Below are 55,621 nucleotides of genomic sequence, written 5' to 3' on the forward strand. Positions count from 1 at the left end.
TTCGACTTGCATGTGTTAAGCACGCCGCCAGCGTTCGTCCTGAGCCAGGATCAAACTCTCCAAAAAAGAATTCCATACCTGGCCAATCAACATCCCGACGGAGGTCGGGATCAAATCAGCCAAACAAAACATTTGGCATCATAGACAAATGACACACTGTTGAGTTCTCAAGAAACAGACACACTCATGAGGCAGTGACCGGACAGCGTCCAGCACCCGCCTCATCGGCGCTCACTTCGGGTTTACCGCACTCGAGCCGATCTTCCGTTCGGCCCCCTCGCGGTGTCCCTACTTTAGCAGATCTTCGGCGGCCGTTTGACCGGACCGTCTCGCTCTACCCAGCAGGAGCTCGGCCACCGTGTCGGATCTTGGAACCGGCTCCGGCGACTCGATGAACATTAGGCGGACCGGGGAGCCGAGTCAAATCGGGAAGCCAGGGTTCTGATATGGCCGGTGCGGAGGTGCGGGCCGACGCACCGTCAGTCGCCGGCGGATGAACGCGAACGGCCCGTTCCGTACCCCGAGCGGTGCACTGCGGGGTACGGAACTGGCCTGGTCACCCAGCAGCCCTGCGAACTTGCGGAACTCGCGCTCAGCGCACGAGTTCCACGGCGGCGAGGGTCTTCTTGCCGCGACGCAGCAGCAGCCAACGGCCGTGCAGCAGATCGGCCTCGGCGGGCTCGGCCTCGAGCTCCTCGACCTTGGCGTTGTTGAGGTACGCGCCGCCCTCCTGGATCGCCCGACGCGCGGCACCGCGGCTGGCCACGATGCCGGTGTCGGCCAACAGCTCGTAGACCGGGCGCAGCTCGGTCACCTGGGCTGTCGGCAGCTCGGCCAGCGCCGAGCGCAGGGTCTGCTCGTCCAGCTCGGCGAGCTCGCCCTGGCCGAACAGCGCCTTGCTCGCGGCCTGCACCCGCTGAACGTGCTCCGCGCCGTGCACCAGCCCGGTCACGTCCTCGGCGAGGGCCCGCTGCGCCAGGCGCAGGAAGGGCTTCTCGTTCGTGGCGGTCTCGAGCTCCTCGATCTCCCGCTGGCTGCGGAAGGTGAAGATCTTGAGGTATTCCACGACCTTGGCGTCCTCGACGTTCAACCAGAACTGGTAGAAGGCGTACGGCGACATCATGTCCGGATCGAGCCACACCGTGCCGGTCTCGGTCTTGCCGAACTTCGTGCCGTCCGCCTTCGTGACCAGCGGCGTGCCGATCACGTGCACGGTGGCGCTCTCCGCCTTGTGGATCAGATCCACGCCCGCGGTCAGGTTGCCCCATTGGTCGCTGCCGCCGGTCTGCAGCGTGCAGCCGTACTGCCGGTAGAGCTCCAGGAAGTCCAGCCCCTGCAGGATCTGGTAGGAGAACTCGGTGTAGCTGATGCCGGCCTCGGAGTTCAGCCGCGCGGCGACCGCGTCCTTGGAGAGCATCTTGCCGACCCGGAAGTGCTTCCCGATATCACGCAGGAAGTCGATCGCGGAGATCGGCGCGGTCCAGTCCAGGTTGTTGACGATGCGCGCCGCGTATTCGCCCTCGAAGTCGAGGATGTTGCTGACCTGGCCGCGCAGCTTCTCCACCCACTCCGCGACGATCTCCTTGGAGTTGAGCGTCCGCTCGGAGTTCGGCTTCGGGTCGCCGATCAGGCCGGTGGAGCCGCCCACGAGGCCCAGCGGGAAATTCCCGGCGTCCTGGATCCGGCGCATCGTGAGCAGTTGCACCAGGTTGCCCATGTGCAGGCTCGGCGCGGTCGGGTCGAAGCCGCAATAGAAGGTGACCGGTCCGTCGGCGAAGGCTTTGCGCAGCGCTTCCTCGTCGGTGGACAGGGCGATCAGGCCCCGCCACTTCAGTTCATCGACGATGTCGGTCACGGTATCCACTCTCTCTGGGTCAGGTCGTCCGCCTCCAGCCTACTGACCGAGCCAGGCCCGCTGCTGCGCGATTACCGCCCGGACCTCCGCGAGCTGCTCGCGGACCCGGGCCGGGGCCGTGCCGCCGCGGCCGTCGCGGGAGGCGACCGAGCCGGGGACGGTGAGCACCTGCCTGACCTCGGGGGTGAGCTTGGGGTCGATCGCGGCCAGGTCCTCGTCGGTGAGGTCGGACAGCTCGATGCCGCGGGCCTCGCAGTACTGGACCGAGGCGCCGGCCACCTCGTGCGCCACCTTGAACGGCACGCCCTGCTTCACCAGCCACTCGGCCACATCCGTGGCGAGCGAGAAGCCCTGCGGAGCGAGTTCGGCCATCCGCTCGCCGTGGAAGGTGAGCGTGGCGATCATCCCGGTGAACGCGGGCAGCAGCACCTCGAGGGTGTCCACGGAGTCGAAGACCGGCTCCTTGTCCTCCTGCAGGTCCCGGTTGTAGGCCAGCGGCAGCGCCTTGAACGTGGCCAGCAGCCCGGAGACGTTGCCGATGAGCCGGCCCGCCTTGCCGCGCGCGAGCTCGGCGATGTCCGGGTTCTTCTTCTGCGGCATGATCGAGGAGCCGGTGGCGTACGCGTCGTCCAGCGTGGCGAAGCCGAACTCCCTGGTGGTCCAGAGGATGATCTCCTCCGCGATCCGGGAGACGTCCACGCCGATCATCGCGGCCACGAAGGCGAACTCGGCCACGTAGTCGCGGGAGGCGGTGCCGTCGATGGAGTTGGCGCTGCTGGCGCTGAAGCCGAGCTCGGCGGCGACGGCGCTCGGGTCGAGGCCGAGGGTCGAACCGGCGAGCGCTCCGCCGCCGTAGGGCGATACGTCGGTGCGCCGGTCCCAGTCGTGCAGCCGGTCGGCGTCCCGGCCGAGCGCGTGCACGTGGGCGAGCAGGTGGTGGGCCAGCAGGACCGGCTGCGCGTGCTGCAGGTGGGTGCGGCCCGGCATGACGACCTCGAAGTGCGCCTCGGCCTGGTCGGCGAGCGCCTGCTGCAGGTCGGCGAGCAGACCGCCGATGACCCGGGCGTGCTCGCGCAGGAACATCCGGCCGAGCGTGGCGATCTGGTCGTTGCGGGAGCGCCCGGCCCGCAGCTTGCCGCCGAGCTGCGGGCCGATCCGCTCGATCAGGCCGCGCTCGAGCGCGGTGTGGCAGTCCTCGTCGGCCAGGGTGGGCTGGAAGGAGCCTGATTCAACGTCCTGCTCCAGCTTGTCCAGGCCGGCGAGCATGCCCTCGAGCTCCTCGTCGGTGAGCAGCCCGGCGCGGTGCAGCGCGCGGGCGTGCGCCCGGGAGCCGGCGAGGTCGTACCCGGCCAGCCGCCAGTCGTAGTGCACGCTCGCGGACAGCGCGGCCAGGGCCTCGCTCGGGCCGCTGGAGAACCGGGAGCTCCAGAGCAGATTGGTCGAGGGCTTGTCGGGCGAGGTCATCAGGTTCTTCCTTGCTGCGGAGAGGAGTGCGGGGGACGGCTCAGCTCGCGGCCGCGCTGAGCCGGCGGGCGAGGTCGGGCCCGCCCTGCGGGTCGCGGCAGATCACCAGGACCGTGTCGTCGCCCGCGATGGTGCCCATGACCCCGGCGGTCACGCCGTGCCGGTCGGCGTGGTCGAGGGCTGAGGCGAGGAACTGGGCGGCGCCGGGCGGGGTGCGCAGCACGACGAGGTTCGCCGAGCCCTCGGCCGTCACCAGCAGTTCGCCGAGCAGTCGGCGCAGCCGGGTCTCCAGCTCGCCGGATTCGGTCGCGGGGCGTGGCGCGCCGTCGCCGCCCTCGCTGCGCAGCGCGTAGATCAGCGCGCCGTCGTTGTCCCGGATGCGCATGGCGCCGAGTTCGTCGAGGTCGCGGGAGAGGGTGGCCTGGGTGACCGTGAAGCCCTCGGCGGCGAGCAGTTCGGAGAGCGCGGACTGGGAGCGCACCTGGTGCTTGCCGAGCAGGTCGGCGATGCGCTGGTGGCGGGCCCGGCGGGTGTTGACCACGGTGGCCGTGGCGCCCTCCATGGCGGCCTCGGCCGGACTCTGCTCCGCTTCGGCGGCGTTCGCGCGGCCTTCCTTCGCTGAGCGGGACATGGCGGGGGGCGTCACAGGGTTTCCTTTCGATGGCCGAGCAGGTAGGCGAGCAGCGCCTTCTGGGCGTGCAGCCGGTTCTCCGCCTCGTCCCAGACGGCGGACTGTGGTCCGTCGATGACCGAGGCGGCGATCTCCTTTCCGCGGTACGCGGGCAGGCAGTGCAGAACGATCGCGTCCGAGGCGGCGAGGGCGAGCGCGGGCTCGTCGAGCGCGTAGGGCTCGAAGACGGAGGCGCGCTCGGACTTCTCGTCCTCCTGGCCCATGGACACCCAGGTGTCGGTGACGAGCACGTCCGCGCCCTCGGCCGCGACCTTCGGGTCGGCGGTGATCCGCACGGACCCGCCGGTCTCAGCGGCGATGCGGGCGGCGTCGGCGAGGAACTCGGGCTTCGGCTGGTAGGCCGCGGGCGTGCCGACGCGCACGTGCATGCCCGCGGTGGCGCCGCCGAGGAGGTAGGAGTGCGCCATGTTGTTGGCGCCGTCGCCGAGGTAGGTCATGGTGAGCCCGGCGAGTGCGCCCTTGCGCTCGCGGATGGTCTGCAGGTCCGCGAGGATCTGGCAGGGATGGAACTCATCCGTCAAGGCATTGATGACGGGGACGGCGCTGATCGCGGCCATCCGCTCGATCCTGCGCTGTTCGAACGTGCGCCAGACGATGGCCGCCACCTGCCGCTCGAGCACCCGCGTGGTGTCCTCGATCGGCTCGCCACGGCCGAGCTGGCTGCTGCCGGCGTCGATGACGAGCGGGTAGCCGCCGAGCTGGGCGATGCCGACCGAGAAGGAGACCCGGGTCCGGGTGGACGGCTTGTCGAACAGCACCGCGACCGCGCGCGGCCCGGCGAGCACCGGGTGGGCGAGGGGCTCCGCCTTGAGTATGGCGGCGAGTTCGAGCACCTCGGCCTGCTCGGCCGGGCTGAGGTCGTCGTCTCGGAGGAAGTGTCGGGTCGTCATCGGTCTGCGCTTCCTAGGCGGGTGCGGAGGGTGCGGCGGCGGGTTCGGGGGCAAGAGTATGCGCTCGGGCGGCGGACGCGGGGTTCCGGCGGAGCATCAGGACGCTCCGTCGAGGGCGTGGTCGAGCAGCTTGGGCAGCGCGGCGAGGAACTCCTCGGCCTGTTCGACCGTCAGGATCAGCGGCGGGGCGATCCGGACCGCGTCGGGGGCGACGGCATTGACGATGAAGCCCGCGTCCAGCGCCGCGTCGGCCACCGCGGCCGACTTCTCCTGCCTGAGCTGGATCGCGAGCAGCAGCCCGGAGCCGCGCACGTCCAGCACGGCCGGGTGTTCGAAGCCGAGGATGCCCTCGCGCAAGCGGGCGCCGACCTCGCGGACGCGGGCGAGCAGCCCGTCGCGCTCGATGGCGTGGAGCACCGCGAGGCCGGCGGCGCAGGCGACCGGGTTGCCCGCGAAGGTCGAGCCGTGCGAACCGGGGTTGAACAGGTCCTTGGCCGGTCCGAAGGCGAGGCAGGCGCCGATCGGCAGGCCGCCGCCGAGGCCCTTGGCGAGGGTGACGACGTCCGGGCGGATCCCGGCCTGCTGGAAGGCGAACCACTCGCCGACGCGGCCGATGCCGGTCTGCACCTCGTCGAGGACGAGCAATGCGCCGTGACGTTCCGTCAGCTCCCGCGCCGCCTCGAGGTAGCCGGGCGGGGCCGGCAGCACGCCGCGCTCGCCCTGGATCGGCTCGACGAAGAACGCCGCGGTCTCGTCGTCGATCGCGGCCTCGAGCGCCGCCACGTCGCCGAAGGGCACGAACTCGACCCCGCCTGGCAGCGGCTCGAAGGGTTCGCGGATGGCGGGCTTGCCGGTCAGCGCGAGGGCGCCCATGGTCCGGCCGTGGAAGCCGCCCTCGGCGGCGAGCACCTTGGTGCGGCCGGTGAGCCGGGTGAGCTTGAACGCGGCCTCGTTCGCCTCGGCGCCGGAGTTGGCGAAGCAGACCCGCGCGCCTCCGCCGGCCAGCGCGACGAGCCGCTCGGCGAGCGCGACCTGCGGGGCGGTGGCGAAGAAGTTGCCGACGTGGCCCAGCGTGGTCAGCTGCGCGGTGACGGCGTTGACGATGAGCGGATGGGCGTGGCCCAGCGCGTTGACCGCGATGCCCGCGAACAGGTCCAGGTAGCGGCGGCCGTCGGCGTCCCACAGTTGCGCGCCCTCGCCGCGGACGAACACCCGCTTCGGAGTGCCGAAGTTGTTCATCAGGACATCGGTGTAGCGCGAGGTCCACTCGGCGGACAGGCCGCCGTGCGCGTGCAGTTCGGGCAGCGCCTCGGCGCGCGCGGCGTCGATGCCGGGCGTGGGTTCGATGTTCGTATGCGTCTCGGTCATGCCGCCGGTACCACCATCGTGCCGATCCCCTCATCCGTGAATACCTCGAGCAGCAGTGAGTGCTGCACGCGGCCGTCGAGTACGTGCGCCGCGCCCACGCCGCCGCGTACCGCGCGCAGGCAGGCCTCCATCTTCGGGACCATGCCGGAGGTCAGGCTCGGCAGCAGCTTCTCCAGTTCGTCCGCGTCGAGCTGGCTGACCACCTCGTCGGAGGCCGGCCAGTCGGCATAGAGGCCCTCGACGTCGGTGAGCACGACGAGCTTCTCCGCCTGGAGCCCGACGGCGAGCGCCGCGGCCGCGGTGTCCGCGTTGACGTTGTAGACCCCGCCGTCCTCGGCTCGGGCGACGCTGGAGATGACCGGGATGCGCCCGTCGTCCAGCAGCGCGCCGAGGACCTGCGGGTCGACCGTGGTCACGTCGCCGACCCGGCCGATGTCCACATGCTGCCCGTCGACCACGGCGTGCCGCTGACGGGCCGTCATGGTGTTGGCGTCCTCGCCGGACAGGCCGATCGCGAAGGGGCCGTGCTGGTTGATCAGGCCGACGATCTCGCGCTGCACCTGGCCGGTGAGCACCATCCGGACGACGTCCATCGCCTCGGGCGTGGTCACCCGCAGCCCGCCGGCGAACTCGCTGGCGATGCCGGAACGCTCGAGGGCGCGGGTGATCTGCGGGCCGCCGCCGTGCACGACGACCGGGCGCAGGCCCGCGTAGCGCAGGAAGACGACATCCTGCGCGAAGGCGCGCTTCAGGTCCTCGTCGATCATGGCGTTGCCGCCGAACTTGACCACGACGGTCGCGCCGTGGAATTTCGAGAGCCAGGGCAGCGCCTGGGTGAGCACATGCGCCTTGGCGAGTGCTTCGGAAGAACGGCTGGTGACCGTGGTCGTCTTCATGACGAGTACGCCGAATTCTCGTGCACGTATTCCTTGGTCAGGTCGTTCGTCCACACGGTGACGGTCTCGGACCCGGACGCGAGGTCGACGACCAGGTGGATGTGGCGGTCGCTCAGGTCGCACAGCTCCCGGCCCTCGCCGACGCCGCCGCGGCGGCAGACCCAGACGCCGTTGATCGCGACGGACAGCTCATCCGGCTCGAACTTCGCGTTCGTGGTCCCGACGGCGGACAGCACGCGCCCCCAGTTCGGATCCTCGCCGTAGAAGGCGCACTTGAGCAGGTTGTTGCGGGCGATCGAGCGGGCGACCTCGAGCGCGTCCGCCTCGCTGGCCGCGTTGACGACCTCGATCTCGATCTCCTTCGAGGCGCCCTCGGCGTCGGCGATCAGCTGCCTGGCCAGGTCGGCGCACACGGCCTCGACGGCGCCGGCGAATTCGCAGGGGTCCGGGACGACGCCCGCGGAACCGGAGGCCATCAGGATGACCGTGTCGTTGGTCGACATGCAGCCGTCCGAGTCGATCCGGTCGAAAGTACGAGCAGTGGCCCTGCGCAGTGCCGTCTCGAGCTCGGGCTGCGGGACGGCGGCGTCGGTGGTCAGCACGCAGAGCATCGTGGCCAGGCCCGGCGCGAGCATCCCGGCGCCCTTGGCCATGCCGCCGACGACGTAGCCGGAGCGCTCGACGACGGCGGTCTTGGCGTGCGTGTCCGTCGTACGGATGGCCTCGGCGGCGTCGGCGCCGGCCTCGGCGGTGGCGGCGAGCGAGCCGACGGAGGCGAACAGGCCGCCGAGCAGCTTGTCCATCGGCAGCCGGACGCCGATCAGGCCGGTGGAGCAGACGGCGACGCGGGCGGCCGAGGTGTCCAATGCCTCCGCGACCCGCTCGGCGGTGGCGTGCGTGTCCTGGAAGCCCTCGGGGCCGGTGCACGCGTTGGCGCCGCCGGAGTTGAGGATCACGGCGTCGAGTTCGCCGCCCTTGACGACCTGCTCGCTCCACAGCACGGGGGCCGCCTTGACCCGGTTCGAGGTGAACACTGCCGCGGCGGCGCGCGACGGGCCGTCGTTGACGACGAGAGCCAGGTCGGCCAGCCCGGTGGACTTGATCCCGGCGGCGATCCCGGAGGCGCGGAAGCCCAGGGCCGCGGTGACGCCGACGCCACCGCCCGGATTGTCGGACGGGTTGTTCTCTTGGCTCACGAAGCCGCTCCGCTCGTGGTCGAAATGAACAGGTTCAGTGTCACGGCGCGACCCCGACCGTGCTCAGGCCGGCGCCCTCGGGCAGGCCGAGCGCGAGGTTCATGCACTGCACCGCGCCACCCGCGGTGCCCTTCGCCAGGTTGTCCCCCGCGCCGACGACGACGATCCGCCCGGCCGCCTCGTCGAGCGCGACCTGGAGGTGGACCGAATTCGAGCCGAGCACGGACGCGGTCTGCGGCCAGTTGCCCTCGGGCAGCAGAGTGACGAACGGCTCGTCCGCATACGCCTTCTCATACGCGGCGCGCAGGTCGGCGACCGTCACGCCGGGCTTCGCGGGGGCCGTGCACGAAGCGAGGATGCCACGGGACATCGGCACCAGAACGGGCGTGAAGGAGACCCTGACCTGCTCCCCGGCGGCCTTGCCGAGGTTCTGCACGATCTCCGGGGTGTGCCGGTGCGCGCCGCCCACGCCGTAGGCCGAGGCGTTGCCCATCACCTCGGAGCCGAGCAGGTTGGGCTTGAGGCTCCTGCCCGCGCCGGAGGTGCCGGTCGCGGCGGTGATCACGACCTCGGGTTCGGCGAGACCCGCGGCGAGCGCCGGATAGAGCGACAGGGTGCTGACGGTCGGAAAGCAGCCGGGCACCGCGACCCGCTTCGTGCCGCGCAGCACGTCCCGCGCGCCGGGCAGCTCGGGCAGCCCGTACGGCCAGGTCCCGGCGTGCTCGGAGCCGTAGAAGCGCTGCCAGGCCTCGGCCTGCTCCAGCCGGAAATCCGCGCCGCAGTCGATGACCAGCACCTCCGGCCCGAGCTCCTCGGCGACCTGGCCCGACTGGCCGTGCGGCAGCGCGAGGAACACGACGTCATGCCCGGCCAGGGTCTCCCGGCTGGTGGCCGCCAGCACGCGATCATGCAGCGGGACGAGGTGCGGCTGGTGCTCGACCAGCAGCGAGCCCGCGTTCTTGCCCGCGGTCAAGGTGCCCAGCTCGGCCCGGCCGTCAAGCACGGCGGGGTGCGCGAGCAGGAGCCGGAGGATCTCCCCGCCCGCGTAGCCGGTCGCCCCGGCCACCGCGATCCGAATCGTCATGGCATGAGAATACAGAAAAACGGAAGACTATGCCATGGGCCACGCGAGACGGGCGTTTCTTGCACTCACACACTCACATGCTCACGCGGAGCGGGGTGCGGTTGAGCGCAGCTGCGTGATTCCGAAGTCCAGGGCGGCGCGGAGATGAACGGACTGCCCGGTCGAGAGCAGGAGCGACACGCCTCCCTGGATCCCGGCGAGCAATGCGGCGGCAGCCTGCTCGACGTCGAGCTGCGCGCCGATCAGGCCTCGGTCCTGCAGCGCCTGGATCCCGACGGCCAGGCTCTGCTGCCACTGGCGCATCAGTTCGACGACAATCGCTCGCGCTCCCGGCGTTGAACGCCCGATGTACTGGAACAGCGACCCCATCGGGCACTGGTCGCCCTGCGTCTCGTACCGCGCCACGACCGTGTCACGCCAGCGGTACCAGGCCTGCCATGAGTCCAGACGGCCCAGATATGGCTGCTGGTCGGCCAAGACGCGATCCGCCTCGTACTGCGCCACCGCGAGCAGCAACTGGTCTACTCAACCACGGCTCACGCTGTGGGCCAACGAGAATTCCGGTGCGGCGCCCGGAAAATAAATCCCGCGCGAATTCCGGAATCGCACGCTACCTTGGCCGGTATGAGTGCGCTGAGACGAGCGTCCCGCCATCCGGGCGCCGGTGCTTCGGCCGGGTTCGAACGCAGCCGCGTTTCGGCGGCCGGCGCCGGAATCGGGCTCGCGCCGGGGCTGAACGAGCCGGCCGGGTTCGCGGTCGACCTCGAGGTGGTGCTCGCGGGGGTACCGCGCCGTGCCCTGCCTGTCGAGCCGTGCCGCCCCGGGCCGCACGCGCGCCGGGCACGGGGAAGGTGGCCGCGCACCCGGTTCCACCTGCCCAGCGCCGCCAAGGTCTGGGTCAGAGACAAGGGCAGGCGGCGCTGACACGTACCGGCGGCGCTGCGCGGTGAGCGCGATCAGTCCTCGTCGAGCCTGCCGTCGGCCACCCGCCAATGCGTCTTGAAGCCGATGGCGTCGGCGAAGTAGCGGTCGTGCGTGACGGAGACGATCGTGCCGGTGAACGCGGTGAGAGCACGCTCGATGACGTCCAGCGAGTCGAAGTCGAGGTAGTTCGTCGGCTCGTCGAGCAGCAGGACGCGCGCTCCCTGGTTGACCACGATCGCCAGCAGCAGTCTCCGCAGTTCGCCCGCGCTCAGGGTGCGTAGCGGGGCGTGCCACTGATCCTCGGCGAAGAGATACCCCGTCAGGATCTGCTCGGCGTCCTCGGGGTAGATGGGGACCCTCGATCGGAAGTAGTCGATCACGGCCGTGTCGAGACGCAGGTGGTCGTGGGTCTGCGGGAGAACGCCGGCCTCCGGCAGGCGGGCGGCGATCTCGTTCAGCAGTGAGGACTTTCCGGCGCCGTTGGGGCCGGTGATCAGGACCCTGCCTCCGGTGCGGATATCGAGCGAGGGGACGGTGAACAGGGTGCGGGGGCCCGCGGTGACCGCGAGGTCGGTGGCCTGTAGGACGAATTCGTGGCGTGGCTTCTTGGTCTTGGCGAACGCGAGGGTGAGCGTCGGGCGGGTCTGCGGCTCGGCGATCCAGCGGGCCGACTGCAGTTCGCGCTCCAGCCGCCGCTCCCTTACCTTCGCCTTCTTCGCGACCTTCTTGGCGATGCGGCGCCAGTGGTCGTGCGTCGTCGCGGTCTCGGTGGCCAACGCGTGGCCCTTCGTCGCCTCGATGTCGGCGGCCAGCCGCGCGCGCTGCTTCTCCTGTGCTTCGTAGTCGAGCAGTAGTTTCTGCCAGCGCGCCTGCTTCTCGGCCTTGTACGCCGTGTATCCGCCCTCGTATTCCTGCAGCTCGTCGTGGATGCCGTCGAGCTCGATCACGCGGTTCGCCATGCGGTCGAGGAACGCGCGGTCGTGGCTGATGACGAGGATGCCGCCGGTGAATCGGGCGAGGAAGTCGGCGAGCCAGTCGATCGCGTCGGCGTCGAGGTGGTTCGTCGGCTCGTCGAGCAGCAGGACGGTCGGATCGGCGAGGAGAACGCGAGCGAGCATGAGTCGTGCCTGCTCGCCGCCGCTGACCTGCGCGAGCTTGGCGTCATCCGGCAAGTGGGCGACGTCGAGACGGTGGCGCACGTCGGCCACGCGCGCCTCGGCCGTCCAGCCGTCGAGGGCTTCGAAGCGCTCGAGGAGCGTTCCGTATTCACCGAGGGCACTCGTGTCGCCGTCGGAGAGGCGGGATTCGAGCTCGCGCAGCCGGGACTCGATGTCGAAGGTCTCGGCGAGGGCGGAGCGGACGAAGCCGCCGACCGTCTCGGCGGGGTCCGGGACCTGCTGGGCGAAGTAGCCGAGACGGGCGTTCGGGCCGAGCTCCACGCGGCCCTCGGTGGCCGCGAGCCGTCCGGCGAGGATCTTCAGCAGCGTGGACTTGCCGACGCCGTTCGGGCCGACGAGCGCGACCCGGTCGCCCGCGCCGAGGGCTAGGGACAGGCCGTCGAACAGCGGTTCAGCGTGGAAGGCGAGCGAAAGGCCGGTGGCCTTGAGGTACGAGAGTTGCGATGCGGCATGCAAGGTGGGCTCCGTGGTCGTGAGAGGTCGAGGTGGAAACGCGACTCGTCTCACGAATCAGCACTACGGAGCTCCTTGGGCAGGCAACAGGTACAGAAAGCAGAGTGCCCGGGCCGCGCTGGCCCGGGCAACTCATTTTCTGATCTGCGGTGATCCGCGGTGGAGCGGCGATCAGCCGCGCAGCGCGGCGCCGGTGTGGCGCGTGGCCGAGGCGACCGCGGCGTCGCGGACGGCCGCGACCTCGTCGGCCTTGAGCGTGCGGTCGGTGGCGCGCAGCCGGAGCGAGAACGCGAGGGACTTGGTGCCCTCCTGGACCCGCTCGCCCTCGTACACGTCGAACAGGCGCACCGACTCCAGCAGCGGGCCCGCCCCTTCGACCAGCGCCGATTCCACGTCGGCCGCCGGGACCTCGCGGGAGACCACGAGCGCGACGTCCACCGCCGCGACCGGGAACGCGGAGACCTCCGGGCCGCGCACGTTGACCTCGGTCTCCGGCGTCAGCGCGTCGAGGTTGAGCTCCATCGCGCAGGTGCGCGGCGGCAGCCCGAGCGCCTCGAGGACCTTCGGGTGCAGCTCGCCGGCGTAGCCGACGATGCGCTCGTCCAGCGAGAGCACCGCGCAGCGGCCCGGGTGCCAGGGCTCGTACTGCTCCTGGTCCACCGTCAGCTCGGCACCGCAGGCCGCGGCGACCGTGCGGGCCGCCTCGATCGCGTCGGCCCAGGTCGCCTCGCGGCCCCCGCCCCACCAGCCGGCGCGCTCCCAGGTGCCGGTGAGCACGGCGGCGACGTGCCGCGGCTGGTCCGGCAGCGCTGCCTCGAGCGCGGCCAGCTCCTCGCCTGAAGGACGGCGGTCCACCGGCAGCCGCGGCGGGGCCGTGGCGCCCGGGCGCGGCTGGTAGACCAGGCCGGTCTCGAACAGCGCGACGTCCGAGAAGCCGCGGCCCACGTTGCGCCGCAGCGTCGCGAACAGGCCTGGCAGCAGCGTGGTACGCAGCAGCGGGTGCTCGTCCGAGATCGGGTTCACGACCGTCAGGGCGCTGCGTCGGGCGTCGTCCTCGGGCACCCCCATCGCGTCCAGTTCGGCCTTGCCGACGAACGGGTAGTTCAGCACCTCGACGTAGCCCGCGTCGGCCAGCGCGCGGCCGACCCGGCGGTGCAGCCGCTGACGCAGCGTCAGGCCACGGCCGCGCGGGGCGGTCGGCAGCCGCGACGGGATCCGGTCGTAGCCCTCGAGCCGGATGACCTCCTCGGCCAGGTCGTTCGGGTCGGTCAGGTCCGGCCGCCAGGACGGCGGAGTCACCGAGAGCTGGTCCGAGCCCTCGACCGTGCAGCCGACCTCCTGGAGGCGGCGCACGACGGCGCTGCGCCCGTATTCGAGCCCGGCGACGCGACCCGGGAGCCCCGCGTCGATCACGATCGGCGCGGACGGATGCGGCCGCGTCGAGGCGACCGTGACCTCCGGGTCCGCCTCGGCGTGCCCGAGCAGCACCAGCAGGTCCACGGCGCGCTGGGCCGCGGCGGCCGCCGCGTTCGGGTCCACCGCCCGCTCGAAGCGGCGGGAGGCCTCGGACGGCAGCTTGTGCCGGCGGGCGGTGCGCGCGATCGTCGCCGGGGCGAAGTGCGCGGCCTCGATCAGCACGTCGACGGTGCCCTCGTGCACCTCGGTGGAGGCGCCGCCCATCACGCCGGCGAGGCCGATCGGCCCGGACTCGTCGGTGATGAGCAGGTCCGCGGGGTTCAGCTCACGCTCGGCGGCGTCCAGCGTGGTCAGCTTCTCCCCCGCCGCGGCGCGCCGCACCGTGATCCCGCCGGTCAGCCGGTGCAGGTCGTAGGCGTGCAGCGGCTGGCCGATCTCGATCATCACGTAGTTCGTGATGTCCACGATCAGCGAGATCGGACGCATCCCGGCGAGCTGGATCCGCCGCTGCATCCACAGCGGACTGGTGGCCAGCGGGTCGATGCCGCGCACGATCCGGGCGACGAAGCGGTCGCAGCCGGTCGGGTCGGCGAGCGTGACCGGGAAGCCGTCGCTCGTCGGCGCGGGGGTGTCGAGCAGCGCCGGGTCGCGCAGCGTCATACCGTAGGCGATCGCGGTCTCCCGGGCCATGCCGCGCATGGACAGGCAGTAGCCGCGGTCCGTGGTCACGGCGATGTCCAGCACCTCGTCGCGGATGCCGAGCAGCTCGATCGCGTCCGCGCCGACGGTGACGTCGGAGGGCAGCACGATGATGCCGGTGTGGTCCTCGCCGAGGCCGAGTTCGCGGGCCGAGCAGATCATGCCGTCGGACACGTGGTCGTAGGTCTTGCGCGCGGCGATCTTGAAGTCACCGGGCAGCACCGCACCGGGCAGCGCGGCGACGATCTTGTCGCCGGCCTTGAAGTTCCGTGCGCCGCAGACGATGCCGCGCACGCCGCCCTGCTCGGGGCCGACCTCGACCTGGCAGTAGCGGATCGGCTTCTTGAAGCCGGTCAGCTCCTCGATCTCCAGGACCCGGCCGACGACGAGCGGCCCGGTCAGCCCGGCGCCGGACTGGTGCACCGTCTCGACCTCGAAGCCGATCGGGATCAGCCGCTCTGCCAGCTCGCGGCCGGAGACCTCGGCGGGCAGGTCGACGTACTCGCGCAGCCAGGAAAGGGGGACGCGCATCAGATTTCCACTCCGAACGGGAGGGTGAAGCGGACGTCACCCTCGACGATGTCGTGCATGTCCGCGATGCCGTGCCGGAACATCAGGGTCCGCTCGAGACCGATGCCGAACGCGAAGCCGCTGTACCGGTTCGGGTCGATGCCCGCGGACACCAGCACCCGCGGGTTGACCACGCCGCAGCCGCCGAGCTCGATCCAGCCCTCGGAGGAACAGGTGCGGCAGGGGTTGTCCGGGTCGCCGACGGACGCGCCGTGGCAGACGAAGCACTGCATGTCGAGCTCGGCGCTCGGCTCGGTGAACGGGAAGTAGTTCGGGCGCAGCCGGGACTTCAGATCGGCGCCGAACATCTCCTGCACGAAGTAGTCCAGGGTGCCCTTGAGGTCGGCCATGCCGATGCCCTCGTCCACGACCAGGCCCTCGATCTGGTTGAAGACCGGGGTGTGCGTGGCGTCCAGGGCGTCGGTGCGGAAGGTGCGGCCGATGGCGACCATGTGCAGCGGCGGCTGCCGCCTGAGCATCGTGCGGATCTGCACCGGGGAGGTCTGGGTGCGCAGGATCAGCGAGTCGCGGCCGTCGTCCTCGTCCGGGTCGTAGCCCGGGGTGTCGATGAAGAATGTGTCCTGCGGACTGCGCGCCGGGTGGTCCCTGGAGATGTTCAGGGCGTCGAAGTTCATCCACTCGGCCTCGACCTCCGGACCGTCGTTGACCTCCCAGCCGAGGGCGCCGAAGACCTCTGCGACGCGCTCGGTGAGGGTGGTCAGCGGGTGCCGGCCGCCGCGCGGCGTGCGGTCCCAGGGCAGCGTGACGTCGACGGACTCCTCGACGAGCACCCGGGTGTCGCGCTCGGCCTCGAGCTCGGCGCGGCGTGCGACGACGGCCTTGGACACGGCGGCGCGGGCCTGGCCGACCCGCTTGCCCGCGTCGGCCTTCGCGGCCGGGGGCAGCGCGCCGATCTCGCGGTTGGCCAGCGCCAGCGGCGAGCGGTCCTTCGCGTGGGCGATCTCCGCCTCGTGCAGGGCGTCGAGATCGGCGGCCGCGGCGACGGCGGCCAGTGCCTCGTCCCGGGCGCGCTCGACGGCCTCGGGCTTGAGCACTTCGACCTCCACCGGGTCGTAGGTCTTATTCGGTGCGGACATGGGGTTCGGCTCTTCTTCCGCTACTTCCACGCCATCGCGGCGTGCGGTCTCTTCTCGGCGGGCGCCCCAATCCTAACGGGCGCGGGCCGACGGGCAGGCGGGAACGCCCGCTGCCCGGACCGGCGATGACGACAGCCGGTCAGGCAGCAGGCATCGTAAATCGGAAGCGGGCGCCGCCGCCGGGGGCCCGGCCGACCGTGATGCTGCCGCCGTGCGCCTCGACGATGCCCTTGACGATGTAGAGGCCGAGGCCCGTGCCGCCGCGCCGGTTGCCGCGCCAGAAGCGGGTGAAGACGCGGCCGAGCATGGCCTCGGGGATGCCGGGGCCCTCGTCGTCCACGGTCATCGCGATCATGGGCGGGCCCTCTCCCTTCCGCTCGTCGTCCTCGGGCTCGGTCAGCTCCTTGAAGGAGATGGTGACACGGCCCTCGCCGTGCCGCACCGCGTTTTCCAGCAGGTTGGCCACCACCTGCCGCAGCTTGTCCGGGTCGGCCCAGACCGCCGGCAGGTCAATCGATTGTACGTCGAAGCGCTCGGCCGACTGGCCCGCCGCGATCATCCCCGCGACCTGCTCCGTCACCAGGTCCGCCAGATCGATGGGATAGCAGCCGAGCTGCAGACGGCCGGAGTCGATGCGCGCGATGTCGAGCAGTTCGGCGATCAGCCGGGTGACGCGGTCGGCGTCGGCGTCCACCGTCTCCAGCATGAGCTTGCGCTGGTCGTCGGTGAAGCGCTCCCACTTGGCGAGCAGCGTCGCCGTGAAGCCCTTGACGCTGGTGAGCGGGGAGCGCAGCTCGTGCGCCACGGTGGCGATGAGGTCCGCGTGCCGACGCTCGACGCGGGCGCGGGCCGAGGTGTCGCGCAGCCCGATGACGACCCGCGCGATCGGGCCGCCGCCGTGTTCCCGCACGTAGCGCGCGGTGACCAGCACGTCCCGGCCGTCCGGCAGCAGCAACCGCGTCTCCGGCTGGCCGGTGCGGATGGCGAGGCCGCCGTAGGGGTCGGTGCAGGCCCACCAGAGCCGGCCCTCCAGATCGAGCAGCGGCAGCGCCTCGTCGAGCTGGCGGCCGAGCGCGCCGGCCGCGGGCAGTTCGGTGATGCGCTCGGCGGCGCGGTTGAAGACCACGACGAGGCCCTCCGCGTCCGTGATGACCACACCGTCCGGCAGATCGTCATAGTGCGGCCCGAACGCGGCGTCGTCCGGTACCTGCGAATCTCTCGAATCCAACTGGACCTGAGTCCTCTCCCTGACCGCTCATGTCCGTCTGTGCCTGTACACGAAGCCTTGGACACCGGGCGACCGCCGTGACCGGTCCCATTCTGCCTCGCTGACACCCCATCATTCCCGCTGCCGCCACCGTAGCGCCAGCCTTGGCGGACATACGCCCCTGTCTTCGGACGTCTAGGTGCGGGAATGGAGCGCGGCGCAGTTCAGGGTGAGGAAGATCACTGAGAGGGTCGCCGCTGGGCACGGGCCGAGGCGTAGAGGCACACCGCGGCGGCCGTGGCGAGGTTGAGCGACTCGGCACGGCCGTGGATGGGAACGCGCACGGTCGCGTCGGCCAGCGCGCGGACCGGTTCCGGCAGGCCCCAGGCCTCGTTGCCGAACATCCAGCAGGTGGGGGACGCGAGGGCGCCGCCGTCGGCCTCGTCGTCGAGATCCGCGGGGCCCGAGCCGTCGGCGGCGAGCACGCGCAGGCCGCGCTGCTTGAGCGCGGCGACGGCTTCCGGCAGGTCGACGCCGGTGACCACGGGCAGGTGGAACAGCGAACCGACCGAGGTTCGCACGACCTTGGGGTTGTACACGTCCACTGATTCGCCGCTGAAGAGCACGGCGTCGGCCCCCGCCGCGTCGGCCGCGCGCAGCACGGAGCCGGCGTTTCCGGGGTCGCGGATGTGCGCCAGCAGCACGACGAGCCTGGCCGGACCGTCGAGGACGGCGGCGAGCGGCTGGTCGAGGAAGCGGCAGACGCCGACGAGCCCCTGGCCCGCGACGGTGTCGCCGAGCGAGTCCACGACCTCGTCCGCGGCGATGCTGACCGTCGCGCCGCCCGCGTACGCGGCGTCCAGGATCCCCGGGTGGCGCTCGGCCGCCTCGGCGGTCGCGAAGAGCTCGCTGAGCAGGCCCTTCTCCGCCGCGGCCTCGCGTACCGCCTGCGGGCCCTCGGCGAGGAACAGCCGCTGCCTGGCCCGGAAAGCACGGGAGGCAAGCCGGCGCGCCGCCACCACTCTCGTCGACTTGACCGAGGTGATCATCGCGTCGCGCGGGCCTGCCATCCGGGATTCGCTTCGGGGTTCGTCGGCCGCGGTGGCAGAGCCACTCAGGCCGCGACCTTCTCGGCCTTCGGCGCGTTCACGTCGGCCGGCAGCGCCTTCTGGGCCACCTCGACGAGCGCGGCGAAGGCGGCGGCGTCGTTGACGGCGAGGTCCGCGAGGATCTTGCGGTCCACCTCGACGCCCGCGGCCTTGAGGCCCTGGATGAAGCGGTTGTAGGTCAGGCCGTTGGCGCGGGCCGCGGCGTTGATGCGCTGGATCCACAGCCGGCGGAAGTCGCCCTTGCGCTTCTTGCGGTCCCGGTACGCGTAGACCAGGGAGTGGGTGACCTGCTCCTTGGCCTTGCGGTACAGGCGGGAACGCTGGCCGCGGTAGCCGCTCGCCTGCTCCAGGATCGCCCGGCGCTTCTTGTGGGCGTTGACCGCCCGCTTCACGCGTGCCATGTGTACTCGTCTCCTCGGGGGCGGGGCCGGGCGCTGTGCGGAGCGCGGCGCGGCCCCTTAAATCTCAGGGGTCTGGGGGTCTAACGCGGGATGGCGGCTACTTGCCGAGCAGCCGCTTGATCTTCTTCACGTCGGCCGGGGCGAGGACGACCTCGCCGGTCACGCGGCGGGTGTAGCGCGAGGACTTGTGCTCGAGCAGGTGGCGCTTGCCCGCCTGACCCCGCATGACCTTGCCGGAGCCGGTCAGCCGGAACCGCTTCTTGGCACCGCTGTGCGTCTTGTTCTTCGGCATGGCTGCCGTGTCTCCATCTCGTGTCGCGTGCCGATTCCGCCGCCACCCGCCTGCCGGGGCGGGCGGTGCGGCGCAATCGTGCCTCGGGGCGGCGGCGGTGTGCCGTCGCCGGTTCGTGTCTCGGCGGGACGCGCGGGAGTTACTCCGCGGTCTCCTCGGTCGGCGTCTCGACGGCCTCGACGGACGTGTCGATCTCGTCGTGCTCGATCGGCGCCGCTTCCGCCTCCACGTCGGCTTCCGCATGGCGGCCGCCGGACTGCTCGGCGCGGGCGGCCTTCGCGGCACGGGCCTCCGCCATCGCGTCGACCTTCTTCTTGCGCGGGCCGAGCACCATGATCATGTTGCGGCCGTCCTGCTTCGGCGCGAACTCGACGAAGCCGAGCTCCTCGACGTCCGAGGCGAGCCGGTCGAGCAGCCTGCGGCCGAGCTCCGGGCGGGACTGCTCCCGGCCGCGGAACATGATCGTGATCTTGACCTTGTCCCCGGCGTTCAGGAACCGCACCACGTGACCCTTCTTGGTCTCGTAGTCGTGCGGGTCGATCTTCGGCCGGAGCTTCATCTCCTTGATGATGGTGTGCGCCTGGTTCTTGCGCGCCTCTCGGGCCTTCATCGCGGACTCGTACTTGAACTTGCCGTAGTCCATGAGCTTGGCCACCGGCGGGCGCGAGGTGGGCGCGATTTCGACCAGATCGAGGTCGGACTCCTGGGCGAGACGCAGCGCGTCCTGGATCGAGACGATCCCGACCTGCTGTCCGTCCGGGCCGACCAGGCGCACCTCGGGCACGCGGATCCGGTCGTTGATACGGGGTTCGGCGCTGATGGGGCCTCCTAGGTTCATGCGGTCCCGGTGGCTCGCCGTGAGCCGTGCGTACCGGGTCCACTGGACAGTGCGGGGTGAGCCCGCACCGCCGTGAAACGCCGAGATGGCTGGGAACGATTCCCCGACACGCGAAAAAGCTCCGCAATGCCTGCTTTCGCAGGAGCAATGCAGAGCTCCACCTTGCCGTCGCGCGCGAATGCACTTCGCACGCCGGTACCGTACCCATCGACCGCCGGTCGATCAGGTGGGAGGTGGGCCCTCCACTTGCGCGTCGGGGCCGCCCACGGGCAGTCCCTTACTTGACGCTCTGTCTAGGTTAGCAGACTTCGCGGGGTGACCCGGCCCTGCCGGCCCTGCGCACGGGCGTGCGACACTGGCGTGTCGGGAGTACCAGCATGAGGAGCGAGCGTGAGCACGACGTCCGAGACCGCAGCGATCGACCTGTCCGACCCGCGCGACCTTGCCGAGGTTCCGGCGGTCGAGGTGATCGCGACGCTGGCCGTGCACCTGATGACGGCGGCCGCGGTGCAACTGGGCCTCGGCGAGCCGGACGAGCACGGGCACGCTCCCGAGAAGGACCTGGACGAGGCGCGCAAGCTGATCACCGCGCTGGCCGGGCTGGTCACGGCGGCCGCGCCGGAGATCGGTTCGCAGCACGCGCTGCCGCTGCGGGACGGGCTGCGGACGCTGCAGCTGGCCTTCCGCGAGGCCTCGGCGGTGCAGGACACGCCCGGTCAGGGCCCGGGCGAGAAGCTGACCGGCCCGGTGAACTGACGCCGCCTCGGCCGACCCGCTCGTGCCCTCGGCTGTTCCGTCAGTCCGTCGGTTCCGTCAGTTGTTCGAGGCCGAGTCGGGCGCCAGCACGATCTGCAGTCCGCCGGAGAGCCGGTCGCGCAGCAGCGGGTCCTCCGAGATCCTCGCCGCGACCTGCTGCAGGGGCTCGGTGAGCCGCACCGGTTCGGTGCCGGGCACGAAGCCGAGCGCCAGCATCGTGACGTCCTCCGCGGCCTGGCCGAGCCGCGCCGAGTCGAGCACCCGGGAGATCTCCGGCACGCTCGCGAGCACCCGCTTGATCGCCTCCATGACCTCCGGGTCCACGGCCGGGGGCAGCGGCTTGCGCTGTTGCGCGAAGGCCCGCAGCGGGCTGCCGGAGATCTCGAACTGGCCGGGTCCGCCGAGGTCGAGCAGCAGCACGGCGGCGTTCTCCTGCAGGGTGGCGGCGGCCGCCGTCTCCACCGAGACCGGGATCGGCCGCGCCTGCGGGTGGCCCGCCTCCGCCGCCCATTCGGCCAGCGCCCGCACGGAGGTGAACGCGGGCAGGGCCTTCGTTCCGTCGCCGGCCACCAGCGTGACCACCGCCATGTCGCTGTCCTTGTCGCGGCGCAGCGGCTCGCCGTCCGGGCCGAGCGTCTCGGCCGCCTCGGTCTCACCGAGCACCGCGACCACCGGCACCAGCACGCGTCGGCCGACCAGTGCCGCGTACGCCGGGTACACGGCGGCCTCGTCGCGCCGGGCGGCGGCCAGCACCTCGATCAGCGCGGGGTCGGCGGTCCCGTCGTCACCGTCGAATCCGGTGGACAGCAGATTGCGCTGATGCGCGGGGCCCTGGGTATCGCTCATTCGTCCGACCCTAGCCGAGGGTCGGGCATCGGCGGCGCCTGGGGCTGGGCGAATTCCACGATGTCCACTTCGAACAGCGGCGGCTTCGGTCGGCGCAGCAGCAGCATCGCCACGACGAGCGCGATCGCCAGCAGCACCGCACCGCCGATCTCCGCGCGCGCCCGGCCGCTCAGGCCGGAGGAGCCGAGCGTCACCTTCTCGGTCGGGCCGTAGCCGAAATGGCCGGAGGCGACGCCCGCCCCGGCCTTGGGCACCGTCTGCAGCCCGCTCATCGACTTCGCGGCCTGTAGCGCGCCGACCGGGTTGACGATGCCGAAGCCGATCCGGTCGTCGCGGCCGCCGCCCGGCTTGGCGTTCGCCGTCGTCTCCAGCAGGGTCCTGATCTGCTCGGGGGTGAGCGCCGGGTTCTCGGCCTTGAGCAGCGCGACGACGCCGGAGACGTACGCGGTGGCCTGGCTGGTGCCGCTGCCCTCCATGTACGCGTCGTCGGCGTCGAACGCGTCGCAGGGCAGGTTGACGCCGGGGGCCGCGACCGACACGTCCCAGCCGGTCGTGGAGAAGTTCGCGTGGTTCCCGTTGTCGTCGACCGCGGCGACCGTGATCACGCCGCGCTCGCCGCCGGGGTACGAGATCGGGTTGCCCTGCGTCGCCCCGTTGCCGGCCGCGGCGACGACCACGACGTTGTGCGCGAGGGCGTAACGGATCGCGTCGGACTCGGCGGACGAGTCGTCGCCCGCGTCCGACTCCTCACCGCCGAGGGACATCGATATGACCTGCGCGCCGTGGTCCACCGCGTATTTGATGCCGTCCGAGATCGGCGTCGCGTCGCTGGTGGCCTGGCCGAAGTCGGGGGCGTCGTCGTCGCGGATGACCCGGACGGACAGGATGTGCGCGGCGGGCGCGGCGCCGAGCATGCCGTCGACGCCGCCGTTGCGGCCGTGCCCGGCGATGATCGAGGCCATGCAGGTGCCGTGCTCGCCCCAGCCGGACTCGCCCTGCTTCTCGATGCCGCCCGCGTAGTCCGGTCCGGCGGTGACCTGGCCGGTCAGGTCGGCGCGGCCCTGCACGACGCCGGTGTCGAGCAGCGCGACGGTCACTCCGGACCCGGTGCTGATCTGCTGCGCGGCCGGGAGGTCCAGATAGCCGAGCGGCCATTCGGCGGTGCGTATGGCGTCGGCGGCGGCCGGGGACGCGCCGAAGGTCGCGGAGGCGATGACGCAGGCCAGCGCGCCGACGAGCCCGCCGAGAGTTCGTGTCCTGCGGGAATCTGCCGTCATGACCGGGCTCCGCTCACGGAGGGGTACCGCGCGCTGAAGCCGACCATGGTCGTGCTGGACAGGTCGTCGGCCACCTGCACCGGCGGCGAGTCCGACTGCAGTTCGGACTCGCCGCCCAGGTCGTAGGCGGCCGCCGAGGGGCCGAGCCGTCCGTCGGCGAAGCCGGAGACGGCGAACGCGATGTACGAGCCGTCGTTGGAGATCGCCGACTTCCAGGCGACGCGCTGCGCGTTCTGGAAGGAGGCGGCGAGCGAGGCGCGGACCGGGTAGGCCGAGGGCATCATCGAGTACTGCCGGGCGTACGCGTCGGCCGTCCAGTTCTGGAACAGCACGGCGCGCTGGGCGCTCGTGCCGCCGACCGCGACCAGGCCCACCGTCGCGACCACCGATTCCGTCGAGTCGATGTACGTGGCCTGCACGACGTGCTCGCATCCGGCCGCGCCGAGCGCCTTCACGAACGTGCCGGGCAACTGCGCGCAGGACACGGCCGGGTCCACGCCGAGCCGGTAGTAGGCCTCCGTGCCCTCGCGGTCGATCTTCGGCGGCAGGATCTGGTCGGCGCTCGCGCTGCGCCAGGCCGCGCGCGCCGCGATGTCCGAAGCCCCGGCCGACGAACCGGCCTTGGCCCCCGCGTCGTACGAGGGCGTTCCGCCGGACAGCGCGAACGCGATGCCGGACACGGCCAGGGCGAGCAGCGGAACGAGAATGGCCGCGACCACCCGTCCGGGTGAACGGCGAGGACCCGGTGGCAGCCCCGCGGTGTCCGGGAAGCCCCCGTCCGCGCCGAATGCCTGCGAGTCCACGCCGCTCCCTCCGACCGGCGGGCCGCGCACCCGCCGAAAAGACGTTTCAACGAGGCACCATACAACGGAGTTCCGGCCCTCTTCTCGGTCATCAACTCGAAACCGTTCCGGGACACGTTCGCTCTCGCCCGGCCCCTCGCCCGCATGGCAGGGTCGTTAGCGTGAAGGACCTGGATCGGCTGAACCACGCCACCGCGCACCTCGACCCGCCGTTGGCGGTGGTCGATCTCGCGGCGCTGCGCGAGAACGCCGCCGATCTGGTGCGCCGGGCCAACGGCAAGCCCATCCGGGTGGCCTCGAAGTCCGTGCGCTGCCGGGAGATCCTGCGCGCGGTGCTGGAGATGGACGGGTTCGAGGGCGTCCTGGCCTTCACCCTTCCGGAGGCGCTGTGGCTGGCCGAGTCCGGCTTCTCGGACATCCTGGTCGCCTACCCGACGGCGGACCGCGCCGCGCTGCGCCGGCTGAGCGCCGACCCGGTGGCCGCCGACGTGATCACGCTCACCGCGGACTCGGTCGAGCAGCTTGACCTGATCGAGAAGGTCATGGCCGAGGTGCCGGACGCGGCTCCGGTGCGGATCAGCGTGGACATCGACGCGTCCTGGCGCCCGCTGCGCGGCAAGCTGCGGGTCGGCGCCCGGCGCTCCCCGCTGCACAGCGTCGAGGCCGTGTCCACGGTGGCCCGCGAGGCGGCCGACCGGACCGGGCTGCGGCTGGTCGGGCTGATGGCGTACGAGGCGCAGATCGCCGGGGTGGGCGACCGTCCGCCGGGCCGTCCCGCGCGCGGCCTCGCGGTCCGCGCGATGCAGGGCCTGAGCGCCGCCGAGCTGGCCGAGCGCCGGGCCGAGATCGTGGCGGCGGTCAAGGAGATCGCGCAGCTGGAGTTCGTCAACGGCGGCGGCACCGGCTCGATGGAGCGCACCGCAGCCGAGGAGGCGGTCACCGAGATCGCCGCGGGCTCGGGGCTGTTCAAGCCGCGGCTGTTCGACGGCTACCGGAACGTGGGCGGCCGCCCGGCGGCGCTGTTCGCGCTGCCGGTGGTGCGCCGCCCGGGCCTCGGCGTGGTCACCGTGCTCGGCGGCGGCTACCTGGCCTCCGGCGTGCCCGGCAAGGACCGGCTGCCGCAGCCGTACCTGCCGAAGAAGCTGCGCTACGACCCGCAGGAGGGCGCGGGCGAGGTGCAGACCCCGCTGCTCGGCCCGACGGCGGACGACCTGGCCGTGGGCGACCGGGTCTGGTTTCGGCACGCGAAGGCCGGCGAGCTGTGCGAGCGCTTCGCCGAGCTGCACACGATCGAGGGGGACAAGGTGACGGCGACCGTGCCGACGTACCGCGGCGAGGGACGCACGTTCCTCTGAACTCGCTCCGCTGAGTTCGCTGTCACGTTCGTTCGCTGCAGTTCGCTGTAACCTGAGTTCGCTGTCACGGCCCTGACAGGCGCCATGCCCGTGACGTGCGTGACGTGACGGCGCGTCAGCGGCGCTCGAGCAGCGTGACCGTGACTCCCCAGACGTGCCAGACCTGCACGGTGTTGTACTTGAGCATCAGCGCCAGGGACCAGTCCGCGCGCTCCACCGCGTACGGCGCGACGAAGCCCGTCTCCAGCATCCAGACCCGGTCCGGTGCCTTGGCCAGGCACGCCACGGTGCTCGTGCAGTACACCGGCGTGAGGCTGTTCTGCTGCGTGTCGGTGTCCTGCACGAAGATGTCGCGCAGCTGCTCGTCGGCGGGCAGGTATTCGTTCACGCCGAGGTCGATGTGCACGGAGCCGCCGAAGGTCGCCGCGTCGCCCGGCTGGTAGTTCGCCTTGACGATGGCCGCGGCCGCCGAATAGTCCTCGGGCAGCACGGAGGCGCCCGGGTAGTCGTACTTGAAGTGGCTCAGGTGGCCGTGCATCTGGAGCTGGTCGACGGAGACCGCGACCGCGGTGACCAGGACGATGGCGGCCAGGGCGACGTTCCGCGCGGGCCAGAGCCGGTCCACGGCCACCGCGATGGCGATGGCCCAGGCGGGCAGCACGAAGAGCAGGTAGCGGGCGAAGGAGTCGAACCCGAGGCCGAACAGCGACACGAGCCAGAGCGCGAGCACCGGGAAGGTCGCGGACGCCAGGATCGTGAGCTCAGACCCGCGCTTGCGGTGCGACAGCAGCAGCGGCAGGGCGAGCAGCACGAGCAGCGAGAAAGGGGCCGAGCTGCCGATGTCCCTCCACATCGACGGCAGGTCCGAGACGGTCGCGCGGTTCAGGTCGCCGAGCTGGTTCTCCGCCTCGAAGGCGCCGAGGATGATGATCGGCGCGTCGATGAGCAGCGCTACGCCGACGGCGATCGCGAAGGGCTTGAGGTATTCGCGGCGGCGCGTGGCGCGGTCGTCGCTCTCGGCGCGCGCCCTGCTGAGCACGGCGACCGCGTGGCCCGCTATGGCCATCAGCGCGATCAGGTTCAGCGCGCCGGTGAGGGCGAGCATCGCGCCGTAGATCTTCCAGCGCCGCGGGCTCGGCTTCTCCAGCGTGCGCAACAGGAGCAGGAACGCGGCGGCCGCGCCGAACACGACGAAGCCGTAGGACCGGGCCTCCTCGGCGTACCGCGCCACGCCCGGGATGAGCGAGAAGATCATCGCGGCGGTGAACGCGATCCGTCTGTCGAAGAGCCGCTTCGCGATGGCCGAGGTGCACGCCGTGGCCCCGCACATCGCGAGCACGCTCGGCAGCCGCACGGACAGCGGCGAGGTGCCGAACACGGCGATCCAGACGTGCATGAAGAGGTAGTAGAGGGTGTGCACGGCATCGACGTGCCCTGCGGTGGCGATGATGCCGGTGAACGGCCGCCGAGCGATGTCGACGGTGCTCAGCTCGTCCCACCACAGGTCGATCGAGGACGCGCGCCACAGCCCGAGAACCGCCGTGACCAGCACCGGAACCACCCAGAGCCGAGCCAGCCAGGTGGGCTCGGGCTCGGTGACCGTGTCCGCCGGAGTGGACAGAGGGACGGCAGCACGCGGTTGCGTGAGCATGCGACTCCCCCTCTTCCTGTTATGTATCCGGGCACGTCAGTATATGGACCGCACCTGAAGGGACGCGCAGTACGGGGTGGGTGGCACGCCGCTTAGACACGATCGTGACATCCTTGCAATGTGGCTCAGCTGATGCTCCTCGACACGCCCACCCTCTATTTCCGGGCGTTTTTCGCATTGCCGGACTCGATGACGGCTCCGGACGGCCGTCCGGTGAACGCCGTGCGCGGCACCCTCGACTTCATCACGCACCTGGTCACCCACTACCGCCCCGACCGGCTCATCGCCTGCTTCGACGCCGACTGGCGGCCGGCCTTCCGGGTGGAACTGCTGCCGACGTACAAGGCGCACCGCGTGGTGGAGGAGGTCGCCGTCCCGGCCGCGCCGGACAAGGGCTCGGCGAGCGCGTCCGTCGAGGAGATTCCCGACACGCTCACCCCGCAGGTCGCGATGCTGCTCGAAGTGCTCGCCGCGTTCGGCATCGCGGACGGCTGGGCGCCCGGCTTCGAGGCCGACGACGCGATCGCCGCCTACGCCGCGCTGCACCGCTCGACGGACGGCGGCCCGCTGGACGTCGTCACCGGCGACCGCGACATGTTCCAGCTCATCTCGGACGCGGAGGGCGTGCGCGTCTTCAACATCGCGCGCGGCGTGGCCAAGCTGGAGATCCTCGGCGACGCGGAGCTGAGCGCCAAGTACGGCGTGACCGGCTCTCAGTACGCTGACTTCGCCACGCTGCGCGGGGACCCGAGCGACGGGCTGCCCGGGGTGGCCGGAGTCGGCGAGAAGACCGCCGCCGCGTTGATCAACGAGTACGGCTCCCTGGCCGAACTGCTCTCAGCGCTCGACGACCCTGGCTCCGCGCTCAAGCCCGCTGTACGCAAGAGACTCAACGACGCCACTCAGTACCTGGCAGTCGCACCCGACGTCGTCCGAGTCCGGGCCGACGCCCCCGTCACCAAGGCCGATCCCGTCCTGCCCACCATTCCGGCACACCCGGCCCGGCTGGGCGAGCTCGCCGGGCTCTACGGCCTGGAAGGTCCGATCAAGCGGCTCACCAAGGCGCTGGCCGCCGGCGCGTCCGCGTAGTCCGGTGCCCTCGGAGAAGATCGGGCGCGGTTTGTCGGCACGGATCCCGAGCATTCAACGAGTCCATCCGCCGAACGGGAAGCAGAGTTCTGTCGCGCAGAGTCACGCAACCATCGCTCCGTGCCGACCCCGAACAAACTTGGTTCGGCACAGTCGCCCCCCGTCGCCACCCGGACAGTGCGCTCACACGCCACGGGGCTACACCACAAGGGGATGTCATCGTGCCGTACCGGGCGCCGCCTGCCCCACGAATATTTCTAACCACTGCTATCAATTATCTGCTTTTGACGCAGTGCTTCCGATCACAGGAGTCAGTCCGGAGAAACAGTGCCTTGAGAAACTTGACCCGAAGGTCCCGCGACCGGGACATGTTCCAGCTCATCTCGGACTCGGCGGGCGTGCGCGTCTTCAACATAGCGCGCGGCGTGGCCAAGCTGGAGGTTCTCGGCGAGGCGGAACTGAGCGCCCGGTACGGCGTGACGGGCTCTCAGTACGCTGACTTCGCCACGCTGCGCGGCGACCCGAGCGACGGGCTGCCCGGCGTGGCATCGGCGAGAAGACCGCGTCGGCGCTCCTGACCGAGTACGGCTCGCCGACCGGGCTGCCGGCGGCGGCCGAGGATCCCGCCTCCGCGCTCAAGCCCGCCGTGTGCAAGAGGCTCGAGGCCGCGGAGGGCTACCTCAAGGTCGCGCCGGACGTCGTCCGCGTGCGCGCCGACGCCCCGGCACCGAGGCCGACTCCGCACTGCCCTCGGCCCCGGCCGACCCCGACCTCCTCGAAGACCTCGCCGAGCGCTACGGTGTGGGCGGTCCCGTCAAGCGCCTCAGCAAGGCGCTGGGCGGCGGCTGAGTCGGGGCTGGAGCAAGGCTTCAGCACGGGCTCAGCCAACTGCCGCACCCGTGGGTGGTCGCCGTATACGTCGAGCACGGTGATTCGACCATCCGCGACGGTGAATGCCATAAGCGCGAACGGGCGGCCCGATCACTCCCGAGAGCCGCACGACCGTCACCGTCGCGCGAGCCGCGTGAGCTGAGTGAACTGAGGAAACCCGCAGCTAGGAGGCGGAGCCGCGGCGCCAGGGCTTGACGAAGCCGTTTTCGGGCCAGCCTTCGACGGCGGCGCGGAGTTCGACGGCTTGGGCGCCGTCGATGGTCTCGCGGACGACGTCGGCGTGGCCGGCGTGGCGGGCGGTCTCCTCGATGAGGTGGACGAGGACCCAGCGGACGGTCCAGGCCTCGATGTCCTTGGGGAACCAGGGGACGCTCTGCGGCACCGGGACGGGGTGGTTGAGGCCGGGGGCGGCGAGGATCGTGCCGTCGGTCTCCTCGGCGGCGCGCTCGTAGTCGGCGAGCAGGTCGGCGACCGGGGTGTCGGCCGGCTCGAATGACTCGGCGTGCTTCTTGAAGTCGGCGCCCTGGTGCTCCTGGCGGATGAGGCCCGCCCAGTTGCGCTCGACGGCGGCGACGTGCTTGATCAGGCCGGCGACGCTGAGGGTGCTGACGGAGGGCGAGAGCCTGGACTCCTCGTCGGTGAGGCCGTAGAGCGCGGCGCGGAGGGTGGCGCGCTGCATGTCGAGGAAGCCCAGGAGCACCTCGCGCTCATCGGTGCCGATCACGTTGCGTTGCGTCGGTGGCTTTGGCGTCATGCGGTCAGCCTCGCATCGGGCTCCGACAATTTTCGCGGTAACCGGCCGGATGCGGTGATTGGGGGTAAGTGAGAGTCGTGGAGACTCCCGTGAGTGAGATCGATGACGTGCTGCGCGGCTTCTTCGCGGAGCGACTGGCCGAGGCCGGCGACTCCGAGGGGGTCGGCGGGTTGTACGCGCCGATCTCGGACCTCGTGCTGCGGGGTGGGAAGCGGCTGCGGGCGCGGTTCGTGCTGCTGGGCTGGCGTGGGACGGGGGCTCGGACGACGTCGGGAGCCATCGGGGCCGCGGCCGTCGTTGAGCTGCTGCACGCGTGTGCGCTGATCCACGACGACGTGATGGACGGCTCCGCGACCCGGCGCGGAGCTCCCGCCGTGCATCGGGCGTTCGCGCAGCGGCATCGGCGGGGCGGGTGGCACGGGTCGGGGGCGCGCTTCGGGATGTCGGCCGCGATCACGGCCGGGGACCTGTGCCTGGTCTGGGCCGACCAGCTGTTGCGCACGTGCGGGCTGGCGCCTGCGGCCGTCGGGCGTGCCCGGCCGGTGTACGACGAGATGCGCGCGCTGACGATGCGCGGCCAGTACCTCGACCTGCTGACTCAGGCGTCCGGGGAGCCGTCCGCGGCGGCTGCTCTGGAGGTGGCGCGGGCGAAGACGGCGGCGTGCACGACGACGGGGCCGTTGCGCTTCGGTGGCGCGCTGGCCGGTGCGTCGGATGAGCTTCTCGCAGGCTACGCCGCGTACGGCGACGCGCTCGGGGTCGCGTTCCAGCTGCAGGACGACCTGCTCGGCGCGTTCGGCGATCCGGCCACGACCGGGAAGCCGTCGGGGGACGATCTGCGTGATGGGAAGCGGACGGTGCTGCTGGCCGAGGCCGTCGCGCGGGTCGCGGATCAGCGTGCGCTGGAATCACTCGTTTCGCGGGGCACGGACGAGGCGGTGGATGAGCTGCGGGACCTGCTGGTTCGGAGCGGGGCGAGGGAAGCCGTCGAGGGGCGTATTCGCCAGCTCGGGCGTGAGGCGACGAGGTACGCGCGCGAGCTGCCGTTGGGCGACGAGTCGGTGCGCAGGGAGCTGATCGAGCTCGTCGAGATGGTGACGGACGTCAGCCTGCCCAGCGCGCCAGTAGCAGCGCCACCGCGAATGCAGGAACCGCCAAGGACAGCAGCTTGAGCGCGCCGTCGAGGGGTGCCAGGAGTACGTCGCGGTCGATGCGTTGCGATCGCTCGTCCGTGAACTCGATGTTGCCCTCGACCTCGATGGCGTAGCGGCGCAGGGCTCGCGCGGGAGTGCTGAGTCGGCGTTGGGCTGCGGAGAGCGCGGTGGCGGCGAGGACGACGAGGATGAGGGCGAACGTGCCCGCGACGGTCCATGGCGGCGCTTGGGCGACGTAGCCGACCGCCGCCGGGAATCCGCCCCAGGCGAGGGCGAATCCGAGGTCTGTGTGGAGCACGCCGCCGAACAGCTCCAGGTTGTACCCGAGGACGAGCACGGCGCCGACCACGATGAAGGGGATGAGTACGAGGCCGGTGTGGCGCAGAACGCTGATGCCGAGGGCGGCGGCTCCGGCGAGGCTGAGGATGGCAGCCGTCCACAGGGCTCCGTCGCTGATGCGGGTGCCGAGCGGACGACCGTTCCATTCGTCGAGTGCGTGCGCCGCGACCCCGACCGCGAGCAGGAACCCGGCGAGGCTGAGCCAGCAGACGGCCCAGTCGATGTGCGGGGCGAGGCCCGCGCCGATCGCGACGTAGGCCAGATGCCAGGCGGTGTACGGCGGGTGCAGGATGGTCAGCCAGTCGGCGGCGCGTGAACCGCTGCGTGCGTAGAACGCCGCGGCGGGTGTCTCAGACATCCGCCTTGCGCCCCCACATCACCAGACCGCCGCCGAGGCTCATCTGCCGGGTCCGCACCTCCTCGATTCCGGCGGCGCGCCAGTAGCCGACGATGCTCTCCACGGGATTCACCCGGTAGTGGCCGCTGATCGAGGGGCCGAGGAAGTTGCCGACGCGGGCCCATTCGCGGCCGCCGGTGAGCATCCCGGCCGCCGGGAGCACCCCGCGCGTGTAGCCGTACCAGGCCGCGTGCAGGGCGGGATTGCCGGGGACGGCGAACTCGAGGCTGGCCAGCGCCCCGCCTGGCTTGAGGACCCGCGCGAGTTCGACCAGGGTCGCGGCGGGATCGTCGACGTAGCGCAGCAGATACGTGAAGGTGACGGCGTCGAAGGTGGCGTCCGGAAACGGCATCGCCTCTGCCTTGCCCAGCAGCAGCCTGATCCGGTCGCCCCTCCCGCGCCGGGCCACGTTCTCCCGGCCGCGTCGCAGCATCTGCTCGGTCAGGTCCACGCCGGTCACCTCGACCTGCGCGCGATCGGTCCAGTGCAGCGCGACCCCGGCGGTGCCGGTGGCCACGTCCAGCACCCGCCGCGCGTCGGGAGCGGTGCGCAGCGCGGCGTCCACCATCGCGTGCCGCCAGCGGCGGTTCTGGCCGAACGATAAGAGTTCCGCGAGTAGGTCGTAGCGCTGCGGGAGGCCGCTGAACAGGTCTTGGGCGTCTACCTCGACAGGGTTCGGCATGTGCGGACTCCTACCCGCTGCCGGGCCGAGAATGTACGCTGTCCGCATGATCGTGGAGCACGCCGAATTCACCATCGCCGAGTCCGACGCGGAGAAGTTCGAGGCCGCGTACGCGCAGGCACGGGAACTGCTCGCACAGACCGAGGGGTTTCAGTGGGCGCACATGCACCGCGGGATCGAGCGGCCGGGCAGCTACCTGCTGCTCGTCGGCTGGGAGTCCCTGGAGGCGCACACGGTCAACTTCCGCGAGTCGGACCGCTTCCCGCGGTGGCGCGCGCTGATCGGCCCGTACTTCGCCGAGGCCCCGACGGTCGAGCACTACCGAGAGGTCTGAGACCAGGTCACGCGAGCCCGCTCAGCTGCTCCACGTCCGCTCGGGCTCGGGTAGGTGCGAGTCGTCGTTGAGATAGAGCAGCGCCCACTGGCCGGCCGGATCGGCGCCGGGCAGCGGTGAGTGCAGGAGCCGCCAGCCGCTGAGCGCGGTGTGGCTGATCAGCGGGAACGTCCAGCGTGAGGCGCCGACGGGCAGCCGCATGAAGGTGTGCATCGCCGAGGCCGAGGTCTCCGCGTGCGCCACGACGAGGACCCGGCTTTCCGGGTAGCGCGCGGCTATGTCCAGCAGGGTGCGGCCGGACCGGTTCAGGTAGCCCTGCCAGCTCTCGCCGCCGGGCGAGGGCGCGGTCTCCGGGTCGAGCGGCGGGATCGTGCCGATGAGGTTGGTCTTCGGGTCCCAGGGGTGCTGGCCGTCGACGCCGTGGTCGGCGACGCGCAGGCCGTCCACGGCCTCGACTCGAACCCGCGGGCCGAGCGCGGCGGCGATGTGCTCGGTGGTCTCGACGGCGCGGCGGGTCGGGGAATGGCAGATCGCGTCGAAGGGCCGGGTACCGGTCATCCGCTTGGCGAGCCGGGCCGCGACGAGCTCGGCCTGCGCGTGACCGCGCTCGGTCAGTCCCCGGCAGGATCCGGTGAGGTTCAACAGGAACTCGACGTTGTCCACTGCCTGACCGTGCCGGACCAGCACGAGCTCAGTCGCCACTGACCTTCTCCCCCTGTGTCGTTCGATATCGCGCGGTGTCGTTCGTGGAGCCGTCAGATCTTCGTGAAGGACAGGTCGAAGACCTCGCGGCCCTCGCGTACCGCGCGCGCCTCGAACTTGGTGACCGGGCGGTGCGTGGGCCGCGGCGCGTATCCGCAGCCGGGGTAGCGGTTGCGCAGCCAGGGTTCCGCGCTGAGCACGACGAGCATCTCCGCGGCGTACTCGGCCCAGTCGGTCGCGCAGTGCAGCAGGCCGCCGGTGCGCAGCCGGTCCGCGATCAGAGCTATGACTTCGGAGCGGACGATGCGGCGCTTGTGGTGCCGGGCCTTGGGCCACGGGTCCGGGAAGTAGATGTGCACGGCGTCGAGCGCGTCGGAGGGGATCTGCCGGCGCAGCAGGTCGAGCGCGTCGCCGGAGGCCGCGCGCACGTTCGTCAGCCCGGCGCGCTCGGCCATCCGCAGCACGTTGCCCAGGCCGGGGGTGTGCACGTCCACGGCCAGGAAGTCGAGGTCGGGCTTCGCGGAGGCCATCGCGACGACGGCGTCGCCCATGCCGCAGCCGATCTCCAGCTGCAGCGGCGCCGTGCGGCCGAACAGCCTCGCCAGGTCCAACTCCTCGCCCTCGGCCGGAATCTCCAGGCCCCAGCGCGGCCAGAGCCGGTCAATCGCGTTGTTCTGCGCGACGGTGATCCGGCCGCGGCGCGGCTTGAAGGTGCGGATGTGTCGCGACGGCGGCGCGGAGGCGGTGGCCTCGGCCAGCGCGACGGACGGCTGGGAGTTGGCTGACGTGCTCATTCGCTCCAGGGTAGCCGCCCGCGCAAGAGGGGCTTGCGTTCCGACAGTTAGCGATATATCGTTAACACGTCGAAGAGATGCTTCGACAGGACCAATCTAGTCTTAAGGAGATCCTCCCATGAGGAAGTTCGATTCGGGCCTCGAAGGCCCGCACCCCGAACGCCGCGGCCGTCGCCGCGGTGACGAGCGCCGTCGCGGCGAGCGCGAAGAGGGCTTCGGCCCGCGCGGCCGCCACGGACATCATGTGCACGGCGGTTTCGCCGGGCACGTCAGTACACCCTTCGGCCCTGGTCCGGGCGGTTTCGGCCCCGACTTCGGTTTCGGTCCCGGGCCCTTCGGCGGCCCGCGCGGCCGTGGTCGCGGACGCGGCCGGGCCGGTCGCGGCGACGTGCGCGCGGCGATCGTCTCGCTGCTGAGCGAGCAGCCGCGCAACGGCTACCAGATCATTCAGGAGATCAACGAGCGCACCGGCGGCCTGTGGCGGGTCAGCTCGGGCTCCGTCTACCCGGCGATCTCACAGCTGGAGGACGAGGGCCTGATCGAGCCCACCGACGGCGAGGGCCGCAAGCTGTTCGCGCTGACCGAGGCGGGCCGCGCGCACGCCGAGGAGAACGCCGAGCACCTGGCCCGGCTGTGGGAGGCCGGCGGCGAGGACTCGCGCTTCACCGAGTTCCTGCGCTACCGCGAGCTGATGGGCCAGCTGATCGCAGCGACCCGTCAGGTCAACGAGGTCGGCTCCGCCGCCCAGCGCGAGGAGGCCAAGCAGGTGCTCGTCAAGGCCCGCCAGGCGCTGTACAAGATCCTCGCCGCCGAGCCGGTCGACGAAGACCCCGCCGAGCCCGCCGACTCGGTCTGATGCACACCGGGGGACGACTGCCGTCGCAGAACCCTGAACTCATCGCCACTGCGGCGGACCGGCGGAATCCCGTCGGTCCGGCGCGGTAGAGTTCCGGTCCATGGCAGCGCGACCCCTCCACGAACTCGTCGACGCAGGCTGGGCGAAGGCCCTCGAACCGGTGGCCGGCGGCGTCGCCTCGATGGGCGAGTTCCTGCGCACCGAACTGACCGCTGGCCGCGGTTATCTGCCGCCGGGCCCGCAGGTGCTGCGCGCGTTCCAGCAGCCCTTCGACGGCGTCAGGGTGCTGATCGTCGGCCAGGACCCCTACCCCACTCCGGGGCACGCCGTGGGCCTGAGCTTCTCGGTCGCGCCGGAAGTGCGGCCGCTGCCGGAGAGCCTGGTCAACATCTTCCGCGAGTATTCCGCGGACCTCGGCCTGCCCGCCCCCTCCAACGGCGATCTGAGCCCCTGGGCGGAGCGCGGCGTGCTGCTGCTCAACAGGTCCCTGACCGTCACCCCGCGCCGCCCGAACTCGCACCAGGACAAGGGCTGGGAAGCGGTGACCGCGCAGGCCATCACCGCGCTCGCCGGTCGTGGCACGCCGCTGGTGGCGATCCTTTGGGGACGCAACGCGCGCAACCTGCGTCCGCTGCTCGGCCCCGGCGTTCCCTGCATCGAGTCCTCGCACCCGAGCCCGCGCTCGGCCGACTACGGGTTCTTCGGTTCGCGCCCGTTCAGCCGCGCGAACGCCGCGCTGCAGCAGCTCGGCGCCGAGCCGATCGACTGGCGGCTGCCCTAGCCTCAGGCGCGGGCAGCCGCACCGGCCTCATTGCTCATGCCGTATCGCTTATGCCGTCAGTTCGGCGAGTGTCGTCGCGGCGCGGAGCGCGTCGGCGTGCGTGTTGTAGAGCGCGTTGAAGCCGTAGCGCAGCAGGTCCGGCTCACGCTTGTCCCCCACGACCCCGCGCTCGGCGGCAGCCGGGACCAGCTTCGCCGCCTCCGGGTGGCGAAGGGTCACCTGGCTGCCGCGCCGCTCCGAAGCTCGCGGGGTGACGATTTCGAAGCCGAGGCCGCCGAGCAGCGCGTCGCAGCATTCGATGAAGAACCCGGTCAGGCTGAGGCTCTGCGCACGCAACGTCGCCGGCTCCACGCCGTCGAACGCGCCGATCGCCGCCTCCAGCGCGAGCATCGACAGCACGGTCGGCGTGCCGATGCGTGCCCGGCCGATGCCCTCGGCCGCCTCGTACGTGCCGCGCATCGCGAAGGGATCGGCGTGGCCGGTCCAGCCGGTGAGCGGCTGGCGCATCGCGGTGTGGTGCCGCTGCGCCGCGTAGACGAACGCCGGGGCGCCGGGCCCACCCGACAGGTACTTGTACGTGCAGCCGACCGCGAAGTCGACGTTCCAGGCGTCGAGCTCCAGTTCCAGGGCGCCCGCCGCGTGGCACAGGTCCCAGACGACCAGCGCTCCCGCCTCGTGCGCGGCGGCCGTGAGACCCGGAATGTCCCAGCGCTCGCCGGTCGCGAAGTCGACGGCCGGGAACGCGACGAGGGCAACCTCGTCGTTCATGGCGTCACGCAATTCGTGCGGCGTCACGCGACGCACTTCGAGGCCGAGCATCTCGCCCACGGAATCCGCGAGGTAGGCGTCGGTCGGGAAGTGCCCGGCGTCGGTGAGCAGCAGGCGACGGCGGGGGCGCAGCCGTGCCGCGGCCGTCAGGGTGTTGAATATCTGCACCGACGTGGAGTCGCCGACGACGGTCTGTCCGGCCGCCGCGCCGAGCAGCGTGCCGATGCGGTCGCCGAGCCGCTGCGGCAGCCCCCACCACGCCGCGTCCTCGCCGAACCACGAGCCGATCAGGCCGGTGCCCCACTGCCGGTGCACAGCGTCCCGCATGACTTCGGGCACCGCTGCGGGAAGGGCGCCGAGCGAGTTGCCGTCGAGGTACGTCACGCCGTCCGGGAGCAGGAAACGCTCGCGGCAGTGGCGGAGCGGGTTGGCCGCGTCGAGCGCTGCTGCGCGCGCTTCGAGTGTCATGCCCAGCACTCCGTCCGCACGTCCCAGAGCTCGGGCAGGTACTTCTGGTGCACGCCGCGGGCGAGCCAGTCCGCGCCCGAGGTCCCGGCCGAGCCCTGCTTCGCGCCCATCGACCGCCAGACGGACAGCAGGTGGCGCTGCTTCCAGCGGGTGAAGCGGTCGGCCGCGTCGAACAGAGCCTCGCCGAGGTCGATCAGCTCCGGGTACTCGGCGCAGTGGGCGTAGACATCACGCCAACCCTCCGTCAGGCCACGTCGTTCCAGCAGCTTCGTCGCGGCCTCCTCGAGGCTGGGCAGCCGCGGCCGGCTCGGGTACGGCACGCCGAGCGCCTGCTCGAGGTCGCGGTAGAGCTCCGACTGGACGCCGGAAGCCGCGCCGAACGCGTCGCGGAACTCGTCGAACTCCGCCGGGGTGAGCGTGCGCAGGGCCTCCCACGAGGCGATCAGCGCGTCCTGGACGCCGTGGCCGCGACGCAGGTCGACGATCGCGCCGCGCACGTCGTTGTCGTCGAGCTTCGCGCAGGCCGCGGCCCATTCGTGGTGCAGCAGCTTGAAGTACAGCTCCATCACCTGCGTGGTGATGATGAAAGACAGCTCAGCCGCCGCCTCGGTACGCGGCCATTGCAGGTCCAGCAGTTCGTCGAGGCACGCGTACTGGGCATACTCGCTCGAGGCCGTGCGGGAGCGCCCCACCTGGTCGGTCATCATGAGCTTCATGGAACCGCAGCCACGGCGAAAGATGAATGGCCGTCGGAGGCTGATCGGGGCAACTCGCTTTATGATCGAAAGGTGTCTACCCGTAATGAGTTTCCGGACGTAACCGACTGGCGGTTGATCGACGAATTGCAGCGCGACGGTCGGCTTTCCTTCAACGAACTCGGCCGCCGGGTGAGCCTGTCCGCCCCGGCCGTCGGCGAACGCGTGCGGCGGCTGGAGGAGCAGGGCGTGATCACCGGCTACCACGCGCACGTGGATCCGGCGAAGGTCGGGCGGACGGTGGCGGCGCTGGTGCGCATGTCCTGCTACGGGCCGAACTGCCTGTTGCGGCACCCGGAGGTGCTGGAGCGGGACCCGGCGATCCTCGAAGTGCATCGGCTCACCGGGGACTACTGCTGCCAACTGCGCGTCGCGGTTCGCACGATGGCCGAGTTCGAGGAACTGATCGATCGGCTGGCCGAGCACGGCACGCCCTCGTCCACGATGGTGCTCTCCTCTCCCCTGCTGTGGCGGCCCGTCGCGCGCTGACTCGGTTTACTTACCCACAAGGCGTAACGCACAGCGCGGCGCCGGGTCGCGCGCACCAGACTCGGGTGCACAGGGGTAGTGCAATGACTTCGGGAGGCCGAGATGATGTCACGCACATCGCGGATGCTGAAGTGGATCGGAGCCGGGACGGTGCTGTTGGCGGCCGCCCCGATCGCGTGGGCCGAGGAACCGAGTCGGCCGAATCCTGTCGTGGTACCCGAAGTACATAGAAACACGCGGGTCAGCGAACCAGCGCACCCTCCGTTTCACGGTACGTGTACCTCCTGTCACCTCACCGTGCCACACTCGACCCAGGCACGGTGAATCTGACGGAGGGTCATAAACATGACAGCGGACACGACGGCGGGCGCCGCCTCGCAGCTCGGCGCGATCGAGCACATCGTCGTCCTGATGCTGGAGAACCGCTCGTTCGACCACATGCTCGGGTACCTGTATCAGGACTCGGGCAACGCCTCGCCGAGCGGCCAGCCGTTCGAGGGGCTCAGCGGGAGCGAGTCGAACCCGGGGACCGATGGGAAGCCGGTGCCGGTCTTCCCGATCAATCCGTCCGCCCCGAACGCCTACTTCATGCCGGGCGCGGACCCGGGTGAGGGCTACATGGCGACGAACAGCCAGCTGTTCGGCTCCAACACCGCGCCGAATCCGCCGACCGCGACGATGCAGGGGTTCGTCACCGACTACGCGTACACCATCGGCTGGGAGGCGAAGGAGGGCTGGTCGATCGTCAGCGGAACCCAGCCGCAGGACGTGATGGGCTGCTTCACGCCGGAGGCGCTGCCGGTGCTCTCCGCACTGGCCAAAGGCTTCGCGGTGTGCGACCACTGGTTCGGCTCGGTCCCGACGGAGACGCTGCCGAACCGCGCGTTCGTGCTCTCCGGCACCAGCCAGGGCCACATGGACGACAAGACGAAGACCTTCACCTCGCCCTCGATCTGCGCCTCGCTGACCAAGGCCGGGGTCCCCTGGAAGGTCTACGGCTACGACGCCGAGCCGCTGACCAAGCACACCTTCCCGGATCTGGCCGTGGCCCCGGCGGCGAACTTCGGGCTGTTCACCGACTTCCAGAGCGACGCGTCCGCGGGCAAGCTGCCGGGCTTCGCCTTCCTCGAGCCCTCCTGGGGCGCGACCGGCAACAGCCAGCACCCGAACTACGACGTGGCGCTCGGCGAGAAGCTGATCCACGACACGTACACGGCGCTGCGCAACGGCCCCGCCTGGGACAAGACGCTGTTCATCCTGACTTACGACGAGCACGGCGGCTGCTACGACCACGTGCCGCCGCCCACGAACGCGACCCCGCCGGACAACTCGGCGGGCGAGTTCGGCTTCGACTTCACCCGCTTCGGACCGCGCGTGCCGACCGTGCTGGTCTCGCCGCTGATCCCGGCCGGGACGGTGTACCGGGTGCCCGCGGGCGCGACGCCCTTCGACCACACCAGCGTGCTCAAGACGATCGAGCAGCGCTGGAGCCTGCAGCCGCTCACGGCGCGCGACGCGGCGGCGGTCGATGTCGGCGGCGTGTTGACGCTGACCGCGGCGCGCACCGACGACCCGCTGAGCGGCGTCGTCGTGCCGACCTCGGGCGGTACGACCCCGGCGGCGGGCAGGCCGACGCACCTGCAGGAGGTCTACGCGGATCTGCTGGCGCGTCAGCTTCCGCCCGGTGCCGAGATCCCGAGCCCGCGCACCGAGGCCGAGGCGACCCGGCTGCTGCGTCAGGGCGTCGAGCAGCCGCACTGATCCTCGCGAGCCGAAGCCGCGGAGGTGCGACAGCCCGCACGCCGCATGACAGACACCGCCCCGCCGCGCTTCTCGCGCGACGGGGCGGTGGGCGTCGTGGGGGCGACGGCCGGGGCGTCAGGCGTCCGCGAGCTTCGGCTTGGCCAGGCTGGCGGCGGCGCCGACCAGGCTCATGCCGATGGCGAGCCAGAACACGATCATCAGCCCGTGGTGGAAGGGGCCGGAGATCAGGTTCGGGAAGAACTGGTGCCCGGTGAGCGTCGCGGCGTTCTGCTTCGGCAGGCTGGCGAGCACGTGGCTGCCGAGCAGCTGCTGCATCGGGTTGTAGCCCAGGAACGCGGCGAACAGCACGCCGACCGGCGGGATCGCGGCCACCTGCTGGGCCACCGCGGCGGGCACGTGCTGCGCGGTGAGCTGGGTGACGATCGTGCTCGGCAGCGCGCTGGCCAGGCCGATGACCATCAGCGAGAAGAACACGCCGATGGAGAACAGGCTGCCCGCGTTCATGAACGTGGCCCGCATGCCCGAGGCAGCGCCGCGCTGCGAGGGACCGACGCTCGACATGATCATCGAGGTGTTGGGCGCGGAGAACATGCCGCCGCCCACCCCGTTGAGGAAGATCAGCAGCGCGAAGACCGGGTAGCTGAAGTTCGTCGGCAGCGCCAGCATCCCGCCGAAGCTCACCGCCATCAGCAGCAGGCCCGAGCAGGCGAACGAGCGCTGGCCGAGCCGGTCGGAGAGCTTCCCGGAGACGGGGCCCGACACCAGGAAGCCGATCGTCAGCGGCACCAGGTAGATGCCCGCCCACAGCGGGGTGTCCGCGTAGTCGTAGCCGTGCAGCGGAAGCCAGATGCCCTGCAGCCAGATGATCAGCATGAACTGCAGGCCGCCGCGCGCGACGGCGATCAGGAACGAGGCCGCGTTGCCGCTGGAGAACGTGACGTTGCGGAACAGCTTGAGCTGGAACATCGGCTCGGCGACCCGCGCCTCCACGATGAGGAAGACGATCAGCAGCGCGACGCCGCCGACCAGACCGGAGATGATCCACGGGCTCGTCCATCCCATGGTGTGCCCGCCGTAGGGCTGGATGCCGTAGGTGATCGCGGCGAGCAGCGAGGCGAGACCGGCGGCGAACGTGATGTTGCCCCACCAGTCGATCTTGCCCTTGCGCTTCACGCTGGTCTCGTGCAGCGACTTGTAGGCCCAGATCGTGCCGAGCACGCCGATCGGCACGTTGACCCAGAAGATCGAGCGCCAGTCCCACGAGGCCAGCACGCCGCCGAGGACCAGGCCGATGAACGAGCCGGCGAGCGCGGCGACGATGTTGATGCCGAGCGCCATGCCGCGCTCGTTGGCCGGGAAGGCGTCGGTGATGATCGCGGCGGAGTTCGCCATCAGCATCGAGCCGCCGATGGCCTGCACCACGCGCCAGCCGATCAGCCAGATCGCGCCCTTGCCGCCGGTGAACGGGTCGAGCGAGAGGATGATCGAGCAGACGGCGAAGATCGCGAAGCCGAGGTTGTACAGCTTGACGCGGCCGAACATGTCGCCGAGCCGGCCGAGCGTCACCACCAGCACCGCGGTGACGAGCATGTAGCCCATCAGCATCCACAGCAGGTAGCTGGTGTTGGAGGACTGCAGCGGGTTGAGCTTGATGCCGTTGAAGATCGCGGGCAGCGAGATCAGCACGATCGAGCTGTTGATCGTGGCCAGGAGCATGCCGACGGTGGTGTTGGTCAGCGCCACCCACTTGTAGTGGGAGTGCTCCGGACCCGCGCTCATCGCGTGCCGGAAGTGGCCGAATTTCGAATGCGGGACCGGCCGGGGGGCACCGACCGTGGTTATCGAGCCGTCGCTGGACATGAATCATCCTTACCCGGAACTAGTTAGCTAATGTAAACTAATCAGATTCCGGCCGGAGCTCGTCCCGTTTTCCGCGCTCCCGGGCGAATCGTTACCCTTCCGCAACCCGGTGCGGGGCGGCGCCGAGCAGCCCGGCGGGCCACGGCGCCCCGGCGGCGGACGCGGCGCACACCGGGCCCAGCGTGCCCCCGGCCGCGCTCCAGACGCCGGGCCACGCGGGGTGCCGGTCGGTCAGCGGGGCGCGGCACTCGGGCTCGGCGCAGCGCACCACGCGCAGGCCCTGGCGGCTGAAGCAGTCGTCGATGTCGCCGGCGGCCTCGGCCCCGCCGATCGCGGTGGCGGTGCGCCCGGCGGGGCTGGCGCCGAAGGCGGCCCACCAGTCGTGCCAGGTGACCCACGGCGCCGGGTCGAAGCGGGAGAGCCAGCCGAGCCGCGGGCTCGCCCCGGACAGGTCGGCGGTCACCTCGACCTCGCCGTGGCCGGAGACCGCCGCGAACTCCTCGAGCGCGGCGCGCACCGGGGCGACCGCGTCGGCGGCCTCGCCCTCGTGGTTGAGCAGCACCGCGGCGACGAGCCGCGCGAGGTCCTCGCCGATGTGCACGACGGCGCTGGCCACCAGGCGGCCGCTCTCGACGGCGATGGTCAGCCGGCCGGAGTCGCCGTCGAACCAGAAGGTGGGCGGGCTGCCGAGCATCGCGCAGCGGACGGCGTCGGCCGGGGCCGCGTAGCCGCGGGCGAAGGAGCTGCCGGGGCCGGGCACCGAGATCGAGGACTGCGAGCGGTCGGGGGCGGGCGCCGGGGAGGCGAGGGAGAGCCGGGCCGGGGCGGTCGCGGTGCGGGCGGGCAGGGTGCTGACGGACGAGGGGGGCAGACCGTGCATGGGGCGTCCTTCCGACGCGGGCGGGCCGGGGACTGAGGAGGTTTCGGGCGCGGACGCGGCGGGGTCCGTCCCGTAGCGCTGTCCGGGAACGGCGCCGCGCGCGTCGATGGGCTGCGGCGCGCCGGGGCTCGCCGCGCGTTCGGCGCCGCGCGCGGCCGGGCGGGCCGGCCCGCGCCGGGGCCGGCCCTTGTTCCTCGCCTTCGCCGAGCCGCTCATCGGGCACCTCCGCCACGTCGCCTGAAGATCTTCAGTTGATCGTCACCCAGGCGGCGGAACTGATCGCGGAGGCACGCCGTTCACTCACTCGGTTGTATCAACCAACGATCTCCCCAGGTACAGCTCACGGACCACGGTCTCCAGATCCCGGTCCGCGCGCAGGTCGGCCAGCGAGCCGTCGTAGGTGACCCGGCCGTGGTCGATCGCGACGACGCGCGAGCACAGCCGCTCGATGTCGGCGATGTCGTGCGTGGTGAGCAGGATCGTGGTGCCGGTGCGCCGATTCAGATCGCTGAGGAACTCGCGCACGGCGTGCTTGGACACGACGTCGAGCCCGATCGTCGGCTCGTCCAGGTAGACCACGGCCGGGTCGTGCAGCAGCGCGGCGGTGATGTCGCCGCGCATCCGCTGGCCGAGGCTGAGCTGGCGGACCGGCTTGTCCAGGAACGGGCCGAGGTCCAGGGCCTCGGTGTAGTAGGCGAGGTTCGCGGCGTAGCGGCTCGGCGGGATCTTGTAGAGCCGCTGGAGCAGCGTGAACGAGTCCTTGAGCGGCAGGTCCCACCAGAGCGTGGTGCGCTGGCCGAACACGACGCCGATCTGCCGGGCCAGCCGGACCCGCTCGCGCTGCGGCTCGTACCCCGCGACCCGCAGCAGGCCCGAGCTCGGGCTGAGGATGCCCGTCAGCATCTTGATGGTGGTGCTCTTGCCCGCGCCGTTGGGTCCGATGTAGCCGACGAGCTCGCCCGCCGCCACGCGCAGGTCGATGCCGTCGACGGCGGTGAAGGGGGCGGACTTGCGGGAACTGAACGTCTTGGTCAGGCCTTCGGCGAGGATGATCGGCTCGGTGATCGAAGAGAGGGTCACGTGGCTCAGCTCCCGGTCGAGCGGTAGTGGCGGATGCAGGCGCGCCAGGCGAGCGCGGCGAGCCCCGACAGCAGGGCGGCGGCCGGCGGCGAGGCGAAGCGGAGGAAGCCCGGCAGGCCGAAGGGGTCGGAGTGGCCCAGCACGTAGAGCGAGGGCTGCCAGGTGACGAACGCGACCGGCAGCACGAAGGTCAGGGCGAGGCCGAGCGGCCTGCCGAAGATGTTCAGCGGGTACTCGGTCGCGTTCTCGGAGCCGTAGGTGAAGCTGTTCGCGACCTCCTGGGCGTCCACGGCGATGAAGCTGACGCAGCCGGTGAGCACCCACAGCGCGCAGTAGAGGGCGAAGCCGCACAGGACCGTGCCGACGCAGACCGCGCCCTTGAGCACGGTCCAGTGCACCGGCAGCGCGTGCAGCGCCCAGCCGAGCGTGAGAATCGGCGTCAGGAGCTTGCCGAAGCGCTTGGGCGTGAACTGGTCGGCCAGCACCTGCGCGAGCGAACTGACCGGGCGGATGAGTACGAGGTCGAAGTTGCCCAGCCGGATCATGGTCGCCAGGTTTTCGACGCCGCTGGCCACGACGTCGGACAGGGCGAAGGCAAGGCGCGTGGTGCCGTAGAGGTACAGCGTCTCCGGCAGCGTGAATCCGGCGATCGTCTGCACGTGCGTGTAGATGACCAGGATCGCGATCAGATCGAGGCAGGTGGTGAAGAACTGTGCGAGCGTGGTGAGCACGAGCGAGACACGGTACTGCGAGGCGGCGCGCATCCAGATGCGCACGAGCAGCAGGTAGGCGGCCGGGCCCCATAGCGGCTTGTCGTCGGCCTCGGTCATGACTTCAGCCACCTTGGACCACCACCTTGTGCCGCGCCACGTCGGTGAGCAGGCGTCCGGCACCGAGCAGTAGCAGGGCCCAGAGGCTTCCGAAGGCGAGTGCGTAGCCGAAGCCGCCGCTCTGCGTGCCGAGCAGCACGTTGATCGGCATCTGCATGGCCGCGGCCCAGGGCGTGTGCAGCAGGACGGTGCCGACCGCGCCCGGGATGATGGTGAGCGGGATGATCAGCCCGGAGCAGAACATTCCGAGCGCGACCAGGATCGAGGACATGCCGCGCTCGTCCATGGTCCAGAAGGTCGCGAGGCTGGCGAGGTAGCGCAGGCCGAAGCTGATCAGGTAGCCGAGAAAGCAGCAGACCGCGAACTCCGCCCAGCGCAGCGGGCTCAGCGGCAGCCTGACCGGGAACAGCAGCACGCCGAAGAGCACCGGGGGCAGGGTCCGCAGCATTCCGGCGCCGAGCGCGCGGCCGAGGTCGAGGGAGAGCCACCAGGTCTGGAAGTCGACGGGCCGGTAGAGGTCGACGGCGATGTCGCCGGTCCGGATGCGCGGGCCGAGGTCGGTGTTGTTCATGAAGATGCCCATCGGCGTGATGAGCCCTTGGGTGAGGAAGGCGTAGGTCACGGCGTCGGCCAGGTCCCAGCCGGCGATCTCGGGCTTCTGCTTCCAGAGCGCGATCAGCACGAACGCGCGGATGCAGCCGAAGACGGTGTTGGTGAAGGCGCCGGCGACGGCTGAGGAGCGGTAGGCCAGGTAGCGGCGCAGCGATAATCGGACAGCGGTCAGGTACACGCGCATGCGGAACTCCACAGGGCGAGGGATCGGAAGGAGAAAAGGGGGAAGTTCCGAGGCTGGCAGAGCGGATTCGCTCCGCACAACCGGTTTTTCACCTGTGGCGCGGCGCGCGCCGGGGCTGACGCCGTTCTTACGTCCGATCGGGTGAACTGGTGCCATGTCCAGCGATGAGAACGAGGGCGGCGCCGCCGATCCGATCGGGCAGTTCGACGCCTTCCGCGCGCGGCAGGCCGAGGAGCGCGCGCAGCAGGAGGAGACCCAGTCCGCGTACGCCTTTCCGCCGGAGTACGCGGCGCCGCCGGAGCCGGTCTTCTACCCGACCCAGCCGATGGCCGCCGCTCCGGCCAACCGGACGCGCTCGGTACTGATCTTCGTGGGCGCGGTACTGGTGGCCGGCGTGCTGGGCCTCGGCGCGTGGCTCGCGTTCGGCTCGTCGTCGAGTCCCGCGGCCACCGCGGCCTCCAGTGGATCGAGCGCGTCGGCCTCGCCGTCGCCCACGTCGAGCGCCAAGCGCGCCCTGACCTTCCGTGTGACGATCGTGTCGCTGGGCACTGATTCGTTCACCGGCACGGTCCTCTCGAACGGCGAGTCGGTGACCGTGACGCTGACCGACAAGACCCGCTTCGGCACGAAGGCCCAAGCGTTCAGCCGAGCCGATCTGCACGTCGGGGAACTGGTGGCCGTCCGAGGCAAGCGCACGGGGACGGCCACGGTCACGGCCACGGAGGTCGCCCAGGCCGTACGATCATCCGCATGACGGTTGCGGGCTCGCTGTTCGGTCTGGCCTACGGGGATGCGCTGGGGAAGGACACGGAGTTCGCCTCCGTCGCCGAGATCCAGCGGCGGTACGGTCCGAAGGGACCGGCCGATCTGCCGGAGCCCGCGCTCGTCACTGACGACACGCAGATGGCGTTGGCGGTCGGCGAAGGCCTCGTCGAAGTGTCGGGCGGCCCGCTGACGGCCGACATCCTTGCGCCGGTGTGGTCGCGGCGCTTCGTCGAATGGGCCCACTCCCCCGACAACAACCGCGCGCCGGGCACGACGTGCCTGCGCGCGTGCGCGGGGCTCTCGGAGGGCAAGCCCTGGGTCGAGGCCAGTCAGGCGGGCTCGAAGGGCTGCGGCGCGAACATGCGCGTCACCCCGGTCGGCCTGGTCGCGGGCATCTCCTCATCCACGAGGGCGGGTGCGGCGCAACTCCAGGCCGCGCTGACGCATGGTCACCCGACCGGTCTCGCGGCGAGCGAGCTCACGGCGTACGCGACCTGGTGGCTGCTCGGCGGTCTGCGGCCCGAGGACCTGCCGGGCGCGCTGCGGGCGCGGGCCGAGGAGCAACGCGAGGTCTACCACTACGGGTGGCTCGGCGACCTGTGGAAGCGTGCCCGGGACGGCTCCGCGGAATCCTTCATGGTGCGCGGCTGGGACGAGTGCCTCGGCGTGCTGGACCGGCTCGAGGCGGCCCTCCGGCTCGGTGACCGCGAATCAGACCCCTGTGGGCTCACCGGCGAGGGCTGGATCGCCGAGGAGGCGCTGGCCACGGCGCTGCTGTGCTTCCTGCTCTTCCCGGACGACCCGCCCGCGGCCGTGCGACGCGGGGCCACGACGTCCGGGGACTCGGACTCGATCGCCGCGCTGGCCGGCGCGTTCGCCGGCGCCGCGTACGGGATCGACGCGTTCCCGGCGGGCTGGCGCTCGCGGATCGAGTACGCGGACCGGCTCGAGGCCGTCGCGACGGGGCTCGCGGCGTCCGCGGAGCGATTGGCGTGATCACGGGGGCGACGTGAGCGACGGGAGCGAGATGACCCGCGAGATCGTCTTTCTGATCTTCCCCGACTTCCAGATCCTCGACCTGACCGGACCGCTCGAGGTCTTCTCGCAGGCCGAGCGGCGTGCGCGGGGGACGTACGCGCTGCGCCCGGTCGCCTTCGAGCCGGGGCTCGTGGCGGCGAGCAACGGCTTGTCCGTGCAGGCCGAGACGGCGCGGCCGTTCTCGGGTGCCGACACGCTGATCGTGGTCGGCGGGCGTGGGACGGACGCGGCGGTCGCCGACCCCCGGTACGTGGCGTGGATCCGGGACGCGGCCACGCGGGTGCGCCGGGTCGCGTCCGTGTGCAACGGCGCGTTCTTCCTGGCCGAGGCCGGTTTGCTGGACGGCCGGCGGGCCACGACGCACTGGAGCCGCGCCGCCGAGTTGGCCGTGCGGTATCCGAGCGTCGCCGTGGACGCCGACCCGATCTTCATCCGGGAGGGCGAGGTCTCGACCTCGGCGGGCGTCACGTCGGGGATCGACCTAGCGCTCGCGCTGGTCGAGGAGGATCTCGGCGGCGCCGAGGCCCGGCGTATCGCGCGGCAACTCGTGGTGTTCGTCCAGCGGCCGGGAAATCAGCGTCAGTTCTCGGCGCAGCTGACTGCCCAGCGGCCCGCGCGCGAGCCGATCCGCGAGTTGCTCGGATACATCGCGGACCATCCCGGGGCCGATCTGTCGGTGCCCGCGCTGGCCGCGCGGGTCGGGCTGAGCGAGCGTCAGTTCCTGCGCGTGTTCCCGACGGAGACCGGGCACAGTCCGTCCGGGTACGTCGAGGCCGTGCGGGTCGAGGCCGCGTGCCGCCTGCTGGAGACGACCGAGGACGGGCTCGACCGGATCGCGCGGGTCTGCGGCTTCGGCACGCTGCGCACGCTGCAGCGCTCGTTCCAGCGGGTCCTCGCGGTGGCGCCGCACGAGTATCGGGAGCGGTTCACCCGCCAGGGCATGGCGTAATCTGTCGCCCATGCGTCATTGCCGCCAGGCCGGTTCGGCGGCGAGACTCAGAGCATGGATATCGTGATTCCGATCTTCCCGAACTTCACCGCCCTCGACGCGATCGGGCCGTACGAGGTGCTGCGCCTGCTGCCCGACACGAAGATCACCTTCGCGGCGGCCGCGGCAGGGCTCGTGCACGCGGACAACCCGGCTCTCGCCTTCGACGCGACCGCCGCGCTGAGCGAGATCGACTCGGCCGACGTGCTGGTCATCCCCGGCGGCGGGGGCACGCGCGCCGCCATGAAGGACGAGGCGATGCTCGAATGGGTCCGCCGCATCCACGCCACGACCCGCTACACCACGTCCGTCTGCACCGGCTCGCTCGTGCTCGCCGCCGCCGGGCTGCTCGACGGCCTCGAGGCGACGACGCACTGGGCCCAGGTGGCGCTGCTGGAGAGCCTCGGCGCGAAGTACACCGAGCAGCGCGTCGTGCAGCAGGGCAAGATCGTCACCGCGGCCGGGGTCTCCTCCGGCATCGACATGGCGCTCACGCTCGCCGCGCAGATCGCCGGCGAGGACAGGGCCAAGGCGGTCCAGCTGATCATCGAGTACGACCCGCAGCCGCCGTTCGACGCCGGATCGCCCTCGAAGGCCGGTCCGCGGATCATCGCGCTGACCGGGGAGCTGGACGAGCCGGTGGCGGCCTGAGCGCGTGTCGGTGGCGCCGTCTACCGTGATGGCATGACGAAGATCCCGCAGGACGTGGCCGACCTGCCGTATGCGGAGGCGCTGGAGCCGGGCCCGAGCCCGCTCCGGCGCGACTGGAACTACGACCTGTGCCGCTTCGAATCCGCGAACGAGCGGGGTGCGGACGTGGGCAGCAGCCGGTTCACCGAGTGCGCCTTCGAGAACGTGCAGTTCGACGAGATGCGGATGCGGCGGACCAAGCACACCGACGTATGGTGGCGCGGATCGCGGATGCTGAGCACGGATCTCGCGGAGAGCGAGTGGCTGGACGTGACCGTGCTCTCCAGCGCCCTCGCCGGGATCGAAGCGTTCAGCGCGAAGCTGCGCCGCGTCGTCCTGCAGCGCTGCAAGCTCGACGCGGTGAACTTCCGCGGCGCCGAGCTGCACGAGGTGGTGTTCGAGGACTGCATCCTGCGGGACGTGGACTTCTCCGGGTCGAAGCTCAAGGATGTGAAGTTCCCGGGCAGCGCGCTGCGCGGGGCCAAGTTCGCGAAGTCGAAACTGACGCGGGTGGACTTCCGGGACGCGACCGTCGTCGAGGTCGTGGACGGCTACCAGAACCTGCGCGGGGCGATCATCGACAGCGGACAGGCCGTCGAGCTGGCGGTGGATCTGGCTCAGGCGCTCGGAATCTCGGTCAAGGATCAGTGAGTCATTCGATAGCGTGACCGCATGAGTGACGGCGTGGACCGTACCGAGACGACCGACGAGGTTCCGGACTGGCGGGAGCGGCGCGGTCCTGTCGCCGTGCTCACCGGCGCGGGCATCTCGACCTCCTCGGGTATCCCGGACTTCCGCGGGCCGATGGGCGTGTGGACGCAGAACCCGATCGCCGAGCTGACCGCGAACTACGCCGACTACCTGCGCGATCCCGAACTGCGGGTGCGCTCGTGGATCGCGCGGCGGGACAATCCGGCGTGGCACGCGCAGCCGAACGAGGGCCACTTCGCCCTGGCCGAGCTCGAGCGGCACCGCAGTGTGAGGGTGCTGACGCAGAACATCGACCGCCTGCACCACAGGGCCGGCTCGACGCCGCGCAAGGTGCTCGAACTGCACGGCAACATGTTCGAGGTCGTATGCACCCAGCCCGCGTGGCGCTGCGGCTGGACCGGCGCGATGCGCGGGGTGCTCGACCGGGTCGCGGCCGGGGAGCCCGACCCGCCGTGCGAGCGCTGCGGCGGGATCCTCAAGGCGGCGACGATCATGTTCGGCCAGAACCTGGACGAGGAGGTGCTGGGCCTGGCCGCCGCGATAGCCCGCGGCGCGGCCGTGTTCCTGGCCGTGGGCAGCACGCTGCGGGTGCAGCCGGCGGCCGGGCTGTGCGAGCTGGCCGCGATGCACGGCGCCGACCTGGTGATCGTCAACAACGAGCCCACCGCGTACGACGACCTGGCCACCGAGGTGGTGCGCGAGCCGATCTCCGAGGCGCTGCCGCGGATCGTGGCCGAGCTCAGCGCGGTCGGTTAGCGCGGTCGGTTAGCGCCGTCGGTCAGCTCGGCTGGCTCGCTCGCGTCGCCCGGGGCCGGTCCCGGTCAGAAGGTGTCGTTCTCCTGCAGGTACGCGACCCCGCGGAAGCCGTTGCCGATGATGGTGTCCATGCGGTGCCGCATGAAGGGGCGCAGGCCCTCGGGCAGCGCGTCCGGGGCGTAGAACCCGATCTCGGCGATCTCCTCCTCCTGCGGCACGAGCAGCGCCGGATCCGCGCAGACGCCCACGTCGAAGGTGAAGTTGAGGAACTGCACCGGCCCCATGCCGCGGCCGGCCCACTGCACGACGAGCAGCGTGGCCGGTCCGACGACCTCGTGCCCGAGCTCCTCGTGCACCTCGCGGATCGCGGCCTCGGCGGGCGGCTCGTTCTCGTCCACGACGCCGCCGGGCAGCGACCAGCCGTCGCGGTAGGTGTTGCGCACCAGAGCGATCCGGCCCTGCTCATCGCGCAGGACGGCGCTCGCGGACAGCGCGACCTTGGGCACGGAGGCGTACCAGGCGGCGGTCTCCTCCGGAGTGAAGCGGATCGTCGTCACGGAATGATCCTGCCATATTGGAGCTTTAAAGTTGGTCCATGAGCGACGTGCAGCAGTTCCTCGAATCGGCCGCGCGCGCGGCGTCCGGGCACCTGACCGGGCTCGATGAGCATCCGGTGTGGCGGCCGACGCCGGCCGGGCTGCGGTCCGAGCTCGCCGAGCAGCCGCTGCCGGAGGCGGGCGCCGATCCGGGCGCGCTGCTGGCCGAGATCGAGCGGCGGGTGCTGGCGTATCCGATGGGCAACGGGCACCCGGCGTTCTTCGGCTGGGTGAACGCGGCTCCGCACCCGGCCGGGATCGCCGGGGCGCTGCTGGCGGCGGCGGTCAACCCGTCCTCGGCGGGCGGCGACCACGCCGACATCTACCTGGAGCGCGCGGTCGTGCGGTGGATCGCCGACCTGGCCGGTTTTCCGCACGAGCAGGGCGCCGGGCTGCTGACCTCGGGCGCGTCCATGGCGACGATCGTGGCGATCGGCGCCGCGCGGCAGCGCGCGCTGGCGGGTGCGGGGTGGGACGTGCGCGAACGGGGCCTCTCCGGCGCGCCACAGCTCACCGCGTACGCGACGGCCGAGGTGCATTCCTGCGTGGGCAAGGCGATCGAGCTGCTCGGCATCGGCAGGGCGAGCCTGCGCACGGTGGCCGACGACGGCTTCGGGCACCTCGACCCGGCCGCGCTGCGCGAGGCGATCGCCGCGGACCGCGCGGCCGGGGCGCTGCCGTTCCTCGCGGTCGGCTCGGCGGGGACGGTCACCACGGGCGCGGTCGATCCGCTGCGGGACATCGCGGCGGCCTGCGCGGAATCAGGACTCTGGTTCCACGTGGACGGCGCGTACGGGGCGTTCGGCGTGCTGGACCCGGTGATCGCGGAACGGTACGCGGGCATGGAGCTGGCCGACTCGGTGGCGCTGGATCCGCACAAGTGGTTGCAGGTCCCGGCGGGCGTGGGCTGCCTGCTGGTACGCGACCGCGCGCAGCTGCGCGAGACGTTCTCGCTGGTGCCGCCGTATCTGCGCGACGACTCGGGCGATCCGCTCGGCTGGTACAGCGAGTACGGGATCGAACAGACCCGGCCGTTCCGCGCGCTGTCGGTGTGGGCGGCGCTGGCGGCGCGCGGCCGGAGCGGCATCGCGGCGGACATCGCGGCGTGCACGAACGCCGCACGGGAGCTCGACGAGATGGTCGCGAAGGACGCGGACTTCGAACTGGCGGCCGAGACAGAGGTCTCCATCGTCGCGTTCCGCTACGCGCCCGCGGGAATCGACGATGCGGAGGCCGACCGGATCACGCACGGTCTCGCGGCGGCGATCCAGGCGCGCGGCCGCGTGTTCGTCACCGACTCGCTCTATCGAGGACGCCCGGTGCTGCGTGCGTGCCTGATCAACCCGGCGGTCGGCGAGGCGGAGTTGCTGCTGCTGCTCGAGGAGGCGCGTGAGGCGGCCGTCGAGCTGGCCGAGCAGGGTAGATAACGCTGCGGGACCGGCTTGAGAACGGCGGCTGATCGCCGCGCCTGGCCGTCTGCACCCCGTACTACGCTGTCGCCGTGCTTGGATTGGGTGGGGATGATCCGCAGCGGCTCGGGCCGTACCGCTTGCGGGCAGTGATCGGCGACGGCGGCATGGGCCGGGTCTATCTGGCCACCTCGCCGGCCGGGCGCGCGGTCGCGGTCAAGGTCATCGGCCGGGGCCTGGCGAACCAGCCGGGCTACCGGGAGCGTTTCGCGCGCGAGGCCCGGGCGGCGATGTCGGTCTCCGGGCTGTACACGGCGAGCGTCGTGGACGCGGACACGACGGGGGAGAGTCCTTATATAGCCACCGAGTACGTGCCCGCGCCCTCGTTGGCGGAGTCCGTCGTCAAGACCGGCCCGCTGCCCGCGTCGGCGGTCTTCGCGCTGGCGGGCGGGCTGGCCGAGGCGCTGGTGGCGATCCACCGCGCGGGCCTGGTGCACCGGGACGTGAAGCCGCACAACATCCTGCTGGCCGCGGACGGCCCGGTGGTCATCGACTTCGGCATCGCGGTGGGCGATGAGACCTCGCTGACGGCCGTCGGCATGACCGTGGGCACGCCCGGCTACATCGCGCCCGAGGTGCTGCACGGCAAGGACCCGAGCGCGCGCTCCGACGTCTTCTCGCTCGGGTGTGTGCTGGTGTACGCGGCGCGCGGCACCGGTCCGTTCGGCACCGGCGACCCGCTGGCGATCGCGCATCGTTCGGCCACCGGCGAGCCGGACCTGACCGGCGTCCCCGACAACGTGAAGGCGCTCGTCACGCCGATGCTGCAACGGGATCCGGCGCGGCGCCCGACCCCGGAGCAGCTGTTGCAGCACGTGTCGCTGTCCTCGAGCGCGGTCCTGCACGACGGCCTGTGGCTGCCGGACGGTGTCAGGGGTCTGCTGAGCCAGCGCAAGCAGGAGCTGCAGCAGGCGCTCGGCGGCCCCGCGGCGGCGCCCGCGCAGTCCGCCGCGGGGCCTCCCGCGCCGCCGTCCCCGTCCGCTCAGCCTCCGTACCGCCAGCCGATCGCGTACACGCCTACCCCGCCCAGCGATTTCGCCGCGCTGCACGGCATGCCCGCGCCGGCCCCGGCCGTCTCACGGGACCGCAAGGGATTCCTCGCGCTGGTCGGCGTCGGCGGCGCGCTGGTGATGGCCGGTGCGATCACCGCTGTGCTGCTCGTCGACCGTGGCGGCAATAGTTCGCAGAACACCGGATCCGGCGGAACGGGAAGCGTCTCCGTGACCCATACGACGTCCGCCAACGCCATCGAGGCGACGACTTCGGCGAGTTCCACCTCCGGCTCCAGCTCGAGCGCCAACGGCGGTTCCACCAGCTACAAGCCCGGCACGTACACCGTGAACCAGCAGCTCGCCGCCGACCTGTTCGACAACACGGTGACGCTGAGCAGCATCACCGTGAACGGCGACGGCACCGTCTCGGCGAAAATTTCGTTCACCGCCGCGATCGACGGCGAGTGGACGTGCAGCGGAGCGAAGGCCGGCGAGACCGCGATGGAGGCCGGCGACAAGGTCCTGGACTACTCCACCGGCAGCGACTGCACGAAGAATTCCACCAAGACCTGGGAGATGACCATCGGGGAGACGGTCAGCGAATCGGAATACTTCACGAGCGCACCGACCGGAGGCGGCACATGGTCGTTCGCCATCGACTCGGGCGTGGACGGCACGACGGAGTTCGCGGGTTCGGTGACCGGCATCTCGATCCCGACGCAGTAAGAATGGACGCGTGACCGCCGATCTCGACGCCCCCGAAGTGCCCGACGTCCCGGACCTACCCGACTTCACGCCCGAGCAGTACGCGCGCTCGAAGGCCAGGAAGCGTGCCACGGCGCCGGTGCGCTACACGTCGCTCGCCACCGATCTCGTTGCCGTCTTCGTTCTCGGCTTCTCCCCTGCGGGCAGCGCACTCGTGCACGCTGCGGGCAAGCTGGCCGGAGGCGGCTGGATCGCGACGGCGTTGCTCGGCGCGGTGGCGTTGCGGGTGGTGCTGTGGCTGCTCGACGTGCCGTTCTCGCTGTGGCGGGAGCGGATCAACAAGGCGTGGGGCCTGAGTACGCGCACGCGGAAGCTGTTCTGGTTCGACTCGCTGCGCGGCTTCCTCATCGGCGGGATCCTGTTCGCGGCCGTATCGCTCGGCTTCTTCGCCATCACCCGCGCCGTGCCCGGCAACTGGCCGCTCGTCGCCGGAGCCTGCGGCGTGGCCCTCGTCTTCGTGCTCTCCTTCCTGCTTCCGGTCGTGATCGAGCCGCTGTTCAACAAGTTCCGTCCGCTCGAAGACGGCGAGCTGCGGACCCGGCTGATGGAGCTGGCGGACGGCTCCGGGGTCAAGGTGCAGGACGTCCTCGTCTCCGACGCCTCGAAGCGCACGACGGCGAACAACGCCTACGTCTCCGGCTTCGGCAGAACGCGCCGGATCGTGCTGTGGGACACGACGATCAAGAACTGCGAGACGGCAGAGATCGCCAGCGTCGCCGCCCACGAACTCGGCCACGCCAAGCGCCAGGACGTCGTCTTCGGCACCGCCGTGGGCGCTGTGGGCACGATCGTCTCAGTGGCCGTACTCGCCTGGGCGCTGTCACTTCACGTGCTGCACAGCGCCGCGCACGTCACCGGCCCGCAGGATCCGCGTGCGATCGCGCTGTTCCTCGCGATCGCGACGGTCCTCGGCGCGCTCGGCGGCCCGCTGTTCAACGCCTACAGCCGCCGCATCGAGCGCCGCGCCGATCAATTCGGCATGGACCTCACCCGCGACCCCGCCGCCGTCGTCGCCACCTGGCGCCGCCTCGCCGTCGGCAATCTCGCGGACCTCGATCCGCACCCGCTCACCGTGCTGCTCTTCGCCACCCACCCGCCGATTCCGGCAAGGCTCGCCCACGCACGTCAGTGGGCCGCCGAACACCGGGCCTAGCCCTCACAGGAAATCCCGCCAGAACTCGACCGTCGCCCGCGGATCCGGCGACGGATCGCTGGGCGCACTCTGCTCGTCGGACGGCCTCTGTTTGTCGGACGACCTCTGCTCGTCGGACGGCGCACCGAATTCGCGGTCGATGTAGTCGGCCAGATCGGCGCCGTAGCAGATGATGTCGGTCTGCCAGACGGACATCACCAAGTGTCCGTAACCGCCGTGGCCGGAAGGCAGATAGCGGTGGCCATAGACCGGAACAAGCTTCGGCACATCCGCAAGGTGCCTGCCAGCAACGTCAAGCGCCTGCCCGACGTCCTCCGGCCGCTCACCCCACTCGTCAAGCCAGCACACGTTGTGCTCGACGTCGAAGAGCACGCCCTCGACCGGCCAGTCCAGCCGCTTACGCAGCTCGTTCGGATCCCCACCCCGCCAATCGGGCCACGGTTCGCGATACGTGCGAATGACCCCAGGCGGATCGTCCTCGACGATGCTCACCGGCAGACCCGCCGCGAGAAACGCCCGATGATCGTCGGCGAACTCGAATCCGAACACCGCTTCGCACCGCGCGATCTCCGAGTCGGTCAGCCCCGCCTCGATCCTGCACACCCGCCCGTCCAGCCGAGCCAGCCGGCCCGCCGCCCTCACCCCGAGTGCCTCGCCCGCGCCGATCGCCACGCCGCGACAGTAGCCGCACCGGCGACCGCAGGTCCACACGTATAGCCAGATCCGGATCGCGGGCCGCCAGGCAGCCGACTTGCCGGCATCAGCAGGCTAACCGACCAAGAATCGCCGCTTCGCGACAGTGATCATCCGCCGCGCAGCTCCCAGCGCGGTCAAGTAGCGTCGGCGCCTTACGTGGAAGCCGACGAAGAGTCTCCCAACGTGAAGAAAAATGGGCGGACAAGATCAGTCCCCTTCGCGA

General features: G+C 71.1%; 53 protein-coding genes, 1 rRNA gene and 2 pseudogenes. 20 read left to right on the forward strand and 36 right to left on the reverse strand.

The features are described from left to right. The 10 genes and pseudogenes from VG296_RS24700 to VG296_RS24745 form a co-directional block, all read right to left on the reverse strand. Nucleotides 1-66: ribosomal RNA gene (locus VG296_RS24700) — 16S ribosomal RNA — on the reverse strand; the annotation flags it as partial. A 526-nt stretch (nt 67-592) separates the two neighbouring features. Next, nucleotides 593-1,855 carry a tyrosine--tRNA ligase gene (gene tyrS, locus VG296_RS24705; protein ID WP_325569616.1) on the reverse strand — a complete coding sequence of 421 codons (1,263 nt, stop codon included), beginning with the start codon at nt 1,853-1,855 and terminating at the stop codon, nt 593-595. A gap of 39 nt (nt 1,856-1,894) precedes the next feature. Beyond that, the gene (gene argH, locus VG296_RS24710) at nt 1,895-3,319 is read right to left on the reverse strand and encodes an argininosuccinate lyase (protein ID WP_325569618.1); all 1,425 of its coding nucleotides are present in this window, start codon (nt 3,317-3,319) and stop codon (nt 1,895-1,897) included. A 40-nt stretch (nt 3,320-3,359) separates the two neighbouring features. Next, on the reverse strand, nt 3,360-3,950 hold the full coding sequence (locus VG296_RS24715; protein WP_325569620.1) for an arginine repressor: 591 nt from the start codon (nt 3,948-3,950) through the stop codon (nt 3,360-3,362). An 11-nt stretch (nt 3,951-3,961) separates the two neighbouring features. Continuing rightward, a complete protein-coding gene (gene argF, locus VG296_RS24720) occupies nt 3,962-4,900 on the reverse strand; it encodes an ornithine carbamoyltransferase (protein ID WP_325569622.1) in 939 nt (312 codons plus the stop codon). A 96-nt stretch (nt 4,901-4,996) separates the two neighbouring features. Beyond that, entirely contained in the window at nt 4,997-6,268 is a 1,272-nt protein-coding gene (locus VG296_RS24725) for an acetylornithine transaminase (protein WP_325569624.1), read from the reverse strand. Next, nucleotides 6,265-7,164 (reverse strand): acetylglutamate kinase, encoded by a 900-nt coding sequence (gene argB, locus VG296_RS24730; RefSeq protein ID WP_325569626.1) that lies wholly within the window; start codon nt 7,162-7,164, stop codon nt 6,265-6,267. Before argB ends, VG296_RS24725 begins: the two co-directional genes overlap by 4 nt. After that, nucleotides 7,161-8,360 carry a bifunctional glutamate N-acetyltransferase/amino-acid acetyltransferase ArgJ gene (argJ, locus tag VG296_RS24735; RefSeq protein ID WP_325569628.1) on the reverse strand — a complete coding sequence of 400 codons (1,200 nt, stop codon included), beginning with the start codon at nt 8,358-8,360 and terminating at the stop codon, nt 7,161-7,163. The genes argB and argJ overlap by 4 nt, the downstream gene beginning before the upstream one ends. Nucleotides 8,361-8,400: 40 nt before the next feature. After that, nucleotides 8,401-9,444, reverse strand: a complete 1,044-nt coding sequence (gene argC / locus VG296_RS24740; protein WP_325569630.1) for an N-acetyl-gamma-glutamyl-phosphate reductase — start codon at nt 9,442-9,444, stop codon at nt 8,401-8,403. Between the two features lie 81 nt (nt 9,445-9,525). Further along, nucleotides 9,526-9,966 (reverse strand): annotated as a pseudogene (locus VG296_RS24745) (TetR family transcriptional regulator C-terminal domain-containing protein); the annotation flags it as partial. A gap of 102 nt (nt 9,967-10,068) precedes the next feature. Between VG296_RS24745 and VG296_RS24750 the strand changes: the two are divergent. Continuing rightward, the gene (locus VG296_RS24750) at nt 10,069-10,368 is read left to right on the forward strand and encodes a hypothetical protein (RefSeq protein ID WP_325569634.1); all 300 of its coding nucleotides are present in this window, start codon (nt 10,069-10,071) and stop codon (nt 10,366-10,368) included. A 32-nt stretch (nt 10,369-10,400) separates the two neighbouring features. Here VG296_RS24750 and VG296_RS24755 read toward each other — a convergent pair whose 3' ends face one another. The 8 genes from VG296_RS24755 to infC form a co-directional block, all read right to left on the reverse strand. Then, nucleotides 10,401-12,002 (reverse strand): ABC-F family ATP-binding cassette domain-containing protein, encoded by a 1,602-nt coding sequence (locus VG296_RS24755; RefSeq protein ID WP_325569636.1) that lies wholly within the window; start codon nt 12,000-12,002, stop codon nt 10,401-10,403. 168 nt (nt 12,003-12,170) lie between these two features. Continuing rightward, nucleotides 12,171-14,645: a phenylalanine--tRNA ligase subunit beta gene (pheT, locus tag VG296_RS24760; RefSeq protein WP_325569638.1), complete on the reverse strand. Its 2,475-nt coding sequence runs from the start codon at nt 14,643-14,645 to the stop codon at nt 12,171-12,173. Beyond that, a complete protein-coding gene (pheS, locus tag VG296_RS24765; RefSeq protein WP_325569640.1) occupies nt 14,645-15,781 on the reverse strand; it encodes a phenylalanine--tRNA ligase subunit alpha in 1,137 nt (378 codons plus the stop codon). Before pheS ends, pheT begins: the two co-directional genes overlap by 1 nt. 139 nt (nt 15,782-15,920) lie before the next feature. Then, nucleotides 15,921-17,009: a sensor histidine kinase gene (locus VG296_RS24770; protein WP_325569642.1), complete on the reverse strand. Its 1,089-nt coding sequence runs from the start codon at nt 17,007-17,009 to the stop codon at nt 15,921-15,923. A 218-nt stretch (nt 17,010-17,227) separates the two neighbouring features. Next, on the reverse strand, nt 17,228-18,058 hold the full coding sequence (locus VG296_RS24775; protein ID WP_325569644.1) for an RNA methyltransferase: 831 nt from the start codon (nt 18,056-18,058) through the stop codon (nt 17,228-17,230). Nucleotides 18,059-18,102: 44 nt separating this feature from the next. Next, complete coding sequence (gene rplT / locus VG296_RS24780; protein WP_212519576.1) at nt 18,103-18,498, reverse strand: 50S ribosomal protein L20; 396 nt, start codon at nt 18,496-18,498, stop codon at nt 18,103-18,105. Nucleotides 18,499-18,595: 97 nt separating this feature from the next. Beyond that, nucleotides 18,596-18,790 carry a 50S ribosomal protein L35 gene (rpmI, locus tag VG296_RS24785; RefSeq protein WP_325569648.1) on the reverse strand — a complete coding sequence of 65 codons (195 nt, stop codon included), beginning with the start codon at nt 18,788-18,790 and terminating at the stop codon, nt 18,596-18,598. A gap of 139 nt (nt 18,791-18,929) precedes the next feature. After that, nucleotides 18,930-19,628, reverse strand: coding sequence for a translation initiation factor IF-3 (infC, locus tag VG296_RS24790; protein ID WP_325569650.1), 699 nt, complete (start codon nt 19,626-19,628; stop codon nt 18,930-18,932). 390 nt (nt 19,629-20,018) lie between these two features. On the opposite strand from infC, the gene VG296_RS24795 reads away from it, so the two are divergent. Next, complete coding sequence (locus VG296_RS24795; RefSeq protein ID WP_325569652.1) at nt 20,019-20,384, forward strand: DUF1844 domain-containing protein; 366 nt, start codon at nt 20,019-20,021, stop codon at nt 20,382-20,384. A 57-nt stretch (nt 20,385-20,441) separates the two neighbouring features. Here the strand turns inward: VG296_RS24795 and VG296_RS24800 are convergent, their stop codons facing one another. From VG296_RS24800 to VG296_RS24810, 3 genes are read right to left on the reverse strand one after another with little or no spacing between them, the layout of a single operon-like run. Further along, a complete protein-coding gene (locus VG296_RS24800) occupies nt 20,442-21,230 on the reverse strand; it encodes an SseB family protein (RefSeq protein ID WP_325569654.1) in 789 nt (262 codons plus the stop codon). After that, the gene (locus tag VG296_RS24805; RefSeq protein ID WP_325569656.1) at nt 21,227-22,507 is read right to left on the reverse strand and encodes a S8 family serine peptidase; all 1,281 of its coding nucleotides are present in this window, start codon (nt 22,505-22,507) and stop codon (nt 21,227-21,229) included. Before VG296_RS24805 ends, VG296_RS24800 begins: the two co-directional genes overlap by 4 nt. Further along, a complete protein-coding gene (locus VG296_RS24810; RefSeq protein WP_325569658.1) occupies nt 22,504-23,310 on the reverse strand; it encodes a hypothetical protein in 807 nt (268 codons plus the stop codon). Before VG296_RS24810 ends, VG296_RS24805 begins: the two co-directional genes overlap by 4 nt. A 161-nt stretch (nt 23,311-23,471) precedes the next feature. Between VG296_RS24810 and VG296_RS24815 the strand changes: the two genes are divergently transcribed. Next, nucleotides 23,472-24,665 (forward strand): amino acid deaminase/aldolase, encoded by a 1,194-nt coding sequence (locus VG296_RS24815; RefSeq protein WP_325569659.1) that lies wholly within the window; start codon nt 23,472-23,474, stop codon nt 24,663-24,665. Between the two features lie 115 nt (nt 24,666-24,780). Here VG296_RS24815 and VG296_RS24820 read toward each other — a convergent pair whose 3' ends face one another. Further along, nucleotides 24,781-26,316 (reverse strand): glycosyltransferase family 39 protein, encoded by a 1,536-nt coding sequence (locus VG296_RS24820; RefSeq protein WP_325569661.1) that lies wholly within the window; start codon nt 26,314-26,316, stop codon nt 24,781-24,783. A gap of 132 nt (nt 26,317-26,448) precedes the next feature. Between VG296_RS24820 and VG296_RS24825 the strand changes: the two genes are divergently transcribed. Further along, nucleotides 26,449-27,405: a 5'-3' exonuclease gene (locus VG296_RS24825; protein WP_414641133.1), complete on the forward strand. Its 957-nt coding sequence runs from the start codon at nt 26,449-26,451 to the stop codon at nt 27,403-27,405. 368 nt (nt 27,406-27,773) lie between these two features. Continuing rightward, nucleotides 27,774-27,983 carry a hypothetical protein gene (locus tag VG296_RS24830; RefSeq protein WP_325569665.1) on the forward strand — a complete coding sequence of 70 codons (210 nt, stop codon included), beginning with the start codon at nt 27,774-27,776 and terminating at the stop codon, nt 27,981-27,983. Between the two features lie 476 nt (nt 27,984-28,459). Here the strand turns inward: VG296_RS24830 and VG296_RS24835 are convergent, their stop codons facing one another. Next, nucleotides 28,460-29,050 carry a DinB family protein gene (locus tag VG296_RS24835; protein ID WP_325569667.1) on the reverse strand — a complete coding sequence of 197 codons (591 nt, stop codon included), beginning with the start codon at nt 29,048-29,050 and terminating at the stop codon, nt 28,460-28,462. Between the two features lie 89 nt (nt 29,051-29,139). On the opposite strand from VG296_RS24835, the gene VG296_RS24840 reads away from it, so the two are divergent. Next, nucleotides 29,140-30,222, forward strand: a complete 1,083-nt coding sequence (locus VG296_RS24840) for a polyprenyl synthetase family protein (protein ID WP_325569669.1) — start codon at nt 29,140-29,142, stop codon at nt 30,220-30,222. Here the strand turns inward: VG296_RS24840 and VG296_RS24845 are convergent. Together VG296_RS24845 and VG296_RS24850 are read right to left on the reverse strand one after the other, a co-directional pair. Then, nucleotides 30,155-30,901, reverse strand: coding sequence for a hypothetical protein (locus tag VG296_RS24845; protein WP_325569671.1), 747 nt, complete (start codon nt 30,899-30,901; stop codon nt 30,155-30,157). The two genes, VG296_RS24840 and VG296_RS24845, sit on opposite strands and share 68 nt — an antisense overlap. Further along, on the reverse strand, nt 30,894-31,622 hold the full coding sequence (locus VG296_RS24850) for a class I SAM-dependent methyltransferase (RefSeq protein ID WP_325569673.1): 729 nt from the start codon (nt 31,620-31,622) through the stop codon (nt 30,894-30,896). The genes VG296_RS24845 and VG296_RS24850 overlap by 8 nt, the downstream gene beginning before the upstream one ends. A gap of 46 nt (nt 31,623-31,668) precedes the next feature. On the opposite strand from VG296_RS24850, the gene VG296_RS24855 reads away from it, so the two are divergent. After that, complete coding sequence (locus tag VG296_RS24855; RefSeq protein WP_325569675.1) at nt 31,669-31,956, forward strand: antibiotic biosynthesis monooxygenase family protein; 288 nt, start codon at nt 31,669-31,671, stop codon at nt 31,954-31,956. A gap of 21 nt (nt 31,957-31,977) precedes the next feature. Here the strand turns inward: VG296_RS24855 and VG296_RS24860 are convergent, their stop codons facing one another. Then, complete coding sequence (locus VG296_RS24860; RefSeq protein WP_325569677.1) at nt 31,978-32,658, reverse strand: histidine phosphatase family protein; 681 nt, start codon at nt 32,656-32,658, stop codon at nt 31,978-31,980. A 53-nt stretch (nt 32,659-32,711) separates the two neighbouring features. After that, nucleotides 32,712-33,452, reverse strand: a complete 741-nt coding sequence (trmB, locus tag VG296_RS24865) for a tRNA (guanosine(46)-N7)-methyltransferase TrmB (protein ID WP_325569679.1) — start codon at nt 33,450-33,452, stop codon at nt 32,712-32,714. 118 nt (nt 33,453-33,570) lie between these two features. Between trmB and VG296_RS24870 the strand changes: the two genes are divergently transcribed. Both VG296_RS24870 and VG296_RS24875 read left to right on the forward strand, forming a co-directional pair. After that, nucleotides 33,571-34,308 carry a PadR family transcriptional regulator gene (locus VG296_RS24870; RefSeq protein WP_325569681.1) on the forward strand — a complete coding sequence of 246 codons (738 nt, stop codon included), beginning with the start codon at nt 33,571-33,573 and terminating at the stop codon, nt 34,306-34,308. 100 nt (nt 34,309-34,408) lie between these two features. Next, on the forward strand, nt 34,409-35,089 hold the full coding sequence (locus VG296_RS24875; RefSeq protein ID WP_325569683.1) for a uracil-DNA glycosylase: 681 nt from the start codon (nt 34,409-34,411) through the stop codon (nt 35,087-35,089). A gap of 48 nt (nt 35,090-35,137) precedes the next feature. Here VG296_RS24875 and kynU read toward each other — a convergent pair whose 3' ends face one another. Beyond that, nucleotides 35,138-36,325, reverse strand: a complete 1,188-nt coding sequence (kynU, locus tag VG296_RS24880) for a kynureninase (RefSeq protein ID WP_325569685.1) — start codon at nt 36,323-36,325, stop codon at nt 35,138-35,140. Continuing rightward, nucleotides 36,322-37,041, reverse strand: coding sequence for a tryptophan 2,3-dioxygenase family protein (locus VG296_RS24885; protein WP_325569687.1), 720 nt, complete (start codon nt 37,039-37,041; stop codon nt 36,322-36,324). The genes kynU and VG296_RS24885 overlap by 4 nt, the downstream gene beginning before the upstream one ends. A 72-nt stretch (nt 37,042-37,113) precedes the next feature. Between VG296_RS24885 and VG296_RS24890 the strand changes: the two genes are divergently transcribed. Both VG296_RS24890 and VG296_RS24895 read left to right on the forward strand, forming a co-directional pair. Further along, nucleotides 37,114-37,569: an Lrp/AsnC family transcriptional regulator gene (locus tag VG296_RS24890; RefSeq protein WP_325569689.1), complete on the forward strand. Its 456-nt coding sequence runs from the start codon at nt 37,114-37,116 to the stop codon at nt 37,567-37,569. A 345-nt stretch (nt 37,570-37,914) separates the two neighbouring features. Beyond that, nucleotides 37,915-39,330 carry an alkaline phosphatase family protein gene (locus VG296_RS24895; RefSeq protein ID WP_325569691.1) on the forward strand — a complete coding sequence of 472 codons (1,416 nt, stop codon included), beginning with the start codon at nt 37,915-37,917 and terminating at the stop codon, nt 39,328-39,330. 117 nt (nt 39,331-39,447) lie between these two features. Here VG296_RS24895 and VG296_RS24900 read toward each other — a convergent pair whose 3' ends face one another. The 5 genes and pseudogenes from VG296_RS24900 to VG296_RS24920 all read right to left on the reverse strand — a co-directional run bounded on the left by VG296_RS24900 (nt 39,448) and on the right by VG296_RS24920 (nt 44,779). Continuing rightward, complete coding sequence (locus tag VG296_RS24900; protein WP_349259680.1) at nt 39,448-41,112, reverse strand: MFS transporter; 1,665 nt, start codon at nt 41,110-41,112, stop codon at nt 39,448-39,450. Between the two features lie 172 nt (nt 41,113-41,284). Continuing rightward, nucleotides 41,285-42,073, reverse strand: coding sequence for a hypothetical protein (locus VG296_RS24905; RefSeq protein ID WP_325569695.1), 789 nt, complete (start codon nt 42,071-42,073; stop codon nt 41,285-41,287). A 369-nt stretch (nt 42,074-42,442) separates the two neighbouring features. Beyond that, a pseudogene (locus tag VG296_RS24910) lies at nt 42,443-43,126 on the reverse strand (ABC transporter ATP-binding protein); the annotation flags it as partial. A gap of 32 nt (nt 43,127-43,158) precedes the next feature. After that, entirely contained in the window at nt 43,159-43,983 is an 825-nt protein-coding gene (locus tag VG296_RS24915) for an ABC transporter permease (protein ID WP_325569699.1), read from the reverse strand. A gap of 4 nt (nt 43,984-43,987) precedes the next feature. Further along, nucleotides 43,988-44,779 carry an ABC transporter permease gene (locus VG296_RS24920; RefSeq protein WP_325569701.1) on the reverse strand — a complete coding sequence of 264 codons (792 nt, stop codon included), beginning with the start codon at nt 44,777-44,779 and terminating at the stop codon, nt 43,988-43,990. 154 nt (nt 44,780-44,933) lie between these two features. Here VG296_RS24920 and VG296_RS24925 point away from each other — a divergent pair, with 154 nt between their 5' ends. Genes VG296_RS24925 through VG296_RS24950 form a run of 6 tightly spaced genes read left to right on the forward strand, consistent with a single transcriptional unit; the run spans nt 44,934 to nt 49,727 of the window. After that, nucleotides 44,934-45,533 (forward strand): hypothetical protein, encoded by a 600-nt coding sequence (locus VG296_RS24925; RefSeq protein ID WP_325569703.1) that lies wholly within the window; start codon nt 44,934-44,936, stop codon nt 45,531-45,533. Beyond that, entirely contained in the window at nt 45,530-46,540 is a 1,011-nt protein-coding gene (locus tag VG296_RS24930; RefSeq protein ID WP_325569704.1) for an ADP-ribosylglycohydrolase family protein, read from the forward strand. The genes VG296_RS24925 and VG296_RS24930 overlap by 4 nt, the downstream gene beginning before the upstream one ends. Nucleotides 46,541-46,571: 31 nt before the next feature. Then, nucleotides 46,572-47,531: a GlxA family transcriptional regulator gene (locus VG296_RS24935; RefSeq protein WP_349259681.1), complete on the forward strand. Its 960-nt coding sequence runs from the start codon at nt 46,572-46,574 to the stop codon at nt 47,529-47,531. A 54-nt stretch (nt 47,532-47,585) separates the two neighbouring features. Then, entirely contained in the window at nt 47,586-48,221 is a 636-nt protein-coding gene (locus VG296_RS24940) for a DJ-1/PfpI family protein (RefSeq protein ID WP_325569707.1), read from the forward strand. Between the two features lie 33 nt (nt 48,222-48,254). Continuing rightward, nucleotides 48,255-48,911 (forward strand): pentapeptide repeat-containing protein, encoded by a 657-nt coding sequence (locus VG296_RS24945; RefSeq protein WP_325569709.1) that lies wholly within the window; start codon nt 48,255-48,257, stop codon nt 48,909-48,911. Between the two features lie 21 nt (nt 48,912-48,932). Continuing rightward, complete coding sequence (locus VG296_RS24950; protein WP_325569711.1) at nt 48,933-49,727, forward strand: Sir2 family NAD-dependent protein deacetylase; 795 nt, start codon at nt 48,933-48,935, stop codon at nt 49,725-49,727. Between the two features lie 65 nt (nt 49,728-49,792). Here VG296_RS24950 and VG296_RS24955 read toward each other — a convergent pair whose 3' ends face one another. After that, the gene (locus VG296_RS24955) at nt 49,793-50,284 is read right to left on the reverse strand and encodes an NUDIX domain-containing protein (protein ID WP_325569713.1); all 492 of its coding nucleotides are present in this window, start codon (nt 50,282-50,284) and stop codon (nt 49,793-49,795) included. Between the two features lie 38 nt (nt 50,285-50,322). On the opposite strand from VG296_RS24955, the gene VG296_RS24960 reads away from it, so the two are divergent. From VG296_RS24960 to VG296_RS24970, 3 genes are all read left to right on the forward strand, one after another. After that, nucleotides 50,323-51,750 (forward strand): pyridoxal phosphate-dependent decarboxylase family protein, encoded by a 1,428-nt coding sequence (locus tag VG296_RS24960; protein WP_325569715.1) that lies wholly within the window; start codon nt 50,323-50,325, stop codon nt 51,748-51,750. A gap of 74 nt (nt 51,751-51,824) precedes the next feature. After that, nucleotides 51,825-53,510 carry a serine/threonine-protein kinase gene (locus VG296_RS24965; protein WP_325569717.1) on the forward strand — a complete coding sequence of 562 codons (1,686 nt, stop codon included), beginning with the start codon at nt 51,825-51,827 and terminating at the stop codon, nt 53,508-53,510. A 10-nt stretch (nt 53,511-53,520) separates the two neighbouring features. Further along, nucleotides 53,521-54,702: a M48 family metallopeptidase gene (locus VG296_RS24970; protein WP_325569719.1), complete on the forward strand. Its 1,182-nt coding sequence runs from the start codon at nt 53,521-53,523 to the stop codon at nt 54,700-54,702. Nucleotides 54,703-54,705: 3 nt separating this feature from the next. Here VG296_RS24970 and VG296_RS24975 read toward each other — a convergent pair whose 3' ends face one another. Then, nucleotides 54,706-55,374, reverse strand: coding sequence for a hypothetical protein (locus tag VG296_RS24975; protein ID WP_325569721.1), 669 nt, complete (start codon nt 55,372-55,374; stop codon nt 54,706-54,708). Between the last annotated feature and the right edge of the window lie 247 nt (nt 55,375-55,621).

It is taken from the genome of Actinospica sp., from assembly GCF_035552695.1.
Lineage (GTDB): Bacteria > Actinomycetota > Actinomycetes > Streptomycetales > Catenulisporaceae > Actinospica.

Excerpts from the sequence above, each read along its gene's own strand:
- rpmI (WP_325569648.1), bottom strand. The coding sequence starts at position 18,790 with ATGCCGAAGAACAAGACGCACAGCGGTGCCAAGAAGCGGTTCCGGCTG.
- VG296_RS24900 (WP_349259680.1), bottom strand. The coding sequence starts at position 41,112 with ATGAGCGCGGGTCCGGAGCACTCCCACTACAAGTGGGTGGCGCTGACC.
- VG296_RS24715 (WP_325569620.1), bottom strand. The coding sequence starts at position 3,950 with ATGTCCCGCTCAGCGAAGGAAGGCCGCGCGAACGCCGCCGAAGCGGAG.
- VG296_RS24775 (WP_325569644.1), bottom strand. The coding sequence starts at position 18,058 with ATGGCAGGCCCGCGCGACGCGATGATCACCTCGGTCAAGTCGACGAGA.
- VG296_RS24820 (WP_325569661.1), bottom strand. The coding sequence starts at position 26,316 with ATGCTCACGCAACCGCGTGCTGCCGTCCCTCTGTCCACTCCGGCGGAC.
- VG296_RS24915 (WP_325569699.1), bottom strand. The coding sequence starts at position 43,983 with ATGACCGAGGCCGACGACAAGCCGCTATGGGGCCCGGCCGCCTACCTG.
- argF (WP_325569622.1), bottom strand. The coding sequence starts at position 4,900 with ATGACGACCCGACACTTCCTCCGAGACGACGACCTCAGCCCGGCCGAG.
- VG296_RS24935 (WP_349259681.1), top strand. The coding sequence starts at position 46,572 with ATGACCCGCGAGATCGTCTTTCTGATCTTCCCCGACTTCCAGATCCTC.
- VG296_RS24960 (WP_325569715.1), top strand. The coding sequence starts at position 50,323 with ATGAGCGACGTGCAGCAGTTCCTCGAATCGGCCGCGCGCGCGGCGTCC.
- rplT (WP_212519576.1), bottom strand. The coding sequence starts at position 18,498 with ATGGCACGCGTGAAGCGGGCGGTCAACGCCCACAAGAAGCGCCGGGCG.
- infC (WP_325569650.1), bottom strand. The coding sequence starts at position 19,628 with ATGAACCTAGGAGGCCCCATCAGCGCCGAACCCCGTATCAACGACCGG.
- pheS (WP_325569640.1), bottom strand. The coding sequence starts at position 15,781 with ATGTCCGCACCGAATAAGACCTACGACCCGGTGGAGGTCGAAGTGCTC.
- kynU (WP_325569685.1), bottom strand. The coding sequence starts at position 36,325 with ATGACACTCGAAGCGCGCGCAGCAGCGCTCGACGCGGCCAACCCGCTC.
- VG296_RS24895 (WP_325569691.1), top strand. The coding sequence starts at position 37,915 with ATGACAGCGGACACGACGGCGGGCGCCGCCTCGCAGCTCGGCGCGATC.
- VG296_RS24920 (WP_325569701.1), bottom strand. The coding sequence starts at position 44,779 with ATGCGCGTGTACCTGACCGCTGTCCGATTATCGCTGCGCCGCTACCTG.
- VG296_RS24950 (WP_325569711.1), top strand. The coding sequence starts at position 48,933 with ATGAGTGACGGCGTGGACCGTACCGAGACGACCGACGAGGTTCCGGAC.
- VG296_RS24750 (WP_325569634.1), top strand. The coding sequence starts at position 10,069 with ATGAGTGCGCTGAGACGAGCGTCCCGCCATCCGGGCGCCGGTGCTTCG.
- argB (WP_325569626.1), bottom strand. The coding sequence starts at position 7,164 with ATGAAGACGACCACGGTCACCAGCCGTTCTTCCGAAGCACTCGCCAAG.
- VG296_RS24940 (WP_325569707.1), top strand. The coding sequence starts at position 47,586 with ATGGATATCGTGATTCCGATCTTCCCGAACTTCACCGCCCTCGACGCG.
- VG296_RS24855 (WP_325569675.1), top strand. The coding sequence starts at position 31,669 with ATGATCGTGGAGCACGCCGAATTCACCATCGCCGAGTCCGACGCGGAG.
- VG296_RS24845 (WP_325569671.1), bottom strand. The coding sequence starts at position 30,901 with ATGTCTGAGACACCCGCCGCGGCGTTCTACGCACGCAGCGGTTCACGC.
- VG296_RS24850 (WP_325569673.1), bottom strand. The coding sequence starts at position 31,622 with ATGCCGAACCCTGTCGAGGTAGACGCCCAAGACCTGTTCAGCGGCCTC.
- argH (WP_325569618.1), bottom strand. The coding sequence starts at position 3,319 with ATGACCTCGCCCGACAAGCCCTCGACCAATCTGCTCTGGAGCTCCCGG.
- VG296_RS24885 (WP_325569687.1), bottom strand. The coding sequence starts at position 37,041 with ATGAAGCTCATGATGACCGACCAGGTGGGGCGCTCCCGCACGGCCTCG.
- VG296_RS24925 (WP_325569703.1), top strand. The coding sequence starts at position 44,934 with ATGTCCAGCGATGAGAACGAGGGCGGCGCCGCCGATCCGATCGGGCAG.
- VG296_RS24805 (WP_325569656.1), bottom strand. The coding sequence starts at position 22,507 with ATGACGGCAGATTCCCGCAGGACACGAACTCTCGGCGGGCTCGTCGGC.
- pheT (WP_325569638.1), bottom strand. The coding sequence starts at position 14,645 with ATGCGCGTCCCCCTTTCCTGGCTGCGCGAGTACGTCGACCTGCCCGCC.
- VG296_RS24830 (WP_325569665.1), top strand. The coding sequence starts at position 27,774 with ATGTTCCAGCTCATCTCGGACTCGGCGGGCGTGCGCGTCTTCAACATA.
- VG296_RS24930 (WP_325569704.1), top strand. The coding sequence starts at position 45,530 with ATGACGGTTGCGGGCTCGCTGTTCGGTCTGGCCTACGGGGATGCGCTG.
- VG296_RS24835 (WP_325569667.1), bottom strand. The coding sequence starts at position 29,050 with ATGACGCCAAAGCCACCGACGCAACGCAACGTGATCGGCACCGATGAG.
- VG296_RS24945 (WP_325569709.1), top strand. The coding sequence starts at position 48,255 with ATGACGAAGATCCCGCAGGACGTGGCCGACCTGCCGTATGCGGAGGCG.
- VG296_RS24905 (WP_325569695.1), bottom strand. The coding sequence starts at position 42,073 with ATGCACGGTCTGCCCCCCTCGTCCGTCAGCACCCTGCCCGCCCGCACC.
- VG296_RS24875 (WP_325569683.1), top strand. The coding sequence starts at position 34,409 with ATGGCAGCGCGACCCCTCCACGAACTCGTCGACGCAGGCTGGGCGAAG.
- VG296_RS24825 (WP_414641133.1), top strand. The coding sequence starts at position 26,449 with ATGCTCCTCGACACGCCCACCCTCTATTTCCGGGCGTTTTTCGCATTG.
- trmB (WP_325569679.1), bottom strand. The coding sequence starts at position 33,452 with ATGAGCACGTCAGCCAACTCCCAGCCGTCCGTCGCGCTGGCCGAGGCC.
- VG296_RS24870 (WP_325569681.1), top strand. The coding sequence starts at position 33,571 with ATGAGGAAGTTCGATTCGGGCCTCGAAGGCCCGCACCCCGAACGCCGC.
- VG296_RS24725 (WP_325569624.1), bottom strand. The coding sequence starts at position 6,268 with ATGACCGAGACGCATACGAACATCGAACCCACGCCCGGCATCGACGCC.
- argC (WP_325569630.1), bottom strand. The coding sequence starts at position 9,444 with ATGACGATTCGGATCGCGGTGGCCGGGGCGACCGGCTACGCGGGCGGG.
- VG296_RS24800 (WP_325569654.1), bottom strand. The coding sequence starts at position 21,230 with ATGAGCGATACCCAGGGCCCCGCGCATCAGCGCAATCTGCTGTCCACC.